Genomic DNA, 51146 nt, shown 5'->3' on the forward strand with positions numbered 1-51146 from the left:
GCCCTGCTGCTGGGCAGCCTGCCCGCCGCCCTGGACCAGACGATCGCCGCCACCGCGATCCCGACGGTCGTCAGCGGCTCCGGCGGCCCGAACCGCCTCTCCCGGGTGGTCTGCCCCCTGGTCCCCACCGTCGCCACCCCGCTGTGGGGCGAGCCCGGCGACCGGTACGGGCGCGGGCGGCTCCACCAGGGCGCGATCGCCGTCCTCCTCATCGGCCCGGTGCCGTGCGGGCTCGCCCGGACCATGGGCGAGCCGATCGCCTTCCGGGCCGTCCAGGGGCTGGGCGGCGGCGGTCTGCCGGTGCCGTCCACGGCGATCGTCGGCGACACCGTCCCGCCCCGCGACCGGGGCCGCCACCAGGGCGTGTTCGGCGGGGTCCTCGCGAGCGCCCGCGCCCGTCCGGCCGGGCGCGGTGGCCTGAGGCGCGCCCAGCCGGACGCACCCCGCCCCGCGCCGGCGCGGTCAGCCCTCCTCCGGCTCCTTCGCCCCCTTCGGCCTGGGCCCGGCCTGCTGGACCACCTCGAAGGTCCACAGGGCGGAGTCGGAGGCCGCCGGGCGCCGCCCCTCGCCCCCCTCACCGCCGCCGCCCCGGTGGGCGGCCCTCATCGGGCCCTCCAGCCACGCCCGGTACGACGCCTCGTCGCGCCAGCGGGTGTAGACCAGGTAGCGGTCGGTGCCCTCCAGCGGGCGGAGGAGTTCGAACCACTCGAAACCGTCCGAGGCCTCCACCACCCCGGCCCGGGAGGCGAACCGCCGCTCCAGGGTTTCGCGCTGGTCCGGCGGGACGGTGAGGGCGTTGATCTTCACGATGCTCATACCGTCCATCGTGCCTCCCGCCGGCCGGGACCACCCAGTACGACCGTCAGGTGACCGCACGGTGTCCGGCGTCTGACCGGTCGGAGATGATGTCCGCGTTCGCGTCGGCGTCCACACGCGCGCGGACCTTCCGGGGCGAATCCGGGGCCGAGGGGAAATGGGGGCTGTTGGGCGTGGCGGATACGGAGAGGCGCGGAGCGGCGGGGGAGTTGCGGTGGGGGTCGCGCGGCGGCCTGGCGCTGGTGGCGCTGTGGCTGCTGGCGGGGGCGCTGGCCGCGCGCCAGGCCGCCGCGGTGCTGCGGCAGCCGCCGGAGAGACGGCTCACCGACCTCGCGGCATGGCTCGGCGACCAGGGGGTCCTGGAGGTCAGCGGACCGCTCTACGACGGCGGGACGTTCACCGGGACCCCGTTCTCCGGGATGGTCCTCAGACCGCTGGCGAACGCCGCCGAGCAGACCCTCGGCGTCGCGTGGACCTTCGGCACCCTGCTGCTCGTCGTCGCACTCGGCCTGGTGGCCGTGACCGCCCTGCCCGGGCCGGCCGGCCGGGGCGTGCGGCTGGCCGCCGCCCCGGTGGCGATCAGCCTGCTGGTGCTGTCCGTGCCGGTGCGCAACACCTTCCACCTGGGCCAGACCAGCATCATCCCGGTGCTGCTGGTGCTCTGCGGCCTGCTGTACGCCGCCCGCTCCCCGCGCGGCGCCGGCACCGCCGTCGGAGTGGCCGCGGCCCTCCAGCCCACCGTGCTGCTCTTCGTGCCGCTGCTGTGGACGACCGGGCGGCGGCGGGCGGCGGCCGTCTCGGGCGGGGTCTTCGCCGGATGCACCGCGCTGGCCTGGGCCGTCATGCCGTCCGACTCCTGGACGTACTGGGTGCACCACCTCGCCGGGGCCGGGCTCGGCGCACCCGCCGACGCGCAGGCCAACCAGTCCCTGCACGGCCTGCTGCTCCGGCTGGGCCTCCGGGGCCCGCTGGAGATCGCCCTGTTCGCGGCCCTGGCCGGCGCGGTCGCGGTGGTGGGGCTGCGGAGGGCCGCCCGGTACGCGCTGGACGGCCAGCTCCTGCTGGCCGCCGCCCTCACCGGCTGCGTCGCGGTCGCCGTCTCACCGGCCGCCTGGCAGCACCAGCAACTGTGGATCCTGCTGGCCGCGGTCGGCCGGGTGGGCCGCCGCTCGGGGGACCGCCTGGTGTGGCCGGTCTTCCTGGTGCTGGTGATGACGCTGGACAGCACCGCGCTGGTCCCCCACATCGCCGTCCTCGCCCCGCTGGGCGAGAACGCCCCGCTGATCGCCGCCCTGTTGGCGTCCTGCGTCCTGCCCTTCGTCTCCCGCAGCTCGCCGCTGTGGGACGCCCCCGAGCGCTCCGGCCCGCTCAGCCGCCCCAACCTGATGCTGGAGCTGCTGCTCATCCGGGTCGGCTACTGGCTGTACTCCCTCATCCGCTCCCTGGCCCCGGACGGGCGCGAACTGGCCGAGGCGCACGGCCGGCAGATCCTCGCGATCGAGGACGCGCTGGGCCTGGACGTGGAGCACTGGCTCAACCACGCCGTGGTGCGGGCGGGTCCGCTGGAGGACGCCATGAACTCCTACTACTCCAGCCTGCACTTCCTGGTGCCCATCGTCCTGCTCGCCGTCCTGTACGTGCGCCGCCCGGTCACCTACCGCTGGGCCCGCACCTCCCTGTCGTTCGCCACGCTGCTGGGACTGGTCGGCTTCTGGCTCTACCCGCTGGCGCCGCCGCGCCTGATGCCGGGCCTGGGGTACGTCGACACCGCGCACGGCCCGCAGAACTTCGACGATCCCGACTTCGGCGTGCTGACCGGGATATCCAACCAGTACGCGGCGATGCCGTCGCTGCACGTCGGCTGGTCCCTGTGGTGCGCGGTCGTCATCATCCGCATCACCCCGAACGTGTGGCTGCGGGTGCTCGGCGCGCTCCATCCGGTGCTGACCACGGTGGTGGTGATGGGCACCGCCAACCACTACCTGCTGGACGCCGCGGGCGGGGTGGCGGTGGTCGCCGCGGGCTTCGGCATCACCCGGCTCTGGCTCCGCCACGGACCCGCCGCGCGGGCGGCGGAGCAGCCGGTGGAGCAGGGGGAGGAGCAGGGGCAGCGGGCGGAACGGGCGGGACCGCCGGAGGCCGCGCCGGAGCCGGCGGGGACGGAAGGCGGGGAGGCCGCGCCGGAGGGGGAGAGCGCCCCGGCCGCCGTGCCCCGGAACCCCGGGCCGTGAACGTGAGGAGGGGCCCCACCCGTACGTGCGGGCGGGGCCCCTCCGGCGGGCCCGGGAGCGGTCCTCACAGCCGCAGGAGCTGCTCGGCGCTGTCCCGGTACCGGCGCAGGGCGTTGCGGAGGTCCTCCGTCTCCGCCGTCGCGTCCTCGCCGCGCCAGGGCGCGCGCAGACCGTGATGGCGCTCGGCGATGCGGGCGCTGATGCGGCGGGAGATCTCCTCGAACAGGGCGTCCGCCTCCTCGACCGAGCGCCGCGGCGCGTCGACGAAGCCGTTCACCGCGTGGTGCAGGCGGCGGCCGAACTCCTCCCGCTCCTGGGGCGACAGGAGTGCGGTGCCCCCGGTGTCCCGCTCCGGGCGGGCCTCCCGCTCCGGGCGGGCCGGCTCCGTCCCGGCCGCGGGTTCGGGCGGGAGGTGCGTGCCGTCCGGCCGGTGCGTCCGGTCGGTTGGGTGCATCCGGTCGGTTTGGTCGGTCCGGTGGGTCGTGGTCATGCCCTACCCCTCGACGTGTCGTGGCGGTGCGTCGTCATCCGGAAGGCGTGCAGCTTCTCGGAGAGACGGCCGTGGTGCCGCGGCTCGCCGTCGGCGTGGCCGTCGCGGTGGCCGTCGTGGTGGTCTCCGGCGGGTCCGCCGGGTCCGCCGTGGTGGTCGTCACGGCCGTCGCCGTGGCCGTTGCGGCCGGTGGCCGGGGCGTCGGCGGGCTGCTGCGCCATGAGGTCCTCGTACAGCGCCCGGGCGTGCACCAGGGCCTCGCGCAGCCGCTCGGTGTCGGCCTGGCCCTCGCGGGCCAGGACGGCCACCGCGTGCATCTCGCGGTAGCCCTGGATGCGCCGCGGGTGGTGCACCGAGAGCGCGGCGACCTGCTCGTCGTAGCCGTCGCCCGGGAAGCCGCGGGCCTCGGCCAGGCGGCCCAGCAGCCGGTCGGCCTCGGCGACCGCCTCGGCGGGCGCGTCGACGAACCGCTCCTGGACGGCGGCCCACTGGGCGGCGTACTGCTCGCGCTCCTGGGGCGTCAACGGCTGCATCCGCAGCTCTCCGTGCCGCTGCAGCCGTTCCTGGAGTTCCTTCTCGGCGGCCTTGGTGTCACCGCCGTGCTGGGCGACGGTCCGTTCGTACTCGGGGCCGAAGCGGCGCCGCAGGGAGCGCGGGCCCCTCCGCCCGGTACCGAAGTACAGGGCGAGTACGAGGACGGCGACCGCCGCCACGATCAGAGTGATGATCAAGCCTGTGGACATGGCTCGCCTTCCACGAGTGTCCCCTTGCACGGGCTGTCATCTGTCCGGGTTGCCGCCCTTGTCCCCGTCAAACGAGCCGCCGGTGAAGGCGACCGGAGCACCGAACGCAGCCCGCCGCGTGGCCCGGCGCAGCGCCCGCAGCACCGCACCGCCCAGGGTGAGGACGAGCACCGCGGTCAGCAGCGCGCGCGAGAGGTCCCAACCCATCGAGGTGGCCAGGACGTAGGCGGTGAACCGCACCAGGTTCTCGCCGACCGGGTCGCCGGGCACGAAGGAGACGCCCGTGCCCAGACCGGCGATGTACGGCCAGCCCTGAAGGTTCATCACCACGCCGTACAGCACCGAGGCGACGGCCCCGTACGCCGCGAGCATCGCCAACTCCCGCCGCCCGCGCAGCCGGTGGGGCCCCGGCAGCAGACCCGCGCCCATCGCCACCCAGCCCATCGACAGCATCTGGAACGGCAGCCACGGTCCGACCCCGCCGGTCAGCAGCGCGGACGCGAACATCGACACCGCGCCCAGCACGAAACCGAAGCCCGGCCCCAGGACCCGCCCGGAGAGCACCATCAGGAAGAACATCGGCTCGAGTCCCGCCGTACCCGCCCCCAGCGGGCGCAGCGCGGCGCCCGCGGCGGCCAGCACGCCCAGCATCGCGACGGCCTTGGCGTCCAGGCCGGTGTCGGCGATGGTCGCGACCACCACGGCCAGCAGCAGCGGCAGCAGCGCCGCGAACAGCCAGGGCGCGTCGTGGGAGTGGGCCAGTCCGGAGGCGGAGTCGGCCAGCAGCGGCCAGCCGAAGGCGGCGACGCCGACCGCCGAGACGAGCGCGAGCGCGGCGACGGACCGCGGCCCGAGCCGTACGGCCCGCGTCCGGCCGGGGCGGCTCATCCGCGTCCCCCCGGTTCCTCCGGTTCCTCCGCTCCTTCCGGCCTCTCCGGCTCCTCCGGCTCCTCCGGTTCCTCCGGTCCGTCCAGGGCCGCCCGCACCTGGGCGACCGTGAGCCAGGGCTGCGGTGCGAGGACCTTGGCGACCTGCGGGGCGAAGGCGGGGGAGGAGGTGACGACCTCGGCGGCCGGTCCGTCGGCCACCACCTCGCCGTCGGCCAGGACGACCACGCGGTGGGCGAGTTCGGCGGCGAGCTCGACGTCGTGGGTGGCCAGGACGATGGCGTGGCCGTCGCGGGCCAGCGAGCGCAGGACGCCGACCAACCGCTCCTTCGCCGCGTAGTCCAGGCCGCGCGTCGGCTCGTCCAGGAGCAGCAGCGGCGGGGCGGCGGTGAGGACCACCGCCAGGGCCAGGACGAGGCGCTGACCCTCCGACAGGTCGCGCGGGTGCGCATCGCCGGACACGTCCGGCAGCAGGGAGTCCACCAGGGCGCGGCAGGTGCCCGGCTCGGCACCCGCGTCCCGGTCGGCGGCGGCGCACTCGGCGGCGACGGTGTCCGCGTACAGCAGGTCGCGCGGCTCCTGCGGCACGAGCCCGGCGTGGCGCAGCAGCTCGGCGGGCCGGACGCGGTGCGGGACGACACCGCCGGACGTGCCGCCGGATGCGCCACCGGGCGCGCCGCCGCCCAGGAGCACCCGGCCGCGCGCCGGCTCGTACACGCCGACCAGGGTGTTCAGCAGGGTGGACTTGCCCGCGCCGTTGCGGCCCATCAGCGCCACCGTCTCGCCCGGCCGCACCGTCAGGTCCACGTCCCGCAGGGCGGCGGTCCGGCCCCGGTGGACGGAGAGCGAGGAGACCTCGGCCAGCGGCGGCGCGCCGGGCGGTCCGTCCGGTGCGGGCGGGACGAGCGGCGCGAGCCGCTCCCGCAGGCCGGCCGCCCTGCGGCGGGCGTCCCGCACCGACAGCGGCGGCGGGGACCAGCCGGCGAGCCGGCCGAGGGCCACCACGGGCGGGTGGACCGGCGAGAGCGCCATCACCTCGGCGGGATCGCCCAGGACCGGCGCGGCGCCCGGCGCGGGCAGCAGCAGCACCCGGTCCGCGTACTGCACGACGCGCTCCAGGCGGTGCTCGGCCATCAGCACCGTCGTGCCCAGGTCGTGGACCAGCCGCTGGAGCACGGCCAGCACCTCCTCCGCCGCGGCCGGGTCGAGCGCGGAGGTCGGCTCGTCCAGCACCAGCACCTTCGGGTGCGTGGTGAGCACCGAGCCGATGGCGACCCGCTGCATCTGCCCGCCCGAGAGGGTGGCGATGGGCCGGTCGCGCAGCTCGGCGAGGCCCAGCAGGTCGAGGGTCTCCTCGACCCGGCGCCGCATGGTGTCGGCGGGCAGGCCCAGGCACTCCATGCCGTAGGCGAGTTCGTCCTCGACGGTGTCGGTGACGAAGTGGGCGAGCGGGTCCTGGCCGACCGTGCCGACGACGTCGGCCAGTTCGCGCGGCTTGTGGTGGCGGGTGTCACGGCCGTCCACGGTCACCCGGCCGTGCAGGGTGCCGCCGGTGAAGTGCGGGACGAGCCCGGAGACGGTGCCCAGCAGCGTGGACTTGCCGGTGCCGGACGGGCCGACGAGGAGCACCAGTTCGCCCTCCTCGACGGTGAGGTCCACCCCGTGCAGGACGGGCGCGGCGGCGTCCTCGTAGGTGACGCCGACCTGGTCGAAACGGATCATGCGCGGGTCGTCTCCTTCGCCGGTGGGGCCGCCCCGGCCCGTTCGGTGCGGCCGGTGTGTCCGGTGCGGCCGGTGTGTCCGTCCCGTGCCGCCGGCACGGGCGCGACCAGGGCCGGGAGCAGGCCGAGCAGGACGGCCGCCGCGGGCCACAGCGGCAGGACGGGGGCGGCCGGCGGGACCACGGACGGGTGGAGGGCCTCCGGGGCGGAGGACGCGGCCAGGATCACGGCCGCGGCGACCGCCGCGCCGGAGGCGGACACCAGCCAGGCGCGCGCCCCCCAGCGGTCGGGCCGGTAGCGGCTGCGCACCGAGCGGCGCCCGCCCAGCCACAGCCCGCCGAACGCCGCGGCCGCTCCCAGGACCAGCACCGGCAGGCCCAGGGCCGCGCCCTCGGCCGCCAGCAGCCCGTACGTCCCGGCGCACACGCCCAGCAGTCCGCCGAGGGTGAGGACGGCGGTGGTGCGGCGCACGGCGGCCGGCACCCGCGCGGTACGGCCGTAGCCGCGCGCGTCCATCGAGGCGGCCAGCGCCACCGACCGCTCCAGCGCGCCCTCCAGCACCGGCAGCCCGATGCGCAGCAGCGCCCCGATCCCCTTGTCGGCGCGGCCGCGCAGCCGGCGGGCGGCGCGCACCCGCCGGACGTCGGCGACGAGGTGCGGCGCGAACGTCATCGCGACCACCACCGCCACCCCGGCCTCGTACAGGGCGGCGGGCAGGGACTTCAGCAGCCGGGCGGGGCTGGCCAGGGCGTTGGCGGCGCCGACGCAGACCAGCAGCGCGGCCAGCCGGAGCCCGTCGTACAGCGCGAACACCAGGCCCTCGGCCGTCACCCGGCCGCCGATCCGCACGCCCTGCGCCCAGTCGGGCAGCGGGACCTCGGGGAGGGTGAACAGCACACGGCTGCCGGGGATGGGGGAGCCCAGGACGGTGGCGAACACCAGCCGGACGGCCAGCACCAGCAGGCCGAGCCGGAGGAAGGCGCCGTAGCTGCGCGCCCAGGGGGCGTCGGTGCAACGGGCCGCGACGACGTACCCCGCGACGGCGACGATCAGCGCCAGCAGCAGCGGGTTGGTGGTCCGGGACGCGGCCGTGGCCAGCCCGAGCGCCCACAGCCACCACGCGCCCGCGTGCAGGGCGCCCGCGCGGGTGGCCTGCGGGGCGCGCAGGGCGGACAGGGCGGAGCGGACGGTCATGACCGGCGTCGGCGGGCCCGCAGCACGGCCGCGGCACCGAGGACGGCGACGACGGCGATGCCGCCGAGCAGGCCCACGGAGGGGCCGCCCGCGGAGGCCGTGCCGCCGGAGTCCGCGGCGCCGTCGGCGGTGCCGGTGTCATTGCCGCTGCCGGCGCTGTCGGTGCTGTCGGCGGCGTCGTTCCCGTCGTCCGCGTCGCCGGCCACCCGCTCGCCGCAGCCCGACCTCGGGTAGCCCGCGATGGCGCACAGCAGCGACTCGGAGTTGTACCGCAGCGGCTTCAGGGCGGCGGCCAGCGCATCGGCGGCGGTCCCGTCCTCGGGGACGCGCGCACAGACCGTACGCCCCTCGGGCGGGGTCTCGCCCGGGGGCGCGTCGGCCCGGGTGCCGAAGTCGACGCTCAGCGCGATCCGCTTGCTGCCCGGCCGCGGTTCGGTGCCGTCGCAGATCGCCGCGAAGGACGCCCGGCCGCGCGGCCTGTCGGCGTCGGCGGAGTTCTCGCTCACGGCGAAGCGGAACCCGAGCACGGCACCGTCCTCGGGCCGCAGCGTGCCCGGCCCCTGCGTGGCGTACGTCCACTCCCGCCCGTCCCGCTCCCAGAAGGACCAGTAGCGGTACCCCTCCGCGTGCGCGGGCGCCGCGCCGAGCGCCAGGGACCCGGCGGCCAGCGCGGCACCCAGCAGGACGCGCGGGGCGCGGGGCGCGGTCACTGTGACCGCCTCCTGTTCCGGAGGCTGAGCAGGAAGCCGATGCCCGCGCCGGCGGCCAGGCCCGCGCCGACGAAGGACCACGTCACCGCCGAGCCGTCGCCGTCCTTCCCGCCGTCCTTCTCCTTCCCGCCGTCGCCGCTGTCTTCGCCGTCGCCGTCGCCGCCGTCCGCCGGTACGGACGCCGGGCGCGGGCCGGTGGCGTTCAGGCGCTCGACCAGGTCGGTGCCGCCGAAGTCGGCCGGGTCGCCGCCCACGGCACGGGTGGCCAGGACAAGCTGGCCCAGGGCGGCCGGGCTGCCGGCGAACTTGTCCCACTTCGGGGCGTTCTTCTCCAGCCAGGTCAGCGACGCGCGCGCCGCGTCGCGGTGGCCGCCCGCGGCCAGGGCGATCACGGCGTCGGCGGTGTTGCCGTAGTCCGGCTGCCCCTCGGCGCCGGGCATGGCGGACGTCAGGTGACCGCCGCCCGCCCGGAGCACCCGCGTCAGGTACGCGGCGCCGCCCTCGGCGGCCTCGGCCGGGGTGCGTCCGCCGTCCTTCCCGTCCTTGCCGCACTCCAGCGGCTTCGCGGACGCGCCGCCGTCCCCGCCGCCGGGCTCGACGACCAGGTCCTCGCCGAGGGCGGCCAGGACGGCGGCGGCCGTCGCGTCGTCGTTCGCGGCGAGGCGGCCCTTGGCGTCCGGCTGGTACGCGAAGGCGCCGCGCTCGGCCTCCTTCGCGCCGCAGCCGAGCTGGAAGCCCAGCAGGGAGTCGTAGGGCGACTTCCGGTCCTTGGCCGAGCGCACCTTCGCCGGGTCCTCGCCCGCCGCCACCAGGGCGCCGATGACGACGGAGACGGAGTTGGCGTCGCTGGCGCCGCCCGGGTTGTAACCCCAGCCGCCGTCCTGGTTCTGGACCTGCTTCAGCCACTCGACCGCCTTCCCGACCTGCCTGTCGTGGCCGCCGAGGGCGGCCAGCGCCTGGACGGCGGCGGCCGTGGCGTTGACGTCGGCCACGGTCTTGGCGTTGCACGGCTGGGAGGGGTCGGGGCGGTAGGAGGTGAAGGCGCCGTCCGCGCACTGCTGCCCGGTCAGCCACTCCACGGCCTCCTCCGCGGGCCGTACCCCGACCGCGTCCTGGGCCAGCAGGGCCAGGGACTGGCGCCACACGCCGTCGTACTGCGGGTCGTCCTTCCCGTACAGCGCGGACGGCGGCTTCGGCCGCTTGGGAGCCGGTGCGGACGGCGACTCGTCGGCGGTGGCCACGGGGGCCGCGACCGCGCAGAGCACGGCGGAGGCGGCCAGGACCGCGGCGGTGCGGCGCAGGGACATGACGGTGCCTTTCTCGTGGGCGTCTGCTGGGCGCAGCCGTGCGCGGACGGCCGACCGCGCTCACCGCACGGGGCACACCGGGCTCGGCTCCGCATTCCTCGACGGTGCCGGTACCGGGGCCGGCGCCCCGCCGTTCGGCGGAGGTGCCGGCCCCGGGAGCCTGCTCGTGCCCGGGCGGGTGCTCCGGCTCGCACGGCGGGCGGCGCGTCCGCCGTGCTCACGGTTGCGGGTCAGCGCCGGATTCGCACCGGCTTCCCCCGTTAGGGCACGTGACGTTCGTCGGCTCACTCTAACGGGCGGATGGCCCGGCTCCGCCGGTGGTGGGGCGGGACCGCGGCGCGGGACGGGCCGCCGAAGGGGCGCCGTACGGCCATGTCCCCGGCGCGGGCGGGGAGTTGGGGGGCCGCCGGCCCGTCCGCCGGTCCAAAAGGCGGTCAAAAGGCGGATCGGGGTGGATTTCCCCGTTTGTTTCCCGCGCTCTTTTCAGTGGTCCGACCAAAGAATTCCTGGCATTTTCCGCGCCCTTCGTTGACGCGCGTAGCGCCGGGCCGTCACGCTCGGGGACGCGGAATCCCCCGGCGCGTGGACGGTCGCGCCGGGGGAGGCATCCGTGCAGGCGACAGCGGTGTTCCGGGCGCGGAACACCGGGTCCGGATCTTTTCCGCGGCCCTCCCGGAATTCCTCCGGGCGGCGTGCGTGATCGGCGGAGAAGTCCGGGGCATTGTTGACGTGTGCATGACCTAAAAGGGAAAAATCCCGCCATCCACCGGCGTGAGCGAGCAGCGAATGCTCACCCCCACGCGCATGCTGACCGGGAGGAAGAATGTTCCGACGTTCCACGGCCTGGAGACGGGTGGGCACCCCCGTGCTCGGCGGCCTGGCCGCCGCGGCCCTGCTCGTCACGGGCCAGCCCGCGGGCGCCGCGCCCGCCGACGCCGCGCCGCGCGCCCCGATGAACCGGGCGTTCGCGCAGGCCGCCGAGGAGTACCAGGTGCCGCGGGACCTGCTGGTCGCGGTCGGCTACGGGGAGACCCACCTCGACGGCCACGGCGGCGAGCCCAGCCACGCGGGCGGCTACGGGGTGATGCACCTGGTCAGCAACCCCGAGAACCGCACCCTGGAGAAGGCCGCCGAGCTGACCGGCGAGCCGCGGGAGGAGCTGCGGCGGGACACCGCGGCCAACATCCTCGGCGGTGCCGCCGTCCTGCGCGCCTACGCCGACGAACTGGACCTGGACGCCGCCGAACGCCGCGACGTGGACGCCTGGTACCCGGTGGTCGCCCGCTACAGCGGTGCGGACGACGACCGCACGGCACGGCTGTACGCCGACACCGTCTACGACTTCCTCGCCGACGGCTTCAGCGCCCTGACCCCGGCGGGCGAGCGGGTCACCGTACGGTCCCGGGACGTCGAGCCCGAACTCGGCCGCTACGCGAAGGTCCGCTCCCTGGACGAGGCTCCCGCCTCCTCGGAGGCCGGCGCGCTGAGCACCGACTACCCGCCCGCGCGGTGGGTGGCGGCCCACTCCGGCAACTACACCGTCGGCCGCTCGGCGTCGATCACCCACGTGGTCGTCCACGTCACCCAGGGCTCGTACGCCGGGACGATCAGTTGGTTCCAGAACCCGGACTCCAACGTCAGCGCCCACTACGTGATCCGCTCCTCCGACGGGGAGGTCACGCAGATGGTCCGCGAGCGCGACACCGCGTACCACGCCCGGTCGGGCAACCCCTACTCCGTCGGCATCGAGCACGAGGGGTACGTCGACAACCCCTCCTGGTTCACCGACGCCATGTACCGCTCCTCGGCCGCGCTGACCCGGCACCTGTGCGACCGCTACGGCATCCCCAAGGACCGGTCGCACATCGTCGCCCACAGCGAGGTGCCCGGCAACGACCACACCGACCCCGGCCCCAACTGGAACTGGACCTACTACCTGCAACTGGTCCGCAACGGTGACGCCACCCCGCCCGTCCAGCTCAACTTCACCTCCTACAGCACGCTGCGCAGCGGCTCCACCGGCGCCCAGGTGAAGGCCGCCCAGCACCTGCTGAACCAGAACGGCTTCAACGCCGGCACCGTGGACGGCGTCTTCGGCTCCGGCACCGAGAGCGCCGTGAAGGCGTTCCAGAGCAGCCGCGGCCTGACCGCCGACGGCGTCGTGGGCGCCCGCACCTGGACGGCCCTGCTCTCGGCGGGCACCAAGCCGGTGCTGCGGCAGGGGAGTTCGGGCGTCGACGTGGAGCGGCTCCAGCGCTCGCTGACGGCCGCGCTCGGCCGGACCGTGGGCATCGACGGCATGTTCGGCCCGAACACCGAGACCGCCGTCCGCGACTACCAGAGCAGCCGCGGCCTGACCGCCGACGGCGTCGTCGGCAGCGGGACCTGGGGAGCCCTGCAGGCCGGCAAGTAGACCGGCAGGCAGACCGGAACGGGCCGGAACGCACCGGCGAACAGGCCGGGAGACGGGCCGCACCACCACACCGGTGGTGCGGCCCGCCGTGTTGCGGGCGGATGAACGGGCTTTACAGAAAAGCCGTCGTTACTCATGAGTTCTTCACGGGCCATTCATGACAGCTGTGACTGTTCCGCCCCTCCTCACGCATGGAAAAGTCATGGCCATCGCCGCCAGTGACGACGGAAACCCGAAGGGGGAACGATGAGCAAGGGGTACGCAGTCTTCTGCGACGCGGACCGCCAGTTCTACGACGCCCCCCACCGCATCCCCGACGACACCGAGCGCGCCGGCGGCTACGAGGCCGCGCGCCGCCCCGCTCCCGAGGGCTGGCAGCGCCACCGCTTAGGGGACTGGCTGGCCCTGCGCCCGCTGGACGCCCGGCTGCCCAGCCAGGGCTGGAAGATCCACGTCTCCGCGTGCCTGGACAACGCCGAGCGGATCCTCGACAAGGTCTGGGACTACTGCGTGCCCCGCGGCATCGCCTTCAAGTTCATGCCGAGCCGCTACCTGCTGCACACCCGCAACGCCAAGTACGCCGACCGGGGCGGCAGCGGGAAGTTCATCACCGTCTACCCGGCCGACGACGAGCAGTGCCGCTCCATAGCCGAGGACCTGGACGCGCTGCTGGCCGGCGAGCCGGGCCCGTACATCCTCAGCGACCTGCGCTGGGGGAACGGACCGGTGTACGTGCGCTACGGCAGCTTCACCGAGCGGCACTGCTACGACGAGGACGGCGAACTGCGCCCCGCGATCGAGGACGCCGAGGGCCGCCTGGTGCCCGACCGCAGGGGCCCGTCCTTCCACGTCCCGGACTGGGTCACCCTGCCCGGCTTCCTCCGGCCCCACCTGGAGGCCCGCGGCGCCACCCGGCTCGGCGACATCCCGTACCGGATCGAGAAGGCCCTGCACTTCTCCAACGGCGGCGGCGTCTACGTCGGGACCGACACGCGCACCGGCGAGAAGGTCGTCCTCAAGGAGGGCCGTCCGCACGCGGGCCTGGCCGCCGACGGCGCCGACGCCGTGGCCCGGCTCCAGCGGGAGAAGGAGGCGCTGGAGCGGCTGTCCGGCCTGCCCCAGACACCCGAGGTGCGCGACTGGTTCACCCTCGGCGACCACCGCTTCCTGGTGCTGGAGTACATCGAGGGCAAGCCGCTCAACAGCTTCTTCGCCCGGCGGCACCCGCTGATCGAGGCGGACCCGGGCCCCGAACGGCTGGCCGAGTACACCGAGTGGGCGCTGCGCATCCACCGGCTGGTGGAGGAGGCCGTCGAGGCGATCCACGCCCGCGGCGTCGTCTTCAACGACCTGCACCTGTTCAACATCATGGTCTCCGAGGACGAGTCCTCGGTGGTGCTGCTGGACTTCGAGGCCGCCGCCCACATCGACGAGGGCCGCCGCCAGGTCATCGCCAACCCCGGCTTCGTCGCCCCCGCCGACCGCAGGGGCTTCGACGTCGACCGCTACGCCCTGGCCTGTCTGCGCATCGCCCTGTTCCTGCCGCTGACCAGCCTGTTCGCCGTGGACCGGGGCAAGGCCGCGCACCTGGCGCGGATCGCGGCACGGGAGTTCCCCGTACCGCGCGCCTTCCTCGACGAGGCGGTGGCGGAGATCACCCGGGGCTGGCAGCCCCCGGAACCGGCGGGAACCGGTTCCGGCGGCACGACCGGGAACACGGCCGGGAGCACGTTGGGGGCGAGGACGGGCGGCCCCGAGGAGGGCTACCTGCCCCTGCACCCCGCCGACTGGCCGCGCAGCCGCGACTCGATGGTGCGGGCCGTGCTCGCCTCGGCCACCCCCGAACGCGAGGACCGCTTCTTCCCCGGCGACATCGCCCAGTTCGCCCGCGGCGGCGGCATCTGCTTCGCCCACGGCGCGGCCGGGGTGCTCTACGCCCTGGCCGAGACCGGCGGCGAGCGATGTCCCGAGGCCGAGGAGTGGCTGCTGCGGAAGACCAAGGAACCCGCCTCCGGCACGCCGCTGGGCTTCTACGACGGCCTGTCCGGCGTCGCCTGGACCCTGGAGCGGTTCGGGCACACCGACCGCGCCCTGGAACTGGCCGAGACGATCGTCTCCCAGCCCTGGGACCCCATCGCCCCCGACCTGCACGGCGGCCTGGCCGGGATCGGCCTGGCCCTGGACTCCCTGGCCGCGAGCACGGGCGAGAGCGCGCTGCACGACGAGGCGCTGCGCTGCGCCCAGCTCGTCGCCGACAAGGCCGACCGGCGCGGCCGGCCGGACAAGCCGGCCGTCAAGGGCGCCCCGCGCGCCGGACTGCTGCACGGCTCGGCCGGCCAGGCCCTGCTCTTCCTGCGGCTGTACGAGCGCACCGGCCAGCCCGAGCTGCTCGACCGCGCCGCCGCCGCGCTCCACCGCGACCTCGACTGCTGTGTGACCAGCACCGGCGGCGCCCTCCAGGTGGACGAGGGCTGGCGCACCATGCCCTACCTCGGTGCGGGCAGCGTCGGCATCGGCATGGTGCTGGACGACTACGCCGCCCACCGCGAGGAAGAACGGTTCGAGCGGGCCCGGCACGACATCGTGCGGGCGGCCCGGTCGAAGTTCTACGCCCAGCCCGGCCTGTTCCGGGGCGTGGCCGGCATGGTGCTCCACCTCGGCCGCACCACCGCCGGCGGCCCCGGCGCCCACGAGGCCGACCTGCGCCGCCAGATCGACTCCCTGACCTGGGGAGCCGTCCCCTACCAGGGCCATCTGGCCTTCCCCGGCGAGCAGATGATGCGTCTGTCGATGGATCTGGGCACCGGCACCGCCGGATGCCTGCTCGCCCTGGGCAGTGCGCTGCACGACGAACCCGTGCACCTGCCCTTCCTCCCGCCGCTGCGGCGGCCCACGAGCCGGTTCTCCGCCAGGAGGGCCGTACCGGAAAATCCCGTCCCCACGGAATGAAAGGAAAGAAAAATGACTCTTCTCGACCTGCAGGCCCTGGAGACCACGAACGAGGAGCTGACCGGTGGCGGCAGCGAGGCCAGCCTGCTGCTCTGCGGCGACAGCTCCCTGAGCGTCACCACCTGCAACTGACCTCGGACGCGCGGGCCTTCGACCGCGCGGCTGTGAGCAGGTAGCGCGCGGTCCCGGGCGGTCACGACGCCCGGGACCGCGTCGCCGTATCCCTGTGCCTACCCCCGCCGCCCTCCCCGTACCCCTGCTCGCCGGCCCCGGACGCCCGGACGGGAGGACACCACCACCCATGGCAACCCAGCCCACCGTCCACGGAACCGACGGCGCGTCGGACAGGCCCCCGGAGGGGACCGCGGAGACCGCGGCGGCGACCGCCGTACGGACCGGGCGCTCCCCGGCCGACCGCGTCCTGCTGGACGCCGCCCGCCACAGCGCGGGCCGCGCCGCGGCGATCTGCCTGCTGAGCACCGCGGCCGCCGTGGCGGCCGTCGCCCTGCCCGCCGTGCTCGGGCACACCCTCGACCTGGCGCTGGACCACGGCGGCGACGGGAGCGCCGCAAGCACGGCCGGGGCGCTGCGCCCCTGGCTCGCGCTGTGCGCCCTGCTGGTCGCGGCCGAGGTGCTGCTCGGCGCGCTGACCGCCTTCCTGACCGGCACCACCAACGCCCGCTCCACCGCCTGGCTGCGCCGCCGCGGCCTGGCGCACCTGCTGGCCGTGGGGCCCCGCCGGGCGGCCCGGTTCACCCCGGGCGACCTGGTGACGCGGCTGGCGGGCAACGCGGCCGAGGCGGGCAACGCGCCCGCCACCGCCGCCACCGCGCTCGCCTCGCTCCTCACCCCGCTGGGCGCCCTGGCCGCCCTGGCGCTCCTCGACCCCTGGCTGGCCGCGGCCTTCTGCGCCGGCACGCCCCTGCTGGTGCTGTTGCTGCGCGCCTTCGCCCGCAGCTCCTCCGACAGCGTCTCGCGCTACCAGCGCGTCCAGGGGGAGATCGCCGCGCGCCTGGTCGAGGCGCTCGCCGGCGCCCGTACCGTGGCCGCCGCGGGCACCGCCGGGCGCGAGCGCGCCCGCGTCCTGGCCCCGCTGCCCGAACTGGCCGCCCAGGGGCGGCGGATGTGGCGGGTGTACGGGCGCGCCGTGGTCGGCAGCGGCGTCCTGGTGCCGCTGCTGACGGTCGCCGTCCTGGCGGTGGGCGGCATCCGCCTGGCCGCCGGGGGGCTGAGCGTCGGCGAGCTGCTGGCCGCCTCCCGCTACGCGTCCCTGGCCGCCGGCATCGGCGGAGTGACGGGCCAGGTCAGCGCCCTGGTGCGGGCCCGGGCCGCCGCCCGGCGCACCGCCGACCTGCTCACCGTGCCACCGGTCGCGTACGGCCGCCGGTCGCTGCCGCCGGACGGCACCGGCCGGCTGGAGCTGCGCGGCGTGACCGTCACGCGCGGCGGGCGCCCGGTGCTGCGCGGCGTGGACCTGGTCGTCCCCGGCGGTGCCACGATGGCCGTCGTGGGGCGGTCCGGCGCGGGGAAGTCCACCCTGGCCGCGCTGGCCGGACGGCTGGCCGACCCCGAGGAGGGGCAGGTCCTGCTGGACGGGGTGCCGCTGTCCGAGGCCGACCCCGCCGAGCTGCGCCGGGAGGTGGGCTACGCCTTCGAACGCCCCGCGCTGTTCGGCCCGTCCGTCGGCGAGGCCATCGGCTTCGGGCCGTACGAGCCGGACGCCCGCACGATCGAGGCCGCCGCGAAGGCGGCCAGCGCGGACGCCTTCGTCCGGCGGCTGCCGGCCGGGTACGCCACCCCGCTCGCCGACGCGCCGCTGTCGGGCGGCGAGCTCCAACGGCTGGGCCTGGCGCGGGCGTTCGCCCACGCGGGCCGGCTGCTGGTGCTCGACGACGCCACCTCCAGCCTGGACAGCGTCACCGAACTCCAGGTCGGCCGGGCGCTGGTGCGCGAGGTGCGGGCGGGCACCCGGCTGCTCGTCGCGCACCGGGTCTCCTCCGCGGCCCGCGCCGACCTGGTGGCCTGGCTGGAGGACGGACGGGTCCGGGCCGTCGGCCCGCACGAGGCGCTGTGGCGGCTCCCGGAGTACCGGGAGGTGTTCGCGACCGGGGAGGCGGCCGGGGTGCCGGAAGGGGAGGCGATCGGGGAGGCGGAACAGCGGACGGCCGCGCGCACACCCGGGCCCGCCCCCCAAGACGCGCCCGCGCCCGGGGCCGCGACCGGCGAGGGGGTCCGATGAGCCGCCGCTCCCCGGGCCCGGCGCGCCGCCTCCTGCCGCGGGCGGTGCGCTTCCTGCGCCGCAGGAGGAGGGTGCTCGCCGTGCTCGGCGGCTGGTCGCTGCTGGAGTCCGCGCAGACCTTCCTGGTCGGCTACGGCGTGGCCCAGGCCCTGGACCGCGGCTTCCTGGCGGGGCGGACCGGCACCGGCCTGGCCTGGCTGGCGGTGGCCGCCGTGGCCACCGTCGCCGGCGGCCTGGCCATCCGGGGGGTCTTCCGGGGCCTGGCCGACCTCGTCGAGCCGCTGCGCGACGGGCTGCTGCGCCGTGTGGTGGCCCGCGCCCTGCACGAGGCCGTGGCCGAGCCGGCCCGGGCGGACAGCTCGGCCGTCTCCCGCCTCACCCACCAGACCGAGCTGGCCCGGGACAGCTTCGCCGGACTGGTGCTGGTGCTGCGCTCCTTCGTCTTCACGGCGGCCGGGGCCCTGGCCGGGCTGGTCTCCCTCGCCCCCCTGCTGCTGGTGATCGTGCTGCCGCCCCTGCTGCTGGGCCTGCTGCTCTTCACGGCCGCGCTGGTGCCGATGGCGGCCCGCCAGCGGGACTTCCTCGCCGCGGACGAGGCCCTGTCGACCCGGTACGGGGCCCTCGCCGCGGGCCTGCGGGACGTGGTGGCGTGTGGCGCCGAGCGGCGCACCGCCGCGGAGACGGACGACCTGGTGGACGCCGAGGTGCGGGCGGCCCGGTCGCTCGCCCGGTGGGCGGCGGTGCGCACCCTGGCGCTGGGCGTGGCCGGGCACCTGCCCGTGGTGCTGCTGCTGGCCGCCGCCCCGTGGCTGCTGGACCGGGGGGTCACGGCGGGCGCGCTGCTCGGCGCGCTGACCTATCTGACCCAGTCCCTGCTGCCCGCCCTCCACACCCTGATGAGCGCCCTGGGAGCCGCGGGCACCCGGCTGCTGGTGATCCTGGACCGGCTCGTCGGCGGCCCGGCGGACGACCCCGGTCCGGAACGCGTCCCCGGGCCCGGCCCGGATGCGGACGACGTCCCCGGGCGGCTCCCGCCCCCGGCCCCCGCGGCCCCCCGCGCCCGGCCCACCGGGCCCGCGGCGCCCGCCCCCCGGGTGGAGCTGCGCTCGGTGACCTTCGCCTACGGGCCCGGCGCCCAGCCGGTGCTCCGCGACGTCGACCTGGTGGTCGAGCCCGGCGAGCACCTGGTCGTCGTCGGGCCCAGCGGCATCGGCAAGTCCACGCTGGCCGGGCTGGTCGCCGGGCTGCTCGCGCCCGACGCGGGCGAGGTGCTGGTGGACGGCGAGCCGCCCCGCTGCCGCGGACGCGGCGCCGGGGAGCTGGCGCGGTCGCGGGTGCTGATCCCGCAGCAGGCGTACGTCTTCACCGGCACCCTCCGCGACAACCTCCTGTACCTGTGCCCCGGTGGGCCGGAGGACGTGCCGGAGGAGGCCCTGGCCGCCTCGGTGGCGGCGGTCGGGCTCGGCCCGCTGGTGGACAGGCTGGGGGGCCTGGACGCGGTGCTCGACCCGGCGGCCCTCTCCCAGGGGGAGCGGCAGCTCGTCGCCCTCGGCCGGGCCCACCTGTCGCCCGCGCCCCTGGTGCTGCTGGACGAGGCCACCTGCCACCTGGACCCGCCGGCCGAGGCGCGCGCCGAGCGGGCGTTCGCCGAGCGGCCCGGCACGCTGGTGGTGATCGCCCACCGGATCAGCTCGGTGCACCGGGCCGACCGGGTGCTGGTGATGGACGGCGCCCGCGCCACCGCCGGACGCCACCGGGACCTGCTCGACCGCTCGCCCCTCTACCGCGACCTCGTCGGACACTGGCACACCGGACGCGAGGACCGGGAGGCGGCGGTCCCCGCCCCGGGGGACGGGAACCACCGCGTCGGCGGCCGTGCCGGTTAGACCCAGCCGGCGCCCTGGGAGATCCGGATGGCGTCGACCCGGTTACGCGCCCCGGTCTTGCGGGTAATCGCGGACATGTAGTTGCGTATGGTGCCGCGCGACAGGTGCAGGCGGCCGGCGATCTCGGAGACGGTGGCGCCCTTGGCCGCCAGGGACAGGACGCTGAGTTCGCGCGCGGTCAGCGGCATGTCCGCGGCGCGCAGGAGGTCGTGGGCGAGGGATTCGTCCACGTATCTCTTTCCGGCGGCGACGTGCCGGATGCCCTCTCTTAACTTCTGCGGGGTCGCGTCCTTGTTGACGAACCCCAGCGCCTGCGCGTCGTAGGCGCGGCGCAGTGCGCCGGGTCTTCCCGGGGTGGCCAGAACCAGGAGGTGACACTGTGCCGACGTCATATGCCGACACAGCTCCGCCAGAGTGCCGCCGTCCGGCGACTCCGGGACGTCCATGTCGACGACGCACACGTCCGCCTGCAGGGACCGGAGCCGACTCGGGTCGCTGGACCAGGGGATGTCCCTGACCTCCATGTCGGGTGCCTCGTTGAGCAACGCTGCCAGGCCGGATCGCAACAGGCCGAAGTGGTGCACCAGCAGTACCTGAATCACGGTCGGCTCCTCCAGTGCCCTGTACGGGTGAAGTTGGTCGAACACCCGTCAACAGATACCTACATAAGCTCTTGGGTAACGCGGACTTTCGGCCAGAACCGCTCAGTACATGGAGCGAAGGGAGTGATCAGGGGGCGCGCGCCGGATCCGAATGCATCAACGCAGGCCCGGACGAGTCAGCGGCGCGCTCCACCGGGCGGCGCCGCGCCGATCAGCCCGCACACGGTTTCGATGTCCTCCCGTACCTGTTCGGTCGAGGCCCGCCCGGAGAGCCAGCCGATCAGGGTGGAGTGCCAGGTGTGCTCGATGACCCGGACCACCGAGAGCCGCTCCGGCGACGGCGGCCCCTCCCGCCCCGCCTCCTGTCCCATGGCGTCCAGGATGATCGCGGTGGTGAGCCGGGAGACCGCGTCCACCTCCGCGCTGACCGAGCGGTCCGCGAAGGTGAACGCGCGCACCATGGCCTCCGCCAGGTGCGGCTCCCGCTGGAGCGCGCGGAAGGCCCGCATCAGCGTTCCGGCCACCCGGGCCGCGGGCTCCGGCTCCTGCGGCGGGTGCCGGTGCAGCGTGCCGTGCAGCCGCTCCAGCCGGTCGTGCATGGTGGCGACCAGCAGGTGGACCTTCGAGGGGAAGTAGCGGTAGAGCGTGCCGAGCGCCACGTCCGAGGACTCGGCGACCTCGCGCATCTGCACCGCGCCGAAACCACCGCGCCGGGCCAGCCGGGCGGTGGCGTCCAGGATGCGGCGGCGGCGCGCCTCCTGGCGCTCGGTGAGCGGCGGGGCGGAGGGGGAGTTGGGGTGTGCCGTCATCTCTCCTGCCATCTGTCCCGCCGTGCCCTCCCGGGCCTGGCCCCGCGGCCGGGGAGCCGCGTCATCGCAGGACGGGGCCGTGGCGCGAATCACCCGGCCCGGCCGGTCCGGATGCCGTACCGGCCGGTAATCTTGCGAGCCGGGGCCGTACGGGGCCCCGGGGCCGGTGCGCGGCCGGGGTGCGAACGGAGCGCGGCCGGACCATCCTTGAAACTTGTTCCAGATTAGCGCGAGCGGTTACGCTCCCGCGGAAGTTTGCCGCGAGAACCTTCAGAAGGGGGCCGTGAGTGACGGCAGAGGCCACCTGGGACGCCGCGCCCGGTCCCCTGGCCGGCGAGGCCGCCGACGGCGACCGACCGCTGCGGATCGCGCTGCTCACCTACAAGGGGAACCCGTTCTGCGGCGGCCAGGGCGTCTACGTGCGCCACCTGTCGCGCGAGCTGGCCCGGCTGGGCCACCGGGTCGAGGTGATCGGCGCCCAGCCCTACCCGGTCCTCGACGAGGAGGAGGGGGTCACCCTCACCAGGCTCCCCAGCCTCGACCTCTACCGGCAGCCCGACCCCTTCCGCACCCCGGGGCGCGAGGAGTACCGGGACTGGATCGACGTGCTGGAGGTCGCCACCATGTGGACCGGCGGCTTCCCCGAGCCGCTGACCTTCTCGCTGCGCGCCCGCCGTCACCTGGCCGCCCGCCGCGGCGACTTCGACATAGTCCACGACAACCAGACCCTCGGATACGGCCTGCTCGGTCTGGAGCGGCTCGGCTTCCCGCTGGTGACCACCATCCACCACCCCATCACCGTGGACCGGAAGCTGGAGCTGGACGCCGCCCAGGGGTGGCAGCGGCGGATGTCCGTGCGCCGCTGGTACGGCTTCACCCGCATGCAGAAGCGGGTCGCCCGGCGGCTGCCGACCGTGCTGACCGTCTCCGGCTCCTCCCGCCGGGAGATCACCGAGCACCTCGGGGTGCGCCCCGAGCGCGTCCACGTCGTGCCCATCGGCGCCGACACCCGGCTGTTCTCGCCCGACCCGGCCGTGCCGGAGGTCCCCGGCCGCATCGTCACCACCTCCAGCGCCGACGTCCCCCTCAAGGGGCTGGTCCACCTCGTCGAGGCGCTGGCCAAGGTCCGCACCGAGCATCCGGACGCGCACCTGGTGGTCGTCGGCAAGCGCCCCGAGAGCGGACCCGTGGCCGCCGCCGTCGAGCGCTACGGACTCGGCGGCTGCGTGGAGTTCGTCAAGGGCATCGGCGACCGCGAGCTGGTCGACCTGGTGCGCAGCGCCCAGGTCGCCTGCGTGCCCTCCCTCTACGAGGGCTTCTCCCTGCCCGCCGCCGAGGCGATGGCCACCGGCACCCCGCTGGTCGCCACCACCGGCGGCGCCATCCCCGAGGTCGCCGGCCCCGACGGCGAGACCTGCCTGGCGGTGCCCCCGGCCGACGCGGGCGCGCTCGCCGCGGCCCTGGGCAGACTCCTCGGCGACGCGGAGCTGCGGACGAGACTGGGCGCGGCCGGACGGGAGAGGGTGCTGCGCCGCTTCACCTGGGAACAGGCCGCCCGCGGCACGGTCGAGCACTACCGCACGGTGCTCGGCGACACGGCCGCCCGGCGCGCTCCCGCGCCCACCCTCAGCTAGCCCCCGCACGTCACCGAGGAAGGCAGACCGCCAAGTGCTGACCGTGGACTTCTCCCGTTTCCCGCTCGCCCCCGGCGACCGGGTCCTGGACCTGGGGTGCGGCGCGGGACGCCACGCCTTCGAGTGCTACCGGCGCGGCGCGCGCGTCGTCGCGCTGGACCGCAACGGTGAGGAGATCCGCGAGGTCGCCAAGTGGTTCGCCGCCATGAAGGAGGCGGGGGAGGCCCCGGCGGGCGCCGAGGCGACCGCGATGGAGGGCGACGCCCTCGCGCTGCCCTTCCCCGACGACACCTTCGACGCCGTGATCATCTCCGAGGTGATGGAGCACATCCCCGACGACAAGGGCGTCCTCGCCGAGATGGTCCGGGTGCTCCGCCCCGGCGGCCGGATAGCGGTGACCGTGCCGCGCTACGGGCCGGAGAAGATCTGCTGGACCCTCAGCGACGCCTACCACGAGGTCGAGGGCGGGCACATCCGCATCTACCGCGCCGACGAACTGCTGGAGAAGATGCGCGGGGCGGGCCTGCGGCCGTACGGGACACACCACGCGCACGCGCTGCACTCACCGTACTGGTGGCTCAAGTGCGCCTTCGGGGTGAACCGGGACGGTGACGAGGCCGCGCTGCCGGTGCGCGCGTACCACAAGCTGCTGGTCTGGGACATCATGAAGAAACCCCTGGTCACACGGATCGCCGAACGCGCCCTCAACCCCGTGATGGGCAAGAGCTTCGTGGCCTATGCCACCAAGCCGCACACCCCCGTCGGCGCCGCGGCGTCCGGTGGGGAGCGGGCGTGACGAGCCCGGGCCGCACCGAACGGCTCGTCCTGCCGGGCGTGCTCACCGCCGAACAGGCCGCGCGGACCGTGGCGGGCATCGCCGCCCTCCAGCGCCCCGACGGTGCGATCCCCTGGTTCCGCGGCCACCACCTCGACCCCTGGGACCACGTCGAGGCCGCCATGGCGCTGGACGCGGCCGGCGAGCACGAGCGGGCCGAGGCCGCCTACCGCTGGCTGGCCGAGCACCAGAACCCGGACGGCTCCTGGTACGCCGCCTACGCCGACGGGGACGCCGAACGCCCCACCGACCTGGGCAAGGAGAGCAACTTCTGCGCCTACGTCGCCGTCGGGGTGTGGCACCACTACCTCGCCACCGGCGACGACACCTTCGTGGAGCGGATGTGGCCGGTGGTCTTCGCGGCGATGGAGTTCGTCCTGGGCCTCCAGCAGCCCGGCGGCCAGATCGGCTGGAAGCGGGAGGCCGACGGCACCCCCGTCACCGACGCCCTGCTGACCGGCTGCTCCTCCATCCACCAGGCGCTGCGCTGCGCGCTCGCCCTGGCCGAGCACCGCGAGGAGCCGCAGCCGGACTGGGAACTGGCGCTCGGCCTGCTCGGCCACGCGGTGCGCCGCCATCCCGAGCGCTTCCTGGACAAGAGCCGCTACTCGATGGACTGGTACTACCCCGTCCTCGGCGGCGCGGTGACCGGGCCCGAGGCCAAGGAGCGGATCGAGGAGGGCTGGGACCGCTTCGTCGTGCCCGGCCTGGGGGTGCGCTGCGTCCTGCCCAACCCGTGGGTGACCGGCGGTGAGAGCGCCGAACTCGCCCTCGCGCTGTGGGTGATGGGGGAGTCCGACCGGGCGCTGGAGATCCTGCGCTGGATGCAGCACCTGCGGGCCGGGAACGGCATGTACTGGACCGGCTACGTCTTCGAGGACGACGCCATCTGGCCGGAGGAGCTGACGTCCTGGACCGCCGGTTCGCTGCTGCTGGCCGTGGCCGCCCTGGGCGGTGACGAGGCCACGGTGGCGGTCTTCGGCGGCCAGGAGCTACCGGTGGGCCTGGAGCCGGACTGCTGCTGACGACCGGTGGGGCCGGGCGGCAGCCCGGCTCCGGCCCGTCCCTTCCCCACAGCCGGCCCGGGCGTCAGTGGCGGCTGACCCGGGCGGCGAGCAGATGGCCGACGAACAGGTAGACCACGGCCGCGATCCCGTAGTTGACCAGCACCTGGAACCAGCCGGGCTCCAGGTCGAACAGGTCGTACGACCAGCCCGCCAGCCAGCGGGCGGCGTCCTGTACGAAGACGACCAGGTCGTTGCCCCGGTTGGCGTCCAGCACGTACAGCAGGATCCAGAGGCCGATGACGGCTGCGATGACGTCCGCGACGACGCGGATCGTCATGGCGGCGTGGCTGCCGCCGTAGCGTCTTCTGGTGGTAGTGGTGACCATATGCCCCGGGTTGCCGCTCTCCCGGCGCACAAACCCAACTCGCCCGCCATGAAGGGCTTTTGGGGCGTCTGCCGCCTGATGTGCCGTGAGATGCGTCGTGGCGCGCGCGGTGGTGTGCGTCGCGGCGCGCGCCCTGGGACGGGCCGGAACGACGAGGCCCCCCGCCCGGTGCCGGGCGGGGGGCCGTGGGATCGTCGTGCGGGACCGCGCGTCAGCCGCGCTGGATGCCCGAGGTGTCCTGCAGGATGCCGCGGCGGCCGTCCTGCGTCTGCGCCACCAGCGCCTGACCACGCTGCTCCACCGCCAGGTACCAGGTGCCCGGCGCCAGTTCGGCGATCGGGCTGGGCGAGCCGTCCTCACCGAACAGCGGCCGCGCCACCGGCACCGCGAACCAGAACGGCTGGAAGTTCGGGTCGGGGGCGCCCACCGGGCCGGGCTGCTGCTGGTGCTGCTGGTGCTGCGGCTGGGGAGCGGGCTGGCCGCCGTACGACGGCTGCTGCGGCTGGCCCGGCTGCGGACCGCCCGGGTAGCCGTAACCGCCCTGCGGCTGACCGGGCTGCGGACCGCCCGGGTAGCCGTAGCCGGCCGGCTGCGGGCCCGGGCCGTAGGGGTTCGGGACCGCCTGCTGCGGGGAGGGGGCCGGGAGCAGCGGGGCCTTGAACACGGGCACGGTCCTGCCCAGGACGGCGAAGGCCGCCATGACCAGACCGCCGATGAGGGTCAGCCAGGCACCGATGCCCAGCTCCAGCCCGTCATTGGCGCTTCCGTACCCGGTGTCCACCTGCGGCACGAGGTTGGAGAACGACGACCACAGGGCCGACCAGCCGACGAAGACCGACAGCGCGGTGCCCCACTGGTCGAGGCCGAGCCCGAGGACCTTCCGTTCTCCGGGGAGCACGTGCCCGACGGCGAGCAGGGCCGCGGCGGCCAGACCGGCGATCGTCACGGTCGGCAGCAGCGGGAAGAGCGCGGGATCCCAGGTGTTGAACGAGCAGGTCCTGGTGCAGTTTTCGTCCTCCACCTGGAAGAAGGCGAGGAACGAGGCGATGAACAGCAGCACCGCTGCTCCGATTACCGCGCCATCGCTTCGGGTGAGCGAGCGGATGTTCACGTGAGGTCCTTAGTCGGTCTCGTCATGGTCTGGTCAGACGGGGGCGGGCCCTATCGTACGGAAGGGCGCCCCGCGCGGTCCGCCGGGTCCGCCGGGCCCGTCCCGCCGTGCGGGCGGACGCGCGAAGGGCCGTCCGCCTCCCGCAGGTAGGCGGTGACACCGTCGGCGATGCCCCGGGCCGCGCGCTCCCGCCACCTGGGGTCGGTGAGCAGCCGGGCGTCGCGGGGATCGCGCATGTTGCCGCACTCCAGGAAGACCTTGGGCACCCGGGAGAGGTTGAGCCCGCCCAGGTCGCCGCGGGTGACCAGGCCGGTGTCGGCCACGTCGGTGCCCAGGTAGCCCGCCGGCTTCGAGCCGGTGGCCTCGGCGAAGGCGTCCACCAGGTGCTCGCCCAGCCGGCGCGACGGGCCGGTGATCCGCCTGGTGTCGGCGTCCCCCCGGGCCACCCGTGCCGGGACGATCACGTGGAAGCCCCGGTTGCCGTCCGCCGATCCGTCGGCGTGGACGGAGACCGCGGCGTCGGCCCCCGCCTCGTTGCCGGCCCGGGCCCGCTCGTCGATGCACGGCCCGTACGGGCGGTCGCCGTCGTGGGTGAACTCCACCGTGGCGCCCCGCCGTTGGAGGATGGCGCGGGCGCGGCGCGCGACGTCGAGGGTGAAGGCCGCCTCCGCGTAGCCGGAGTCGGTGGCCGTGCCGGTGGTGTCGCACTCCTTGCGGCCCGTGCCGATGTCCACCTGGCGCGCGATCTCGCGGGTGTGCTCGTGGTTGTCCGGATGGTGTCCGGGATCGATCACCACCACCGTGCCCCGCAGCGGCCGGGCGCTCCCGTCCGGCTCAGCGCCCTCCTCGGCCGCGGAGGGGGCCGGGGACGCCGGGGAGGACGGCCGCCCGGACGCCGGTCCCTGGTCCGTCCGCCGCCCCGCGTGCCAGGTCAGCCATCCCGCCAGGCAGACGGGCAGCGCGATCGCGAGGATGACGAACAGCCGTCTGCCGAGGGACATGATCGGATCGTAGCGGTGCGGTCAGATCCCCGGGCCCGTACGGCGCAGGACGCGGAGCGAGCGGACCGCGGAGACCTCGGCGAAGGCCCCGGACTCCAGGGCGCGGCGGTAGATCCGGTACGGCGCCTGGCCGCCGTCGGCCGGGTCGGGGAACACGTCGTGGACGACGAGCAGCCCGCCGTCGGCCAGGTGCGGCGCCCAGCCCTCGTAGTCGGCCGTCGCGTGCTCGTCGGTGTGGCCGCCGTCGACGAAGACCAGCCCCAGCGGGCCGCTCCACACGGACGCGATCCGCGGCGACCGGCCGACGAGCGCCACGACGTGCTCCTCCAGCCCGGCGGCGTGCAGGGTGCGGCGGAAGGTGGGCAGGGTGTCCATCAGACCCACGTGCGGATCGACCAGTTCCGGGTCGTGGTACTCCCAGCCCGGCTGCTGCTCCTCGCTGCCCCGGTGGTGATCGACGGTCAGGACGGTCACGTCCCCCGCCGCCCGGCGGGCGGCGTCGGCCAGCAGGAGGGTGGAGCGCCCGCAGTACGTGCCGATCTCCAGCAGCGGCAGTCCCAGCCGCGCCGCGTCGGTCGCGGCGGCGTACAGCGCCAGCCCCTCGTCGGCGGGCATGAAGCCCTTCGCCGCCGAGAACGCGGCGAGGACCTCGGGCGCGGGCTCGGCCGCGGTGTCCGGCTGGGACTGCATCGATGACCTTTCTGACCTGTGGCCTGACCTGTGGTGCCGCGTCCCATGCTGCCGTACGCGCCGCCGGGCCGGCGGCCGGGGGCCGCCCCCGGGCCGCGCCGCCGCACGGAGGCCGCGCCGCCCGTGCCGCGCCGGGGCCGCCGTACGGAAGCGGCCCCGGGCACCGTGGGAGGGCACGGCGCCCGGGGCCGGAAGCCCGGTGGACGGACGTAGCACCGCGTCAGCCAGGGTTCACCCCGCTCGCCGCCCTGGCACGCACGCTCGCTGCGTTGGCCGAAAGCCCAGGTAGGACCAACTACATGCGGCTTCCGGCCGCCTTGCGATCGCACGCACCAGGACGCCTCGCCACCGGGCAGACCCTGGCTGACGCGGCACTAACCGTTCAGGCCGTCCTGCTCCTCCAGCGCGGGGCGGCGGTGGCGGCCCAGCGCGGGCACCCTCGCCTCCTCGCCCACGGCCGCCTGGCCGCGGTGCCTGCCCCGGTGCTCGGTGCCTCCGGTGGCCGTCTGTGCGCTCGTGCTCGTCTCCCCGCTCGCGGCGGACTCGGTCTGGGGCATCGCCAACTACTCCGTGGACGTGGATGGTTCGTTTCCTCCGTACCCGACCGGATCGTAGTGGTTCTACGATCTTCGTTCCGCGGCGGCCCGGCCCAGCGGCGCCTGCTGGAGCGGCACCGGAGTGCGGGCGGCCGACCGGGCGGTGAACGGAGTAAACGGTTCCGCCGGTGCGGGTCCCGCCGGCGCCGGCCCGGCGCCCGCCACGCCTCCCGCCGCCGTCCCCGGAACCGTCTCCGCGGCCGGTTCCCGGCGCGGACGCGGCAGCGGCTCGGGCTCCGGGCAGGGCACCGTGATCCGGGCCAGTCCGCACGGGGCGTGGCCGGTGGCGTACGGCAGCCGCAGCTCGCCCTCCGCCGTCCACAGGCCCGCGCCCCGCAGCCACCCCTGCGGGGCCGCCAGGTGCTGCAGCCGCCGCTGGACGGGCCGCCACACGGCCACCCACGTCCCGTTCGGCCCGTCCACGCGCAGCGCCACCGCGCAGCCCTCCGGCACCAGGGCCTGGCCGGGCTGGATGGCGAAGGGGGTCAGCGCGACCCCCTGCGGGCGCAGCGCGTCGGGGAAGCGCACGGGCCGGTGGCTGCCGAGCACCCCCCAGCCGAGCCGCGGCTCGCCCGGGGCGTCGGACCGCACCAGCAGCAGCCCGCTGTCGGGGTCGGCGAGCAGCAGCCGGTCGTCGCTGTCGTCGGTGATCTGCAGCAGCGGGGACACCTCGCCCCGCTCCAGGTCCACGGCGACGGCCTTGGTGCGGCCGGCGGCGTCGGTGCGGTCCAGCGCCAGCAGCCGCCCCTGCCGGTCCAGCCAGGTGCCGCCCGAGCAGCGGCCGGGCACCTCCGCGACCAGCTCCGGGCCGTAGGAGCCGCCGTGCACCAGCCACACCGCCGTGGTGTCCGTGCCGGGGCGACCGGGGGAGAGCGCGTAGGCCGACAGGCCGCCCGGGGCGGACGGCAGCAGCGTCAGCCGCTCGCACTCGACGCTGCCGAGGGGCAGCTCGCCGGTGCACGGACCGGTGGGGTAGAGCAGCGCGAGGTGGTACCGGTCGGCCGTCCCGCGGCAGATCAGCACCCTCCCGTCGGGCAGCGGCAGCACCTGGGTGCCCGGCCCCTCCGGCCGCAGCCCCGGCAGCGGCACCGCGTACGGCTCGGGGCCGTCCAGCGTCCAGCGCTCGGGGATCCACCCCCCGCCGTCCCCGGCCGCCGCGAGCCGGGCCGCGTAGGAGCCGTCCGCGGCGATCGTGAAGCCGGTGCACGCCGCCCTTCCGCCGTCACCCGGGACGGTGTCGACAGCACAGACAGTCATCGACCAATCACCTCCGGTAGTGACGCTAGTTTTCGCACTCCCGGCCGGACAGCGACAGGTGGGCGCCTTCACACGGATGGGGGACGCCGGGCGGATTCGCCGCACGAGGCGGCGTGCGGCGTGCTGTGTGCGGCGGGGAGTCCGGCGGGGCGGCCGGGCACCCGCCGGGCGCCGCGCGGCCCGGTCCCGTCCGCCCCGGCATGCCGGGGCGGACGGGAGGTAACCTCTCACCCGTGCCTGCACTCTCCGATGTCATCGCCGCCCTCGACGAACTGTGGCCCCCCGAGCGGGCCGAGCAGTGGGACGCCGTCGGAACGGTCTGCGGAGATCCCGGCGCGGAGGTGAGCCGGGTGCTGATCGCCGTCGACCCGGTGCGGGAGGTCGCCGAGGAGGCGGTGGCGCTCGGCGCGGACCTGCTGCTGACCCACCACCCCCTCTACCTGCGCGGCACCACCACGGTCTCGGCCGGCACCTTCAAGGGCCGCGTCGTCCACACCCTCATCAAGCACGACATCGCCCTGCACGTCGCGCACACCAACGCCGACCGCGCCGACCCCGGCGTCTCCGACGCCCTCGCCGAGGCCCTCGGCCTGCGCGTCGTGGCGCCCCTGGTGCCCGACCCCACCGATCCCGCCGGCCGCCGCGGCCTCGGCCGGATCTGCGAGCTGGACGTTCCCGAGCCGCTGGGCCGGTTCGCCGAGCGGGTGGCCGCACGGCTGCCCGCCACCGCGCAGGGCGTACGGGCCGCGGGCGACCCCGAGCGCACCGTCCGCACGGTCGCGGTCTGCGGCGGCTCGGGCGACAGCCTCTTCGACGACGTGCGGGCGGCCGGAGTCGACGCGTACGTCACCGCCGACCTGCGGCACCACCCGGCCTCCGAGGCCATCGAGCACAGTGCCCTCGGCGGAGGGCCGGCGCTGGTGGACGCCGCGCACTGGGCCACCGAGTGGCCCTGGTGCGAGCAGGCCGCCGCCCAGCTCGACGCGGTGTCCGAGCGGCACGGCTGGGGACTGCGCGTCCACGTCTCCCGCACGGTCACCGACCCCTGGACCACCCACGCGGCGTCCGCCCCCGCCGAGGACGCCGCCCCCACCACCACAGGAGCCCCCAACTGAACGCCGAGTCCGCCGACCAGATCCGCCTCCTCGACGTCCAGGCCCTCGACGTCCGGCTCACCCAGCTCGCGCACCGGCGCCGGAACCTGCCCGAGCACGCCGAGATCGAGAGCCTGAACGCCGACCTCGCCCAGGTGCGCGACCTGCTGGTCGCCGCGCAGACGGAGGAGAGCGACACCGCCCGCGAGCAGACCAAGGCGGAGCAGGACGTGGACCAGGTGCGCAAGCGCGCCGCCCGCGACCAGGAGCGGCTCGACTCCGGCGCGGTCACCTCGCCCAAGGACCTGGAGAACCTCCAGCGGGAGATCGCCTCCCTGGCCAGGCGCCAGGGCGACCTGGAGGACATCGTCCTGGAGATCATGGAGCGCCGCGAGTCCGCGCAGGAGCGGGTGGCGGAGCTGACCCAGCGGGTCGAGTCCGTCCAGGCCAGGATCGACGACGCGGTGGCGCGGCGCGACGCGGCGCTGGAGGAGATCGACGCCGAGACCGCCACGGTGACCAAGGAGCGCGAGGTCGTGGCCGGTGCGGTCCCGGCCGAGCTGATCAAGCTCTACGACAAGCTGCGCGAGCAGCACGGCGGGGTCGGCGCGGCCCGCCTCTACCAGCGGCGCTGCGAGGGCTGCCGCCTGGAGCTGAACATCACCGAACTGAACGAGATCCGGCGGGCCCCGGCGGACGCGGTGGTGCGCTGCGAGAACTGCCGCCGCATCCTGGTCCGCACCCCCGAGTCCGGTCTGTGATGCCGCGGTCCCTCATCGTCGAGGCGGACGGCGGGTCCCGGGGCAACCCGGGCCCGGCCGGGTACGGAGCGGTGGTCCGCGACGCGGAGACGGGGCGGGTGCTGTCGGAGACGGCGGAGTACATCGGCACCGCGACCAACAACGTCGCCGAGTACCGCGGCCTGATCGCGGGGCTGCGCGCGGCCCGCGCGCTCGACCCGGAGACGACGGTGCGGGTCCGGATGGACTCCAAGCTGGTCGTCGAGCAGATGACGGGCCGCTGGAAGATCAAGCACCCGGACATGCGGCCGCTGGCCATGGAGGCCAGGTCGGTCCTCCCGCCGGAGGCGGTCTCCTACGAGTGGATCCCCCGGGAGCGGAACAAGCACGCCGACCGGCTGGCCAACGAGGCGATGGACGCCGGCCGCCGGGGCGAGGCGTGGCGGCCGTCCGCCTCCGCGGCGGAACCCGCCGACGGGGACGCCGGCCTGAACGCGGGCGCCGGCCGGGAGGCCGCCCCGGCCTCCGCCGAGGGCTCCGCCGAGGCGCGGGCGGCGGCGCGGGCCGCCGTGCGGCAGGCCGCGCGCAACGGCACGCGGGGCGCGCGCGAGGAGGCACCCGCCCCGTCCCGGGGGCCGGAATCGGACCCCACCGCCCCGGCCCCCGCCGGGACCGCGGGCGCGCGGGCGGCGGCGCCGTCCCAGGGCTGGGGCCCCGACCTGGGCCCGCCCACCACCCTGGTGCTGCTGCGGCACGGCGAGACCGCCCTCACCCCGTTCAAGCGCTTCTCCGGCAGCGGCGGCACCGATCCCGATCTGTCGGAGGCGGGGCGGCGCCAGGCCGAGGCCGCCGCCGCCGCGCTCGCGGCGCGCGGGACCGTCCAGGACGTGGTCAGCTCGCCCCTCACGCGCTGCCGGCAGACCGCCCAGGCGGTCGCGGGCCGGCTCGGTCTGAAGGTGGAGATCGACGAGGACCTGCGCGAGGCCGACTTCGGCGCCTGGGAGGGGCTGACCTTCGCGGAGGTGCGGGAGCGCTACCCGGACGACCTGGACGCCTGGCTCGCCGACCCCGACGCGGCCCCCACCGGCGGCGAGTCCTTCGCCTCCGTCACCCGCCGCGTCGAGCGCGCCCGCGACCGCCTCCTGGAGCGGTACCGGGGTCGGACGGTGCTGGTGGTCACCCACGTCACGCCGGTCAAGGTCCTGGTGCGGCTGGCCCTGGGCGCCCCGCCCGAGTCGCTGTTCCGGATGGAGCTGTCGGCCGCGTCCCTGTCGGCGGTGGCGTACTACGCGGACGGCAACGCCTCGCTGCGGCTGCTCAACGACACGGGCCACCTGCGCTGACGCCCGTACCGCCGGAGCCCGTACCGCCGGCCGCCCGGGCGTCCGGGCGGGCCGCCGCGCCCAGCCGGGCGGCCTCGCGGGCCAGGCGTTCGACCCGGGCCCAGTCCCGCGCGCGCAGCGCGTCCGGCGGCAGCATCCAACTGCCGCCCACGCAGGCGACGTTGGGCAGGGCCAGGTAGTCCGGGGCCGAGTCGGGGCCGATGCCGCCCGTCGGGCAGAAGCGGGCCCGGGGCAGCGGTGAGGCCAGCGCCGCCAGGTACGCCGGCCCGCCCGCCGCGCGGGCCGGGAAGAACTTCATCTCCGTCACGCCGCGCTCCAGCAGCGCCATGACCTCCGAGGCCGTCGAGACGCCCGGCAGGAACGGCACGTCCACCGCCCGCGCCGCCGTCAGCAGCCGGTCCGTCCACCCCGGGCTCACCAGGAAGCGGGCGCCCGCGTCCACGGCCCGGGCCACCTGCCCGGCGTCGAGCACCGTGCCCGCCCCGACCAGGGCCCCGGGGACCTCCGCCGCCACCCGGCGGACCGCCTCCTCGGCGCCCTCCGTCCGCAGCGTGATCTCCACGGCGGGCAGGCCGCCCGCCACCAGCGCCCGCGCCAGCGGGACGGCATCGGCGGGCGCGAGGCCGTCCAGGACGACGACCGGCAGGACGGACGCCTGCGCGAGCGCGAACAACGACGGCGACGGGGGAGGCGGCGGGGACGACGGCTGGGGAGGCGCGGCGGTCATGGCGTCATCCTGCCGCCGCCCTCCACATGCCGCAACGGACGTTGCACGTTCCGCAACGCCGTTGGGGCCGGCCGGATCGGCCCGGGGCGGCTCACAGGTCGGTGACCACCACGTCCAGCCGCCAGGGGGTGCCGCGCTTCGCCGGGGGCTCGCACTCGACCGCGTACCCCAGTCCACGCAGCGCCTCCGCCAGTTCCGCCGGACCCTCCGGCTCGGCGCCCGCCCGGAGCAGCGCGCGGACGATCCGCCCCTTGGTGGCCTTGTTGAAGTGGCTGACCACCGACCGCTTCTCCACGCCCCCCACGATCCTCGACTGGAGCACCCGCACGGTCGCGGTCCGCCCGGCCAGGTCGCCCACCGGCTTCCACATCGCGCCGTACGCCGCCGACCGCAGGTCCAGCACCGGGCCGTCGCCCGCCGCCTCCGGCAGCACCGCCGCCAGCGGCTCCCGCCAGAACCGGCCCAGGGGGCCCAGGCCCGGCAGCTTCACCCCGCCCGAGCAGCGGTAGGAGGGAATCGGGTCGGTGATCCGCACCGCGCCCCACAGCCCCGAGAACACCAGCAGCCACCGCTCGGCCCGCTCCCGGGCCGCCGCGTCCAGGGAGGCCAGGTCCAGCGCGTCGTAGAGCACCCCGGTGTAGACCTCGCCCGCCGGGAGCGTCGGGGCCGTCCGCAGCGCGGCGTTCCGCGCCACCTCGCCGCGCAGCCCCTCGCTCAGCCCGAGCACCTCCCGCGCCTTGTCCTCATCGGCCGAGCAGAGCGCCACCACCTCCTCCAGCACCGCCTCCCGCGCGGCCGTCAGGCCCGGCAGCGACAGCGCGCCCAGGTCGAGCGGGGGACCGGAGGCGCCGGCGGCCTTGCCCTCGGACGGTGGCAGCAGTACGAGCACGGGGGTCCTCCTCGGGATGGGACGTGACGGGGCCTGACGGCCGGCCGCGCCGCGGACCGGCGCGGTCAGCAGCGTACGTCCGCCCCCGGACCCGTCCCGCCACCCGCCCCGTCACCGGCCCCGTCGTCCGTCCGGCTCCGCTCCCGCAGCGCGGCGACCGCGGCCCGCGGGTCGTCGGCGCAGAAGCGCAGCACCCGCGCCCGCTCCCGCCCGCCCAGCGGACGGACCACCTCCACGGGCGCGTCCAGCTCCACCGTCACCGTGGTCCGCCCACCGACCACCAGATCCATCACCTCGTCCGCGACCCGAAGCAGCCGTCCTTCGGGGAAGCGGTGCTCGACCCGCGCCGAGACCACCCGCCCCGGCGGCACCCGCACGTCCACCAGCGCGCCGTACCGCACCCGCAGCGAACCGTCCGCGCCCACCACGTGCGGGCGCGCCACGCAGGCGGCGTGCAGGCCCAGCACCAGCAGCACGCCCCACACGTCCAGCACCAGCACGACCAGGTGCACCACGGGCAAGGGGGCCAGCAGCACCGCCATGCCCACCGTCTCCACCACGGCCACGAACAGCAGCCCGTACATCATCGGCGCCTGCCCGCCCGCGTACGGCACGGCGGCGTCCCCCGCGCCCACCCCGTGCGGCGGACGCCGGGCCGCCCAGCGGGCCAGGCTCGCCAGCACCCGCAGCTCGTGCGCCGCCAGCCGCCGCACCGGAGCGGGCACGGCCTCCCGTACGGCGGCGCGCGCCGCGTCCCGGCCGCCCAGCCCCCGGCGGCGCGCCCGCCGCCACGCGCGCCCCAGCGCCACCGCCTCCACGGCGAGCACGCACCCCACCGCCGCCTCCGCGGCCACCACCACCGGCAGCGGCACCCGCACCCCGGCCACCAGGCAGAGCACCAGCGCCAGTTCGAGCGGCAGCACCGCCGCCACGGCCCACCGCGCCCGCCTCACCGGGCACGCTCCGCCAGCAGCCGCATCGCCTGCCGCACGGCCTCCGCCTGGGCGGGGGACAGGTCGGCGAACAGCACGTCGGTGAAACCGCCGGAGGCGTCCTCGCCGGGCGGGACGTCCCCGATCGTCTCCAGCACCGCCTCCGGCACGCTGTCCGCCACCGCCCGGGCCGCCTCCGCCACGCGCGGGTCGTCCACCTCGGCCTCCGCCAGCGCGTCGAGACGGGCGTACGCCTCGTACGCCCGGGCCATCGCCGCCGGGTCGCCGCCCAGGGACCCGAGCGCGGCGAACATCTCCCGGCGGGCCTCGGGGGGCGCGGTCGTCTCCAGCAAGGCCAGCAGTTCCCGCTCCCGGGCCGCCATCGCCGGCTCGGGGCCGGGCAGGCCCGCCGCGGCGCGGGCCATCTCGCCGAAGAGCGCGGCCAGTTCGGGCGAGACCGGTCCCTCGGCGGGCAGCTCGCCGCGTTCGGCGAGTTCCAGCAACTCGCGGACGCGGGCCCGCCGTTCGCGCAGCGCCTCCTCCTGGCGGGCCAGGTCGGCGTCCAGCTCGGTGAGCACCTCGTGCAGCTCGCGTCCCGCGTCGTCGGCCAGCACGTCGCGCACCTCGTCCAGGGACAGCCCCAGTTCGGTCAGCCGCCGCACGCGCGCCAGCGCGACCGCGTCGCGCAGCCCGTACTCCCGGTAGCCGTTCGCCCGCCGCGCGGGCTCGGGCAGCAGCCCCAGGTGGTGGTAGTGCCGCACGGTGCGGGTGGTGACACCCGCCAGGGCGGCCAGCTCGCCGATCCTCATGCGTCGAGTGAACACGTTGACGCGACGACAAGGTCAAGCACGGGGCCGAGCACGGGGCCCGCGCCGTACGATCGCGGCGACGGCCCGCGCACGGGGAGGGGGAGCAGCCGTGACCGCGCCACCTGGCCGGCGGCCCGACGAGGCGGTGTGGACCCGCGTCGACTCGGTCGGCGGCGCCCCGCTCGACCTGCTGGCCGCCCGTTTCGGACGCCGCCACTACGCGCCGCACACCCACGAGGAGTACGCCGTCGGCGTCTGCACCGACGGCCTGGAGGTGATCCGCTACCGGGGCGGGCTCCACCGCTCGGGCCCCGACTCCCTCGTCGTCGTCGAGCCCGGCGAGGCCCACACCGGCGGGCCCGCGGTCCCGGACGGCTTCGCCTACCGGGTCCTCTACCCGACGGCGGCCCTGCTCACCGAGAGCGCCGGGGACGCCGGACGGCCGCCCCACTTCCGCGGCCCCGTCCTCCACGACGCGCCCCTGGCCGCCGCCCTGCGCTCGGTGCACCTGCTGCTGAGCCGGGGGCACGATCCCCTGGAGGCCGAGACCCGGCTGCTGACCCTCCTCGGCGCCCTCACCGCCCGCCACGCCGCGCCCGCCCCCGCCCGCAGGTCCCCCGCGCCCGCCGCCGCCCGGGTCGCGCGCCTGGTCAGGGCGCGCCTGGCCGACGAGATGCCCCGCCCGCCCGCGCTCGCCGAGATCGCCGCCGACCTGGGCCTGTCCCGCTACCAGGTGCTGCGCGCCTTCCGGGAGGCGGCCGGCATGCCGCCGTACGCCTGGCTCGCCCAGCACCGCGTCACCCGGGCCCGCGCCCTGCTGGAGACCGGGCACCGGCCCGCGGAGGTCGCGGGCCTGGTCGGTTTCGCGGACCAGGCGCACCTGACCCGCTGGTTCCGCCGCGTCCTGGGCGTCACCCCGGGCGCGTACCGCAACAGCGTTCAAGACGCCGCCCGCGCGCGCCGGTGACCCTGGCGTCCGGTGGCATCCGGCTCGCGCACCCCGTGCGCGACGGAGAACGGGAGGAACGCGGTGTCGGCACGCGGCTGGGTCCTCTTCGCGCTGATGAGCGTGATCTGGGGCATCCCCTACCTGCTGATCAAGGTCGCGGTGGAGGACGTCTCCGCCCCGGTGGTCGTCTTCGCCCGCACCGCGGTCGGCGCCGCCCTGCTCCTGCCGCTCGCCCTGCGGGCGGCCCGCGGCGGCGGGGCGGCCGTGCTGTGGCGCCACCGGCGTCCGCTGCTGGCCTTCGCGGTGCTGGAGATCATGGGCCCGTGGTGGCTGCTGTCGGACGCCGAGCGCCGCCTGCCCAGCTCGACGACGGGCTTGCTCGTCGCCGCCGTCCCCGTCCTGGGCGTGCTGATCGCCCGGCTGGCCGGCGACCGGGAGCGGCTGGGCGCGGGGCGCTGGACCGGTCTCGTCCTGGGCCTGGCCGGGGTCGCCGTCCTGGCCGGTCCGGAACTGGGCGGCGGGGACGCCTGGTCGGTCACCGAGGTGCTGCTCACCGCCCTCGGCTACGCCGTCGCCCCGCTGATCGCCGCCCGCCGCCTGCACGACGTACCGGTCCTGCCGATGACCTGCGCCTGCCTGGCCCTCGCCGCGCTCGCCTACGCCCCGCTCGCGGTGGCCACCCGGCCCGCCGCCCTGCCGTCCGCCCAGGTGCTCGCCGCGCTGGCCGGGCTGGGGGCGGTCTGCACGGCCGCGGGCTTCGTGGTGTTCTTCGCGCTGATCAGGGAGGCGGGCCCCTCCCGGGCGATGGTCTTCACCTACGTCAACCCCGCCGTGGCCGTCGCGGCCGGGGCGCTCGTGCTGGACGAACCGCTCACCGCCACCGTCCTGGCCGCCTTCGCCCTGATCCTCCTCGGCTCGGTCCTGGCCACCGCCCGCGGCGGCCCGGACGTCCCCGCCGGTCCGGACGCCCCCGTCCCGGCGGGTAGCATGGGCGGCACGGCAGACGAGTCGTGCGGGCGGTCGCGGCGGGACCCCGGAAGGGAACCCGCCGAGGAACGTCCGGGCTCCACAGGGCAGGGTGGTGGGTAACGCCCACCCGGGGTGACCCGCGGGAAAGTGCCACAGAAAACAGACCGCCGGGGGCCCACCGCCCCCGGTAAGGGTGAAACGGTGGTGTAAGAGACCACCAGCGCCCAGGGTGACCTGGGCGGCTCGGTAAACCCCACCCGGAGCAAGGTCAAGAGGGGCCGCCGTCCCGCCAGGGGCGACGGCTCTGCGCGGATGTCCGAGGGCGGCCCGCCCGAGTCCGCGGGTAGACCGCACGAGGCCGGTGGCAACACCGGTCCCAGATGGATGGCCGCCTCCCGGCGGGCCGCGAGGCCCGCCGGAGACAGAACCCGGCGTACAGCGCGGCTCGTCTGCCACCCGCCCTCCGGGCGGCCCGACGCCCTCCACGCCGTTCCCCCACGCACGCGCCGTTACCGGGCGCACGGGGCGAAGGGCGCCGCCCTCTCCCCGCCCGTCCCGCTCCCCTCAGCGTTCCCGGTCCGCGAGGTGGGTGTGGAGCAGCTTCGGGGACGGCGCGAATCCGTGGCGGCGGTACGCCGGAGTCGCCCGCTCGCTGGAGTGGACGGTGACGCGTTCGAGCCCGAGGCCGCGCGCGAGGTCCAGGACCGCGTCGATGAGCCGGCCGCCCACGCCGGCGTCCCGCTCCCCCGGCACCACGTACACGCACTGCACGTCGCCCGACCTGCGGTCGAGGTCATGGGGGACCGGCACGCGCGGGACGACCGCCAGCCACGCCATGCCGATGACGGTGCCCCCGCGGACCGCGACCAGGCAGTGGTGGGAGGAGGCGTTCTCCCGCGCCCACGCCGCGAAGTGACGCACGAACCCCTCGTGCGCGACGGCGGGCGTCTCCCCGTTCTCCAGCACCCACCGCCACCGGAGCCGGGCGACGGCGTCGAGTTCCCCGGGCCCGGCGGGACGGATGGCGATGTCGTCCATCCCGCCATCCTGGCGGCTCCGGCCGGCGGCGTCACCGGCCGGAGCCGTCCCGCCGGGGAGGGGGAGGGACGAGCAGGGGGGCGATCCGGGCGGCCATCTGCTCCTCCGCGGCCAGCGGGGTCGGGGTGTAGGAGAGCACGAAGCGCAGCCGCCGGTCGCGGGTGGAGAACACGCGGGTGCGGTAGCCGTACGTCTCGCCGGTCTTCCCCCAGAAGGTCACGCCGTTCACCGTGACCTTCTGCAGTCCCATGCTGTAGCGGGCGGGGCCGCCGTCCGGCATGCGGACGTCGTCCGGCGGCGTGGTGAAGAGCTTCTCCATCGCGTGCGGCGGCAGCAACACGCCGGAGAACAAGGCCTGTTGGAAGCGGAACAGATCCTCGGCGGTGGAGACCAGTTCGCCCTCGCCCCAGGCACCGGACTGGTCGTGGACGGTGACGTCCCGCAGCGATCCGTCGGTCATCCGCAGGTAGCCGCGCACGTGCGGGCCGTGCAGCCGCGGGTCGCCGCCCGGGAGCAGGGTCCGCCGCAGGCCGAGCGGGCGCAGGACGCGGGACGCGATCGCCTCGCCGTAGCGCCGTCCGGTCAGCTCCTCCACGAGCAGGGCCAGGAGGACGTAGTTGACGCCCCGGTACTCCTGCACGGTGCCCGGGCGGAACTTGGGCGGGTCGTACGTCACCGTCCGGACCCACTCCCGCGGCGTCCACCGGTCGAACCGGTGCCGCAGGACGGCTTCCGGGGTGCTCAGGTCCGGCAGCCCCCGGTGGTCGGGCAGCCCGCTGGTGTGGTTCAGCAGGTGCGCCACGGTGATGCGGGCGGAGGCGGGTGGGAGCAGGCCCGGCAGGTACCGTCCGATCGGGGCGTCGAGGTCCACGCGGCGCGCCGCCCACAACTGCAGGACGACGGTCGCCACGAACGTCTTGGTGACGCTGCCCGCGCGGAACCGGTCGTCCGGGCGCACGGCGCGCCCGCTGCGGAGGCCGGCCGCCCCCGCGGTGCCGTACCAGCGCTCCCCCTGGTGGTCGACGAGCAGTTGCGCGGAGGTGGCCGGGGGGTGAGAGAGGTCAAAGACCGCGGCCCGGAGGGCGGAGGTGTCGAGGGGCGGGAGGGGTGCGGGCCCTGCGGTGCGCGCCGCCGCGCGGGCGCCCGGTCCGCCCGCCGCGGCGAGCAGGGCGCCGCCCAGTGCGCCGCCGACCAGGGAACGCCGGGACCATCGCCGATGCGTCATGCCCCCAGGCTGCCGGTGCCGCCGGGCGCCGCCATCGGGGATGACCCGTACGCGTGCCCGGACCGGACCCGGGCACGGTCCCGACCCGCGCACGGCCACCGGCGGGCGTCCGCCCGAGAACGAGTCGACGGACCGCGCGCCGGACGGTGACATGAGCGCCGGCCGTGGTGGGAGGGTGCGAGGCGGCCCGGGGCTGGACCGCTCCGCCGGGAGCGCGCTAGGAAGGCCGGATGGATCACGTCCCCGTCTGCGGCCCGGAAGGGCCCATCCGCGCCGTGAGCACCCCGCCCGGGCCATCGCCCGCCGTCCGCGCGGTGCTCTTCGACTTCTCGGGGACGCTGTTCCAGATCGCTACGTACGCGGACAGGATTCGGACGGCGCTGGGACGGCCGGTGGACGAGGCCGAGATGGACCTGTTGCTGGGCGGGCTCGAAGCGGGCCTGTCCGACCCGGCCGTGGTGGAGGCCCAGCGGGCGCGGGACGTGTCCGCGAGGGCCCACCGGCACGCCTTCACCACCTGGTACGCCTCGGTTCCGGAGCTGGCCGCGGTCGCCGAGGTGCTCTACGAGCAGTTGCGGTCGCCCGAGCACTGGGTGCCCTACGCGGACACCGGGGCCACGCTGGCGCGCCTGGCCGACGGCGGTCTGGCGCTGGGCGTGGTGAGCGACGTGGGCTGGGGCCTGCGCGCCACGTTCGCCCACCACGGCCTGGACCGCTTCTTCTCCTCGTGGGTGCACCCCTACGAGCACCACTCGGAGAAGCCGGACCCGCTGCTGTTCCGGCACGCGTGCCGGGAGTTGGGGGTCGGTCCGTCCGAGGCGCTGATGGTCGGCGACCATCCGGCCAAGGACGGCGGGGCCGCCGGCGCGGGACTGCGGGCCTATGTGCTGCCCGCCGGCGCCTCCCCCGGCTCGTGGCGGGGACTGCACGCCGTGGTCCGGCTGGCCGTCCCGGGGCCGGGGTGACGGCGGCGGAGAGCGCCGTCTTGGGCGTCCGCGGACGCGGAGGGGAGCCGGAGCGGCGTTCCCCGTCGGGGAGTTGACGGGTGCCGATAATGCCGGTACGCGACGGAAGGAGCACCACCATGAGTGCCGAGGAGTTCCGGGACCACGGGCCGCGGCCGCACGTGCTGGACATCGAGCGGGCCACCCTGGCCAACGACACCTACCGCACCGCGCTGTGGACCGGGACCAGCCTTCAGTTGACGGTGATGAGCATCGAGCCGGGCGGTGAGATCGGTCTGGAGCGGCACCCCGACCGCGACCAGTTCCTGCGGGTGGAGGCCGGCCGGGGGCGGGTGCAGATGGGGCCCGCCGAGGACCGGCTCACCTTCGACCGGGAGGTCGGCGAGGACTGGGTGATCCTCGTGCCGGCCGGCTCCTGGCACAACGTGACCAACACCGGCGACGAACCCCTGAAGCTCTACTCGCTCTACGCCCCGCCCGAGCACCCGCACGGCACCGTGCACCCCACGAAGGCCGACGCCGACGCCGCCGAGGCCGGCGAGGAGGCCGGCGCGTAGCGAGGCGGGGCGGGGCGCCCGCCGCGCCCCCGTGCGCCCGTGCCCCGGGACCGCCCGCCGTGCGATGCTCGCGGACGCGGAGAATCACCCGCCGGAGCGGGGAGTCGGCGGGGAATCGGGGAAGGGGCGGTCCGATGCCGGTACGGGGTGTGCTCTTCGACGTGGACGACACCCTCTTCGCCTACTCGGCCTCGGACGAGGCCGGCCTGCTCGCCCACCTGGAGGCGGAAGGGCTGCTCGGCAGCTTCCCGGCGCCCTCCGCGGCGGTCGGGCTCTGGCGGGAGGTCACGGAGGCCGAGTACGCCCGGTTCCTGGCGGGCGAGGTCACCTTCGCCGAGCACCGGCACGCACGGGTCCGGCGCTTCCTCGCCCGCCTCGGGCACGCCGCCGCACCGGAGCTCCCCGACCGGGAGGCCGCCGCGTGGTTCGCGAGGTACGAGGCCCACCGGAAGGCCACGTGGTCGGCCTTCGCCGACGCCGCGCCCGTGCTCGCGGCCCTCGCGCCCCGCTACCGCCTCGGCGTGGTCTCCAACTCCACGCTCGGTCACCAGCGCGACAAGCTCGGCTCCATCGGCCTCCTGGCGTACTTCGGCGACGCCGTCGTCTGCGCGCACGAGCACGGCGCGGCGAAGCCCGCGCCGGGCATCTTCCTCGCCGGCTGCGCGGCCCTCGGTCTGGAACCGCACGAGGTGGCCTACGTCGGGGACAACCACGCGATCGACGCGGTGGGGGCCCGCGACGCGGGCCTGCGCGCGTACTGGCTGAACCGGACCGGCGCCGCCCCGGGCACCGCGGACGGCGCCGGGATCACCGTACTCGGCTCCCTGGACGAACTCCCCGCCGTGCTCGCCGGGTGAGCGGGCGCGGCGGGAGGCGCGTTGCGAGCAGGCGGTCGGCGACGTACGCCTCACGCGTGCCGCAGCGACTGCGGCGACAGCTCCGCCGGGCTGCGGTGGCCCGTCAGGGCCAGCGTCAGGTCGAGGTCGGCGAGCAGGCTGCGCAGCACGTGCCGTACGCCGTCCTCGCCGCCGTGGGCCAGGCCGTAGACGTACGGGCGGCCGACCAGCACGGCCTTCGCGCCCAGCGCCAGCGCCTTGAGGACGTCCGCGCCCGTGCGGACGCCGGAGTCGAACAGCACCTCGATCTCGTCGCCCACCGCCTCCGCGATCTCCGGCAGCACGTCCAGGGAGGCGACGGCGCCGTCCACCTGGCGGCCGCCGTGGTTGGAGACCACGATGCCGTCCATGCCCGCCGCCACCGCCCGGCGGGCGTCGTCCGGGTGCTGGATGCCCTTGAGGACGATCGGTCCGTCCCACCTCTGGCGCAGGAACGGCAGCCGGTCCCAGGACTTGTCGGTTCCGGTGAACATCCGCACCCAGTGCAGCACCGCGGAGGTCGGGTCCTTCTCCGGGGACCTGGCCAGTCCGGCGCGGAAGGCCGGGTCGGAGTAGGGGACGGCCGTGCCGATGCCGCGGATGAACGGCAGGTAGGACAGGTCCAGGTCGTGCGGGCGCCAGGCCAGCGTCCAGGTGTCGAGCGTGACGACGAGGGTGGTGAAGCCCGCGGCCCTCGCCCGCGCCAGGATGCTCGCGCACACCTCGTCGTCGTTCGGCCAGTAGAGCTGGAACCAGCGCGGGCCGTCGCCGCTCGCCTCCGCCACCTCCTCGACGGTGTGGGAGGAGGCGGTGGACAGCACCATCGGCACCCCCAGGGCGGCGGCAGCCCGCGCGGTGGCCAACTCGCCGTCCGGGTGGACGATCGACTGCACCCCGACCGGGGCGAGCAGGACGGGGGCGGGCATCCGGGTGCCCAGCACGGTGGTGCGCAGGTCGCGCACCGTCGCGTCGCGCAGCATGCGCGGGACGAGCCGCCAGGCGTCGAACGCCGCCCGGTTGGCGCGGTCCGTCGCGCCGGACCCGGCCGCTCCGGCCACGTACCGGAACGGGCCCGGCTCCAGCCGCTCGCGGGCCGAGGACTCCAGGGCGGTGAGGTCGGTGGTGAACGGGGGCAGCCGGCCGCCCAGGCCGTTGAGGTAGATCTCGCTCTGGTACGCGCCGAAGTCCGTGCCCGCCGGCGCCCCGGCGTCCCGGTCCGTCCCGTCCGCCCCGCCCGTCCTCTGCCCCTCCTGCGGCTCGTACCCGCGGCTCACCCGATGCGGGCCGCGGTCCCCGACACGCGTACGCGCGGGTCGTCCGGGCGCAGCTCGACCTCCAGCAGTCCGGGGCGCCCCATGTCGTGCCCCTGGTGGAGGGTGAGGGTCACCGGCGGGGTGACCAGGCCCAGGGCGCGAAGATACCCGCCGAGCGCCGCCGCGGCCGCCCCCGTGGCCGGATCCTCCACGACCCCGCCGACGGGGAACGGGTCGCGGACGTGGAAGACCGTGCCGGACTCCTCCGCGCACCAGACCAGTTGGAGGGTGGTGAGGTCCAGCCGGAGCATCAGGGCCTTGAGCCGGTCGACGTCGTACTCCAGCGCGGCCAGCCGTGCGCGGGTGGCGGCGGCGACCACCAGGTGCCGGGCGCCGGCGAAGGCGATGCGGGCGGGCAGCGCCGGGTCCAGTTCGGCGGCCTCCCAACCGAGCGCGGCCAGGGCCTCGGCCAGGTCCGCCCCGCCGATGTCCTCGACGTACGGCTCGACGCTGGTCAAGGTGGCGCGCAGGTCCCCGGTGACCGTGACGGGGACCGTGCCGGCCGGCGTGGCGAACACCAGGTCGCCCGGCCCGATCCGCTCGGCGAGCGCGACCGCGGCGGCCACCGTGGCGTGCCCGCAGAAGGGGACCTCGGCCAGCGGGCTGAAGTACCGGATGCCGAAGCCGCGCCCCGGCCCGGCGCCCCGGTCCGCCAGGTCCGGGGGCGGGGGAGTGAGGAAGGCCGTCTCGGAGTAGCCGACCTCGGCGGCGATCGCCAGCATCCGCGCCTCGTCCAGGCCGCCCGCGTCCAGCACGACCCCGGCCGGGTTGCCCCCGGCGGGGTCGGAGGAGAAGGCGGTGTAGCGCAGTACGTCCGGGGCGGCGGGCACCCCGGTTCCGGTGTCGTCCCCGGTGCTGTCCTCAGCAGTGTCCTGGGTGGTCATGCCCGGCCAACCCGTCCGGTCCGCCGCGTATTCCGGTCCGCGGGCCCCCGCCCGTGATGGTCGGCCGCCGCCGTCCCGCCGCGCGGAGCCGCGTCACCCGCCCGCCACCGAAGTGTCGCGTACGCGCCAACGCCCCGCCGCCGTGGCGCCGCCCCGGGCCGCTGCAATCGCGTGCATGACGCACTCACCGAGCGCCACCGCCGAACTGAGAGCCGCCGCGCGTCACCTGAGCCGCCGTCGGTTCCTCACCGTCTCCGGGGCCGCCGCCGCACTGGCCTTCGGCACCAACCTGCCGTCCACCGCACACGCCGCCCCCTCCCTCGACCCCCACCGGATCACGAAGGACCCCTTCACCCTGGGCGTCGCCTCCGGAGACCCGCTCCCGGACTCCGTGGTGCTGTGGACCCGCCTCGCGCCCGAGCCGTACGAGCCGGACAGCGGGATGCCCGCCGCACGCGTCACCGTCGAGTGGGAGATCGCCCACGACGCGCGCTTCCGCTGGCGGGTGGCGCGCGGCCGGGCCACCGCGTACCCCGAGTTCCACCACGCCGTGCACGTCGACGTCCGGGGGCTGACCCCCGGCCGCGACTACCACTACCGCTTCCGCGTCGGCCGCTGGACCAGCCCGGTCGGCCACACCCGCACCGCCCCCGCGGCCACCGCCACGCCGGACGCGCTGCGCTTCGGGCTGCTGTCCTGCCAGGCGTACCACGACGGCTACTACACGGCGCTCGGCCACCTCGCCCGCGAGCAGGACCTCGACGCCGTCTTCCACCTCGGCGACTACCTCTACGAGTACGCCGTGACCTCCGCCGGCGGCCACCGCGACTACACCGACCGCGCGCTGCCCGCCCTGTTCGACCGGGAGACGGTGACGCTGGAGGACTACCGGCTGCGGTACTCCCTCTACAAGACCGACCCCGACCTCGCCGCCGCCCACGCCGCCCACGCGTGGATCGTCACCTGGGACGACCACGAGACGGAGAACAACTACGCCAACGGCATACCCGAGAACGGCGTGCCGCCGGAGGAGTTCCTGCTGCGCCGCGCCGCGGCCTACCGCGCGTACTACGAGAACATGCCGCTGCGCCGCCCCCAGCGGCCCCAGGGCCCCGACCTGCGGCTCTACCGGCGGCTGCACTACGGCCGGCTGGCGCAGTTCGACGTCCTGGACACCCGCCAGTACCGCGACAACCAGGCCGACGGCGACGGCTGGAAGCTGCCCACGCCCGAGTCCGAGGACCCGGCGCGCACCATGCTCGGCACCGCCCAGGAGCGCTGGCTGACCGACGGCTGGCGGCAGTCGCGGGCGCTGTGGAACGTGGTGCCGCAGCAGGTCGTCTTCTCCCGCCGCCGCAACCGGGTCGACGGTCCGTGGCCGCTGTCCATGGACGCCTGGGACGGCTACCCCGCCGCCCGCGAACGGGTGCTGGCGGGCGCGGAGTCGGCGGGCGTGGAGAACCTCGTCGTCCTCACCGGCGACGTCCACGTCCACTACGGGTTCGACATCAAGCGCGACTTCGACGACCCCGACTCCCGCACCGCCGGCGTGGAGATCGTCACCACCTCCGTCTCCAGCGGCCGGGACGGCGCCGCCAAGCCCGCCAACTGGCAGACGCTGATGACCGCCAACCCGCACCTGAAGTACTACAACGGGCAGCGCGGCTACGTCCTGCTCGGCCTGGACCGGGAGAAGCTGCGGGCGGACTACCGCACGGTCCCGGCGGTCACCACCCCGGGCGCGCCGGTCACCACCGCGGCGTCCTTCGTCTCCCCGGTGGGGGAGCCGGGCCTGCGGCCCGCCTGACGGACGCGCCCCCCGGGGCGCCCCGGACGCCCGGTCCGCGCCCCGGAACGCGATGGGCCGGGGACGGAAAACCTGGGATGATTGGACGGTTCCCGCCGAGCTCTCCAGGAGAGGCGCATGTCCGATCCCGGCCCGTCCCCGGCCGCCGCCGAACCCGGCATGTCCCACGAGGCGCCCCGCAGACCCCGGACCACCGCGCCCGGGTCCGGATCCGCACCCGTGTCCGGACCCGGTCCCGCCGACCCCGGCGCGGCACCGCGGCCCACCGGCCGCACCCGCGCCGGACTGCTGCTCATCCTCATCCTCGGCAGCCTCACCGCCCTCCCCGCGCTGTCGATGGACATGTACCTCCCGGCGCTGCCCGACATCGGCGGCGCCTACGGCAGCCCGGCCGCCCAGGTGCAACTCACGCTCACCGCCTGCCTGCTGGGCCTGGCCGCCGGCCAGATCGTCGTCGGCCCGATGAGCGACCGGTTCGGCCGCCGCCGCCCGCTGCTGATCGGCATGGCGGGCTACGTCCTGGCCAGCGTCGCCTGCGCCCTCGCCCCCGGCGTCCACGCCCTCACCGCCTTCCGGCTGGTGCAGGGGCTGGCCGGGGCGGCGGCCATCGTGATCTCCCGGGCGGTCGTCCGCGACCTGTTCGACGGGCTCGCCATGGCCCGCTTCTTCTCCACCCTGATGCTGATCTCCGGCGCCGCCCCGGTCCTGGCGCCCGTGGTCGGCGGCCAGGTGCTGCGGTTCACCGACTGGCGCGGCGTCTTCCTGGTCCTGGCGGGCTTCGGCCTGGTCATCACCCTCGTCACGGCCCGCAGCCTGCCGGAGACCCTGCCGCCGGAGCGGCGGCACGGCGGCGGCATCCCCGACGCCCTGCGCACCATGCGCGGTCTCTTCGCCGACCGGGTCTTCACCGGCTACCTGCTGGTGGGCAGCTTCGGCTTCGCGGGGCTGTTCTCGTACGTCTCCGCCTCGCCGTTCGTCATCCAGGAGATCTACGGCGCCTCGCCGCAGGCGTTCAGCCTGCTGTTCATGGTCAACTCCATCGGACTGGTGGCCACCGGCCAGCTCAACGGCAGGCTCCTGGTGGGCCGGATCTCCCTGGACCGGGTCATCGGCGCCGGTCTGGCCCTGATCCTGCTGTCGGCCGTCGCACTGCTGCTGATGACCGCCGGGGTCTTCGGGAGGGTCGGGCTCGCCCCCGTCTCCGCCGGGCTGTTCGTGCTGATGTCCGCCATGGCGCTGGTGCTGCCCAACTCCAACTCCCAGGGCCTGATGCGCACTCCGCACGCTGCCGGCTCCGCCTCCGCGCTGCTGGGCACCTCGCAGTTCCTGGTCGGCGCCGTCGCCTCCCCGCTGGTGGGCATCGCGGGCGAGGACACGGCGGTGCCGATGGCGGTGGTGCAACTGGTGTCCGTGCTCGTCGCGGGCGCGAGCTTCGTACTGCTGTGCCGCCCGGGGCGCTCCCGCGCCTGACGCCCCCGGCCGTACGCGCCCCGCCGCACACGAGCGGTCCCCCGCGAGTCACGTCCTCGCGGGGGACCGCTCCTTTCCATCCGCCTGCCCGGTGAACGGTGAGAAGACGATCACGAGCAGGACGCGGTGGCCGCCCCTCTCAGGGGGCGAGCAGGAGGCCGGGGTTCTGCTTGGCGGCGGCGTAGCGCCTGGCGACGTCCTGCCAGTTGACGACGCGCCACATGGCCTCGATGAAGTCGACCTTCTGGTTCCGGTACTGGAGGTAGAAGGCGTGCTCCCAGGCGTCGAAGACCAGGATCGGGGTCGAGCCCTGGCCGACGTTGCCCTGATGGTCGTAGACCTGCTCGACGATCAGCCGGCCGCTGACGGGCTCGTAGGCGAGCACGCCCCAGCCCGAACCCTGGGTGGTGGCCGCCGCCTTGGTCATCTGCGCCTTGAACCTGGCGAAGGAGCCGAAGGACTCCGCGATGGCGTCCGCCAGCTCGCCCACCCCGTCCTTCTCCAGCGGCTCGCCGCCGCCGTCACCGGTCATGTTGTGCCAGTAGATCGAGTGCAGGATGTGCCCCGAGAGGTGGAAGGCGAGGTTCTTCTCCAGGCCGTTGATCGCGGTCCAGTTCTCCTTGTCGCGGGCCTCGGCGAGCTGTTCGAGGGTGTCGTTGGCTCCCTTGACGTACGCGGCGTGGTGCTTGTCGTGATGCAGCTCGATGATCTCCGGACTGATCACGGGCTCCAACGCCGCGTAGTCATAGGGGAGTTCGGGGAGCGTGTAGACCGCCATGGATGGATCCTCCGTACGCCGCCGCGGCTGCCACCGCGAACGCCTCTGTCGCAATACATCAGTTGTTGCAAAGAGTGTGCAACAACAAGTTAGCAGCGATCAGATGAGGACGGGTGGAATCGCGCCACCGCGCGGCGCGTTGGCCGCCTGACGGAGGAAGACGGAACAGGTGTCGCGCGAACCGGTGCCGTGCCGGTCCGGCGCGGTTCACCGGTCCAGGGCCGCCCGGATGGTGAGGCCGTAGTGCCTGCACAGTCGGCGCAGTTCGTAGAGGGCGATCGCCGTGACGGAGAGCGGGGCGCCCAGCAGGAACAGCACGCGCAGGCCCGGCGGTGCCTCGGCGTACGCGCCGTCGCCCAGGTCGAGCAGGGCCGTCTCCCACGTCAGGCACATGACCAGCAGCGGCGGGACCGTCTCGTGGATGTCGGCGGCGCGGAAGACGTGGACGACCGCCAGCGCCGCGCCGTACAGCAGGAAGGCCATCAGCCACAGCGCCGCCAGCGCCGCCAGTGCTCCGAGGACGACGGGCGGCCGTTCCTCCCGGCAGGTCGCGGGCTTCCGTCGCTGCCGGTTTCACGCGCGGCGGGCGGGCAAGCCGGAGACCGTACGCACGGGCGGGAGAGGGCCGGGGGACGTCCGGAGCCTGGAGCGGGTTTGCGCCAGTGCACCGGGAGAGCGGCCCGGCTGATTCCTCCGGCACCGATTCCACCGGCACCGGGCAAGAGGGTCGGGCAAGCCGCCGGAACGGAGGATTTCATGAGGACGGCGAAAGTGCTGGCAGGGGTTTCCTTATCGCTTTCCTGCGCTGTCGCGCTGACCGTCATGGGAGCGACCAACCCCGGCCGTACGGCGGTCATTCCCTACGGTTGGGCGGCTCTCCTCTTCGCCGGCAACCTGTTCGTGCTCGTGCGGTACTGGAAACACCGGTAGGGAATTTCCTTAAGCCGTGGAAGCGGGCGGCTGAAAATCCCCCTCGGACCGGCTCGCGGTTTCCGGCGTGTCACGCCCGCACCGGGAAGGCGGCGCGGATCGTCTTGCCCCGGCCCGGGTGGAGGGCGATGGTCACCTCGGAGGCCAGCTCGCGCACCAGCATCCAGCCGAACCCGCCGGGCACGGACGGGTTGATCTCCACCGTCCTGGGGCGCCGGACACTGGCGTCCGAGACCTCCACGGCGACACCTTCGCGCTCCGACTCCAGGTGGAAGTCCGTCACCCCGCCGGCGTGGCGGACCGCATTGGTCACCAACTCCGAGACGCCCAGCAGTACGGCGTCCACGTCCGCCGCGTCGGCGCCCGGCTTCTCCGCCCGCAGGAACCCGCGCGTGAGTTCCCGTGCCCGCTCCCCGGACTGCGGAGGACGGAACGAAAACATTTCACGACGCCGCTCTTTCCCGCGCATCGATCCTCCCGTCCTGCGACCTCGTGGTGCGTGTTCCCTCCGCGGGCGACGACGAACACGAGCGGATGAATTCATTCCTTTGCCGTCCCCAGGGTGGAGGGAAAGCGCCCGGGAGAATTCGGTGCACACCCGGGAGAAGCCGTTCGCCGCGACACCGGTACACCGGTCCGCACGGGCACGACGTCCCCGGCCGCCCGCGGAAGCGACTCGCACGATCCCTCGCGGGGGAACGTCCGGTCCTCCCAGCGCCATTCCGGGAACGGAGTGCGCTTGTTCAAGTGGAGGGGGCGACGCCCGGCGTCGGACGTCCCGGACTCGTGCGCCGTCGTGCGGCACGGCACGGTGTCCGGACCGGTCCGGCCGACCGCGTGGTGGCACCCGCCCGCCCTTCCGGCGCCGGCCGTCGGACGTCCCGTACGCGCACCGGACGCGGATTCCGTCCGGCGAGGAAACGGCGTTCCCCTCCTCGGGGGAGCGTCGGGGCGGACCTCCGGGCGCCGGAGACGGGCCCGGACGGGGGCATCGCGGCGTCCCGGCAGCGGCGGCGGGAGGCTCTGGGCGGACTGGCCGTGTTGGAGGTCGTCCACGACCAGGAGGTGGACACCACGCGCACCGAGGCCCTGGGGTGTGTGCGGACCATCGCCGCCCACCCCGGGAGATCGACGGCCGGACCGCACATGGTGAAGGGTGGGTGCTCCCGGCCGGGAGCACCCACCCCTCACCACTCGGACGGCTCGGCGGTCAGGCTCGTCGCAGGTGGTCGAGGAACGCGGCCCAGGCGTCCGGGCCGAAGCCGACGACGGGCCCGGCGGGCCGCTTGCTGTCGCGCACGGGGACCATGCCGGGGACGTCGTCGGCGACCTCGACGCA

46 protein-coding genes, 1 other RNA gene and 2 pseudogenes are annotated in these 51146 nt (G+C 75.5%); 21 read left to right on the top strand and 28 right to left on the bottom strand.

Annotated features, from left to right (window positions below; all coding sequences use genetic code 11):
* Positions 1 to 57 precede the first annotated feature (57 nt).
* Positions 58 to 318: pseudogene (locus VE546_RS16675) on the top strand (EmrB/QacA family drug resistance transporter); the annotation flags it as partial.
* A gap of 144 nt (positions 319 to 462) precedes the next feature.
* Here the strand turns inward: VE546_RS16675 and VE546_RS16680 are convergent.
* Positions 463 to 816 (bottom strand): antibiotic biosynthesis monooxygenase, encoded by a 354-nt coding sequence (locus VE546_RS16680; RefSeq protein WP_324923010.1) that lies wholly within the window; start codon positions 814 to 816, stop codon positions 463 to 465.
* Positions 817 to 989: 173 nt separating this feature from the next.
* On the opposite strand from VE546_RS16680, the gene VE546_RS16685 reads away from it, so the two are divergent.
* Positions 990 to 3047 carry a bifunctional glycosyltransferase 87/phosphatase PAP2 family protein gene (locus tag VE546_RS16685; RefSeq protein ID WP_414720505.1) on the top strand — a complete coding sequence of 686 codons (2058 nt, stop codon included), beginning with the start codon at positions 990 to 992 and terminating at the stop codon, positions 3045 to 3047.
* A 64-nt stretch (positions 3048 to 3111) separates the two neighbouring features.
* On the opposite strand, the gene VE546_RS16690 is transcribed toward VE546_RS16685, so the two are convergent.
* Genes VE546_RS16690 through VE546_RS16720 form a run of 7 tightly spaced genes read right to left on the bottom strand, consistent with a single transcriptional unit; the run spans position 3112 to position 10099 of the window.
* On the bottom strand, positions 3112 to 3537 hold the full coding sequence (locus VE546_RS16690) for a hypothetical protein (protein WP_324923014.1): 426 nt from the start codon (positions 3535 to 3537) through the stop codon (positions 3112 to 3114).
* Positions 3534 to 4280 carry a hypothetical protein gene (locus VE546_RS16695; RefSeq protein WP_324923016.1) on the bottom strand — a complete coding sequence of 249 codons (747 nt, stop codon included), beginning with the start codon at positions 4278 to 4280 and terminating at the stop codon, positions 3534 to 3536. Before VE546_RS16695 ends, VE546_RS16690 begins: the two co-directional genes overlap by 4 nt.
* Before the next feature lie 36 nt (positions 4281 to 4316).
* A complete protein-coding gene (locus tag VE546_RS16700; protein WP_324923018.1) occupies positions 4317 to 5168 on the bottom strand; it encodes an ECF transporter S component in 852 nt (283 codons plus the stop codon).
* A complete protein-coding gene (locus VE546_RS16705; RefSeq protein ID WP_324923020.1) occupies positions 5165 to 6889 on the bottom strand; it encodes an ABC transporter ATP-binding protein in 1725 nt (574 codons plus the stop codon). The genes VE546_RS16700 and VE546_RS16705 overlap by 4 nt, the downstream gene beginning before the upstream one ends.
* Complete coding sequence (locus VE546_RS16710) at positions 6886 to 8082, bottom strand: CbiQ family ECF transporter T component (protein WP_324923022.1); 1197 nt, start codon at positions 8080 to 8082, stop codon at positions 6886 to 6888. The genes VE546_RS16705 and VE546_RS16710 overlap by 4 nt, the downstream gene beginning before the upstream one ends.
* Positions 8079 to 8792: an SCO2322 family protein gene (locus VE546_RS16715; RefSeq protein WP_324923024.1), complete on the bottom strand. Its 714-nt coding sequence runs from the start codon at positions 8790 to 8792 to the stop codon at positions 8079 to 8081. The genes VE546_RS16710 and VE546_RS16715 overlap by 4 nt, the downstream gene beginning before the upstream one ends.
* Complete coding sequence (locus VE546_RS16720; protein WP_324923026.1) at positions 8789 to 10099, bottom strand: prenyltransferase/squalene oxidase repeat-containing protein; 1311 nt, start codon at positions 10097 to 10099, stop codon at positions 8789 to 8791. The genes VE546_RS16715 and VE546_RS16720 overlap by 4 nt, the downstream gene beginning before the upstream one ends.
* A gap of 823 nt (positions 10100 to 10922) precedes the next feature.
* Here VE546_RS16720 and VE546_RS16725 point away from each other — a divergent pair.
* The 5 genes from VE546_RS16725 to VE546_RS16745 all read left to right on the top strand — a co-directional run bounded on the left by VE546_RS16725 (position 10923) and on the right by VE546_RS16745 (position 19586).
* Positions 10923 to 12512, top strand: coding sequence for a peptidoglycan-binding protein (locus tag VE546_RS16725; protein WP_324923028.1), 1590 nt, complete (start codon positions 10923 to 10925; stop codon positions 12510 to 12512).
* Between the two features lie 246 nt (positions 12513 to 12758).
* The gene (lanKC, locus tag VE546_RS16730) at positions 12759 to 15461 is read left to right on the top strand and encodes a class III lanthionine synthetase LanKC (RefSeq protein ID WP_324923030.1); all 2703 of its coding nucleotides are present in this window, start codon (positions 12759 to 12761) and stop codon (positions 15459 to 15461) included.
* Between the two features lie 12 nt (positions 15462 to 15473).
* Positions 15474 to 15593, top strand: a complete 120-nt coding sequence (locus VE546_RS16735; protein ID WP_324923032.1) for a SapB/AmfS family lanthipeptide — start codon at positions 15474 to 15476, stop codon at positions 15591 to 15593.
* A 169-nt stretch (positions 15594 to 15762) separates the two neighbouring features.
* A complete protein-coding gene (locus VE546_RS16740) occupies positions 15763 to 17700 on the top strand; it encodes an ABC transporter ATP-binding protein (RefSeq protein ID WP_324923034.1) in 1938 nt (645 codons plus the stop codon).
* Complete coding sequence (locus VE546_RS16745) at positions 17697 to 19586, top strand: ABC transporter ATP-binding protein (protein WP_324923036.1); 1890 nt, start codon at positions 17697 to 17699, stop codon at positions 19584 to 19586. The genes VE546_RS16740 and VE546_RS16745 overlap by 4 nt, the downstream gene beginning before the upstream one ends.
* Here VE546_RS16745 and VE546_RS16750 read toward each other — a convergent pair.
* Both VE546_RS16750 and VE546_RS16755 read right to left on the bottom strand, forming a co-directional pair.
* Positions 19583 to 20188 (bottom strand): response regulator transcription factor, encoded by a 606-nt coding sequence (locus tag VE546_RS16750; RefSeq protein WP_324923038.1) that lies wholly within the window; start codon positions 20186 to 20188, stop codon positions 19583 to 19585. The genes VE546_RS16745 and VE546_RS16750 overlap by 4 nt on opposite strands.
* 176 nt (positions 20189 to 20364) lie before the next feature.
* Positions 20365 to 20997: a TetR family transcriptional regulator gene (locus VE546_RS16755; protein ID WP_324923040.1), complete on the bottom strand. Its 633-nt coding sequence runs from the start codon at positions 20995 to 20997 to the stop codon at positions 20365 to 20367.
* Between the two features lie 287 nt (positions 20998 to 21284).
* Here VE546_RS16755 and VE546_RS16760 point away from each other — a divergent pair, with 287 nt between their 5' ends.
* The 3 genes from VE546_RS16760 to VE546_RS16770 are packed head-to-tail and all read left to right on the top strand — an operon-like array spanning position 21285 to position 24491.
* Positions 21285 to 22631, top strand: a complete 1347-nt coding sequence (locus VE546_RS16760) for a glycosyltransferase family 4 protein (protein WP_324923042.1) — start codon at positions 21285 to 21287, stop codon at positions 22629 to 22631.
* 34 nt (positions 22632 to 22665) lie between these two features.
* The gene (locus VE546_RS16765; RefSeq protein ID WP_324923044.1) at positions 22666 to 23427 is read left to right on the top strand and encodes a class I SAM-dependent methyltransferase; all 762 of its coding nucleotides are present in this window, start codon (positions 22666 to 22668) and stop codon (positions 23425 to 23427) included.
* Positions 23424 to 24491 (top strand): prenyltransferase, encoded by a 1068-nt coding sequence (locus VE546_RS16770; protein WP_324923046.1) that lies wholly within the window; start codon positions 23424 to 23426, stop codon positions 24489 to 24491. Before VE546_RS16765 ends, VE546_RS16770 begins: the two co-directional genes overlap by 4 nt.
* 64 nt (positions 24492 to 24555) lie before the next feature.
* Here VE546_RS16770 and VE546_RS16775 read toward each other — a convergent pair whose 3' ends face one another.
* The 6 genes from VE546_RS16775 to VE546_RS16800 form a co-directional block, all read right to left on the bottom strand.
* Complete coding sequence (locus VE546_RS16775; RefSeq protein ID WP_324923048.1) at positions 24556 to 24858, bottom strand: hypothetical protein; 303 nt, start codon at positions 24856 to 24858, stop codon at positions 24556 to 24558.
* A gap of 211 nt (positions 24859 to 25069) precedes the next feature.
* Positions 25070 to 25918 (bottom strand): hypothetical protein, encoded by an 849-nt coding sequence (locus VE546_RS16780; RefSeq protein ID WP_324923049.1) that lies wholly within the window; start codon positions 25916 to 25918, stop codon positions 25070 to 25072.
* Between the two features lie 101 nt (positions 25919 to 26019).
* Positions 26020 to 26970, bottom strand: a complete 951-nt coding sequence (locus tag VE546_RS16785; protein WP_324923051.1) for an N-acetylmuramoyl-L-alanine amidase — start codon at positions 26968 to 26970, stop codon at positions 26020 to 26022.
* A 21-nt stretch (positions 26971 to 26991) separates the two neighbouring features.
* Positions 26992 to 27660 carry a class I SAM-dependent methyltransferase gene (locus VE546_RS16790; RefSeq protein ID WP_324923053.1) on the bottom strand — a complete coding sequence of 223 codons (669 nt, stop codon included), beginning with the start codon at positions 27658 to 27660 and terminating at the stop codon, positions 26992 to 26994.
* Between the two features lie 374 nt (positions 27661 to 28034).
* The gene (locus VE546_RS16795) at positions 28035 to 28217 is read right to left on the bottom strand and encodes a hypothetical protein (RefSeq protein WP_324923055.1); all 183 of its coding nucleotides are present in this window, start codon (positions 28215 to 28217) and stop codon (positions 28035 to 28037) included.
* A 63-nt stretch (positions 28218 to 28280) separates the two neighbouring features.
* Positions 28281 to 29513 (bottom strand): hypothetical protein, encoded by a 1233-nt coding sequence (locus VE546_RS16800; protein WP_324923057.1) that lies wholly within the window; start codon positions 29511 to 29513, stop codon positions 28281 to 28283.
* A gap of 233 nt (positions 29514 to 29746) precedes the next feature.
* Here VE546_RS16800 and VE546_RS16805 point away from each other — a divergent pair, with 233 nt between their 5' ends.
* From VE546_RS16805 to VE546_RS16815, 3 genes are read left to right on the top strand one after another with little or no spacing between them, the layout of a single operon-like run.
* Positions 29747 to 30628: a Nif3-like dinuclear metal center hexameric protein gene (locus VE546_RS16805; protein ID WP_324923059.1), complete on the top strand. Its 882-nt coding sequence runs from the start codon at positions 29747 to 29749 to the stop codon at positions 30626 to 30628.
* On the top strand, positions 30625 to 31368 hold the full coding sequence (locus tag VE546_RS16810) for a zinc ribbon domain-containing protein (protein WP_324923094.1): 744 nt from the start codon (positions 30625 to 30627) through the stop codon (positions 31366 to 31368). The genes VE546_RS16805 and VE546_RS16810 overlap by 4 nt, the downstream gene beginning before the upstream one ends.
* Positions 31368 to 32690 carry a bifunctional RNase H/acid phosphatase gene (locus tag VE546_RS16815; RefSeq protein ID WP_324923061.1) on the top strand — a complete coding sequence of 441 codons (1323 nt, stop codon included), beginning with the start codon at positions 31368 to 31370 and terminating at the stop codon, positions 32688 to 32690. The genes VE546_RS16810 and VE546_RS16815 overlap by 1 nt, the downstream gene beginning before the upstream one ends.
* Here the strand turns inward: VE546_RS16815 and eda are convergent.
* The 4 genes from eda to VE546_RS16835 form a co-directional block, all read right to left on the bottom strand.
* Positions 32665 to 33417, bottom strand: a complete 753-nt coding sequence (eda, locus tag VE546_RS16820) for a bifunctional 4-hydroxy-2-oxoglutarate aldolase/2-dehydro-3-deoxy-phosphogluconate aldolase (RefSeq protein WP_324923063.1) — start codon at positions 33415 to 33417, stop codon at positions 32665 to 32667. The two genes, VE546_RS16815 and eda, sit on opposite strands and share 26 nt — an antisense overlap.
* 91 nt (positions 33418 to 33508) lie before the next feature.
* Positions 33509 to 34306: a peroxide stress protein YaaA gene (yaaA, locus tag VE546_RS16825; protein WP_324923065.1), complete on the bottom strand. Its 798-nt coding sequence runs from the start codon at positions 34304 to 34306 to the stop codon at positions 33509 to 33511.
* Positions 34307 to 34371: 65 nt separating this feature from the next.
* Positions 34372 to 35259, bottom strand: a complete 888-nt coding sequence (locus VE546_RS16830) for a hypothetical protein (protein WP_324923067.1) — start codon at positions 35257 to 35259, stop codon at positions 34372 to 34374.
* Positions 35256 to 36047 (bottom strand): MerR family transcriptional regulator, encoded by a 792-nt coding sequence (locus VE546_RS16835; protein ID WP_324923069.1) that lies wholly within the window; start codon positions 36045 to 36047, stop codon positions 35256 to 35258. The genes VE546_RS16830 and VE546_RS16835 overlap by 4 nt, the downstream gene beginning before the upstream one ends.
* A gap of 109 nt (positions 36048 to 36156) precedes the next feature.
* Here VE546_RS16835 and VE546_RS16840 point away from each other — a divergent pair, with 109 nt between their 5' ends.
* The 3 genes and pseudogenes from VE546_RS16840 (at position 36157) to rnpB (ending at position 38417) form a co-directional block, all read left to right on the top strand.
* On the top strand, positions 36157 to 37014 hold the full coding sequence (locus VE546_RS16840; protein ID WP_324923071.1) for an AraC family transcriptional regulator: 858 nt from the start codon (positions 36157 to 36159) through the stop codon (positions 37012 to 37014).
* A gap of 96 nt (positions 37015 to 37110) precedes the next feature.
* A pseudogene (locus tag VE546_RS16845) lies at positions 37111 to 37863 on the top strand (DMT family transporter); the annotation flags it as partial.
* A gap of 137 nt (positions 37864 to 38000) precedes the next feature.
* Positions 38001 to 38417: RNase P RNA component class A (gene rnpB, locus VE546_RS16850), an RNA gene on the top strand.
* A 112-nt stretch (positions 38418 to 38529) separates the two neighbouring features.
* On the opposite strand, the gene VE546_RS16855 is transcribed toward rnpB, so the two are convergent.
* Complete coding sequence (locus tag VE546_RS16855; protein WP_324923073.1) at positions 38530 to 39003, bottom strand: GNAT family N-acetyltransferase; 474 nt, start codon at positions 39001 to 39003, stop codon at positions 38530 to 38532.
* A gap of 31 nt (positions 39004 to 39034) precedes the next feature.
* Entirely contained in the window at positions 39035 to 40228 is a 1194-nt protein-coding gene (locus VE546_RS16860) for a serine hydrolase domain-containing protein (RefSeq protein ID WP_324923075.1), read from the bottom strand.
* Positions 40229 to 40458: 230 nt separating this feature from the next.
* Between VE546_RS16860 and VE546_RS16865 the strand changes: the two genes are divergently transcribed.
* From VE546_RS16865 to VE546_RS16875, 3 genes are all read left to right on the top strand, one after another.
* On the top strand, positions 40459 to 41193 hold the full coding sequence (locus VE546_RS16865; protein WP_324923077.1) for an HAD-IA family hydrolase: 735 nt from the start codon (positions 40459 to 40461) through the stop codon (positions 41191 to 41193).
* Positions 41194 to 41312: 119 nt separating this feature from the next.
* A complete protein-coding gene (locus tag VE546_RS16870) occupies positions 41313 to 41750 on the top strand; it encodes a cupin domain-containing protein (RefSeq protein ID WP_324923080.1) in 438 nt (145 codons plus the stop codon).
* 134 nt (positions 41751 to 41884) lie between these two features.
* The gene (locus VE546_RS16875) at positions 41885 to 42607 is read left to right on the top strand and encodes an HAD family hydrolase (protein WP_324923083.1); all 723 of its coding nucleotides are present in this window, start codon (positions 41885 to 41887) and stop codon (positions 42605 to 42607) included.
* A gap of 50 nt (positions 42608 to 42657) precedes the next feature.
* On the opposite strand, the gene VE546_RS16880 is transcribed toward VE546_RS16875, so the two are convergent.
* Together VE546_RS16880 and VE546_RS16885 are read right to left on the bottom strand one after the other, a co-directional pair.
* Positions 42658 to 43788, bottom strand: coding sequence for an alpha-hydroxy-acid oxidizing protein (locus VE546_RS16880; protein WP_324923096.1), 1131 nt, complete (start codon positions 43786 to 43788; stop codon positions 42658 to 42660).
* 107 nt (positions 43789 to 43895) lie between these two features.
* Entirely contained in the window at positions 43896 to 44822 is a 927-nt protein-coding gene (locus VE546_RS16885) for a PhzF family phenazine biosynthesis isomerase (RefSeq protein WP_324923085.1), read from the bottom strand.
* A gap of 175 nt (positions 44823 to 44997) precedes the next feature.
* Between VE546_RS16885 and VE546_RS16890 the strand changes: the two genes are divergently transcribed.
* Together VE546_RS16890 and VE546_RS16895 are read left to right on the top strand one after the other, a co-directional pair.
* Complete coding sequence (locus tag VE546_RS16890; protein ID WP_324923087.1) at positions 44998 to 46629, top strand: alkaline phosphatase D family protein; 1632 nt, start codon at positions 44998 to 45000, stop codon at positions 46627 to 46629.
* Positions 46630 to 46848: 219 nt separating this feature from the next.
* Positions 46849 to 48099, top strand: a complete 1251-nt coding sequence (locus tag VE546_RS16895; RefSeq protein ID WP_414720506.1) for a multidrug effflux MFS transporter — start codon at positions 46849 to 46851, stop codon at positions 48097 to 48099.
* A gap of 139 nt (positions 48100 to 48238) precedes the next feature.
* On the opposite strand, the gene VE546_RS16900 is transcribed toward VE546_RS16895, so the two are convergent.
* The 4 genes from VE546_RS16900 to VE546_RS16915 all read right to left on the bottom strand — a co-directional run.
* Positions 48239 to 48877: a superoxide dismutase gene (locus VE546_RS16900; protein ID WP_324923088.1), complete on the bottom strand. Its 639-nt coding sequence runs from the start codon at positions 48875 to 48877 to the stop codon at positions 48239 to 48241.
* 207 nt (positions 48878 to 49084) lie between these two features.
* Entirely contained in the window at positions 49085 to 49360 is a 276-nt protein-coding gene (locus tag VE546_RS16905; protein ID WP_324923090.1) for a hypothetical protein, read from the bottom strand.
* A gap of 517 nt (positions 49361 to 49877) precedes the next feature.
* On the bottom strand, positions 49878 to 50249 hold the full coding sequence (locus VE546_RS16910) for an ATP-binding protein (RefSeq protein ID WP_324923092.1): 372 nt from the start codon (positions 50247 to 50249) through the stop codon (positions 49878 to 49880).
* Positions 50250 to 51017: 768 nt separating this feature from the next.
* On the bottom strand, positions 51018 to 51146 hold a 129-nt coding region (locus VE546_RS16915; RefSeq protein ID WP_324923100.1), incomplete at its 5' end, for a DUF397 domain-containing protein.

Origin of the sequence: Streptomyces sp., assembly GCF_035644915.1 — a bacterium.
Classification (GTDB): Bacteria; Actinomycetota; Actinomycetes; order Streptomycetales; family Streptomycetaceae; genus Streptomyces.

What these genes read in the sequence shown, in the direction of transcription:
- VE546_RS16860 (WP_324923075.1), bottom strand. Translation starts at nt 40,228, where the DNA reads ATGACGCATCGGCGATGGTCCCGGCGTTCCCTGGTCGGCGGCGCACTG.
- VE546_RS16790 (WP_324923053.1), bottom strand. Translation starts at nt 27,660, where the DNA reads ATGCAGTCCCAGCCGGACACCGCGGCCGAGCCCGCGCCCGAGGTCCTC.
- VE546_RS16755 (WP_324923040.1), bottom strand. Translation starts at nt 20,997, where the DNA reads ATGACGGCACACCCCAACTCCCCCTCCGCCCCGCCGCTCACCGAGCGC.
- VE546_RS16775 (WP_324923048.1), bottom strand. Translation starts at nt 24,858, where the DNA reads ATGGTCACCACTACCACCAGAAGACGCTACGGCGGCAGCCACGCCGCC.
- VE546_RS16815 (WP_324923061.1), top strand. Translation starts at nt 31,368, where the DNA reads ATGCCGCGGTCCCTCATCGTCGAGGCGGACGGCGGGTCCCGGGGCAAC.
- VE546_RS16910 (WP_324923092.1), bottom strand. Translation starts at nt 50,249, where the DNA reads ATGTTTTCGTTCCGTCCTCCGCAGTCCGGGGAGCGGGCACGGGAACTC.
- VE546_RS16905 (WP_324923090.1), bottom strand. Translation starts at nt 49,360, where the DNA reads ATGGCCTTCCTGCTGTACGGCGCGGCGCTGGCGGTCGTCCACGTCTTC.
- VE546_RS16710 (WP_324923022.1), bottom strand. Translation starts at nt 8,082, where the DNA reads ATGACCGTCCGCTCCGCCCTGTCCGCCCTGCGCGCCCCGCAGGCCACC.
- VE546_RS16890 (WP_324923087.1), top strand. Translation starts at nt 44,998, where the DNA reads ATGACGCACTCACCGAGCGCCACCGCCGAACTGAGAGCCGCCGCGCGT.
- VE546_RS16690 (WP_324923014.1), bottom strand. Translation starts at nt 3,537, where the DNA reads ATGACCACGACCCACCGGACCGACCAAACCGACCGGATGCACCCAACC.
- VE546_RS16785 (WP_324923051.1), bottom strand. Translation starts at nt 26,970, where the DNA reads ATGTCCCTCGGCAGACGGCTGTTCGTCATCCTCGCGATCGCGCTGCCC.
- VE546_RS16865 (WP_324923077.1), top strand. Translation starts at nt 40,459, where the DNA reads ATGGATCACGTCCCCGTCTGCGGCCCGGAAGGGCCCATCCGCGCCGTG.
- VE546_RS16875 (WP_324923083.1), top strand. Translation starts at nt 41,885, where the DNA reads ATGCCGGTACGGGGTGTGCTCTTCGACGTGGACGACACCCTCTTCGCC.
- VE546_RS16740 (WP_324923034.1), top strand. Translation starts at nt 15,763, where the DNA reads ATGGCAACCCAGCCCACCGTCCACGGAACCGACGGCGCGTCGGACAGG.
- VE546_RS16720 (WP_324923026.1), bottom strand. Translation starts at nt 10,099, where the DNA reads ATGTCCCTGCGCCGCACCGCCGCGGTCCTGGCCGCCTCCGCCGTGCTC.
- VE546_RS16795 (WP_324923055.1), bottom strand. Translation starts at nt 28,217, where the DNA reads ATGCCCCAGACCGAGTCCGCCGCGAGCGGGGAGACGAGCACGAGCGCA.
- VE546_RS16700 (WP_324923018.1), bottom strand. Translation starts at nt 5,168, where the DNA reads ATGAGCCGCCCCGGCCGGACGCGGGCCGTACGGCTCGGGCCGCGGTCC.
- VE546_RS16695 (WP_324923016.1), bottom strand. Translation starts at nt 4,280, where the DNA reads ATGTCCACAGGCTTGATCATCACTCTGATCGTGGCGGCGGTCGCCGTC.
- VE546_RS16725 (WP_324923028.1), top strand. Translation starts at nt 10,923, where the DNA reads ATGTTCCGACGTTCCACGGCCTGGAGACGGGTGGGCACCCCCGTGCTC.
- VE546_RS16885 (WP_324923085.1), bottom strand. Translation starts at nt 44,822, where the DNA reads ATGACCACCCAGGACACTGCTGAGGACAGCACCGGGGACGACACCGGA.
- eda (WP_324923063.1), bottom strand. Translation starts at nt 33,417, where the DNA reads ATGACCGCCGCGCCTCCCCAGCCGTCGTCCCCGCCGCCTCCCCCGTCG.
- VE546_RS16855 (WP_324923073.1), bottom strand. Translation starts at nt 39,003, where the DNA reads ATGGACGACATCGCCATCCGTCCCGCCGGGCCCGGGGAACTCGACGCC.
- VE546_RS16800 (WP_324923057.1), bottom strand. Translation starts at nt 29,513, where the DNA reads ATGACTGTCTGTGCTGTCGACACCGTCCCGGGTGACGGCGGAAGGGCG.
- VE546_RS16680 (WP_324923010.1), bottom strand. Translation starts at nt 816, where the DNA reads ATGAGCATCGTGAAGATCAACGCCCTCACCGTCCCGCCGGACCAGCGC.
- VE546_RS16705 (WP_324923020.1), bottom strand. Translation starts at nt 6,889, where the DNA reads ATGATCCGTTTCGACCAGGTCGGCGTCACCTACGAGGACGCCGCCGCG.
- VE546_RS16870 (WP_324923080.1), top strand. Translation starts at nt 41,313, where the DNA reads ATGAGTGCCGAGGAGTTCCGGGACCACGGGCCGCGGCCGCACGTGCTG.
- VE546_RS16900 (WP_324923088.1), bottom strand. Translation starts at nt 48,877, where the DNA reads ATGGCGGTCTACACGCTCCCCGAACTCCCCTATGACTACGCGGCGTTG.
- VE546_RS16735 (WP_324923032.1), top strand. Translation starts at nt 15,474, where the DNA reads ATGACTCTTCTCGACCTGCAGGCCCTGGAGACCACGAACGAGGAGCTG.
- VE546_RS16835 (WP_324923069.1), bottom strand. Translation starts at nt 36,047, where the DNA reads ATGAGGATCGGCGAGCTGGCCGCCCTGGCGGGTGTCACCACCCGCACC.
- VE546_RS16745 (WP_324923036.1), top strand. Translation starts at nt 17,697, where the DNA reads ATGAGCCGCCGCTCCCCGGGCCCGGCGCGCCGCCTCCTGCCGCGGGCG.
- lanKC (WP_324923030.1), top strand. Translation starts at nt 12,759, where the DNA reads ATGAGCAAGGGGTACGCAGTCTTCTGCGACGCGGACCGCCAGTTCTAC.